This window comes from Pseudophaeobacter profundi, from assembly GCF_029697505.1.
Classification (GTDB): domain Bacteria; phylum Pseudomonadota; class Alphaproteobacteria; order Rhodobacterales; family Rhodobacteraceae; genus Pseudophaeobacter; species Pseudophaeobacter profundi.
Window position 1 is genome coordinate 55999 of the sequence record NZ_JARJEF010000002.1, and the last position, 57671, is coordinate 113669.

The 57671-nt window shown below is 58.6% G+C and carries 49 protein-coding genes (1 of these 49 running past the window's edge); 23 read left to right on the top strand and 26 right to left on the bottom strand.

From position 1 onward, the window contains the following. Positions 1-140: 140 nt before the first annotated feature. A complete protein-coding gene (locus tag P2081_RS03540) occupies positions 141-980 on the bottom strand; it encodes a ferritin-like domain-containing protein (protein WP_278921508.1) in 840 nt (279 codons plus the stop codon). A 260-nt stretch (positions 981-1240) separates the two neighbouring features. After that, a complete protein-coding gene (locus tag P2081_RS03545) occupies positions 1241-1702 on the bottom strand; it encodes a peroxiredoxin (protein WP_278921509.1) in 462 nt (153 codons plus the stop codon). A gap of 135 nt (positions 1703-1837) precedes the next feature. Between P2081_RS03545 and P2081_RS03550 the strand changes: the two genes are divergently transcribed. From P2081_RS03550 to P2081_RS03565, 4 genes are all read left to right on the top strand, one after another. After that, positions 1838-5179 carry a YhdP family protein gene (locus tag P2081_RS03550; protein WP_278921510.1) on the top strand — a complete coding sequence of 1114 codons (3342 nt, stop codon included), beginning with the start codon at positions 1838-1840 and terminating at the stop codon, positions 5177-5179. Positions 5180-5253: 74 nt separating this feature from the next. Further along, positions 5254-6324: a tRNA preQ1(34) S-adenosylmethionine ribosyltransferase-isomerase QueA gene (queA, locus tag P2081_RS03555; protein WP_278921511.1), complete on the top strand. Its 1071-nt coding sequence runs from the start codon at positions 5254-5256 to the stop codon at positions 6322-6324. Positions 6325-6518: 194 nt separating this feature from the next. Beyond that, a complete protein-coding gene (locus P2081_RS03560; RefSeq protein WP_278921512.1) occupies positions 6519-7793 on the top strand; it encodes an MFS transporter in 1275 nt (424 codons plus the stop codon). 139 nt (positions 7794-7932) lie between these two features. Next, complete coding sequence (locus P2081_RS03565; protein ID WP_278921513.1) at positions 7933-8514, top strand: DUF924 family protein; 582 nt, start codon at positions 7933-7935, stop codon at positions 8512-8514. A 137-nt stretch (positions 8515-8651) separates the two neighbouring features. Here P2081_RS03565 and P2081_RS03570 read toward each other — a convergent pair whose 3' ends face one another. Further along, positions 8652-9083, bottom strand: coding sequence for a hypothetical protein (locus P2081_RS03570; RefSeq protein WP_278921514.1), 432 nt, complete (start codon positions 9081-9083; stop codon positions 8652-8654). Positions 9084-9311: 228 nt separating this feature from the next. On the opposite strand from P2081_RS03570, the gene lpdA reads away from it, so the two are divergent. From lpdA to uvrA, 3 genes are all read left to right on the top strand, one after another. Beyond that, complete coding sequence (gene lpdA / locus P2081_RS03575; RefSeq protein WP_278921515.1) at positions 9312-10706, top strand: dihydrolipoyl dehydrogenase; 1395 nt, start codon at positions 9312-9314, stop codon at positions 10704-10706. A 298-nt stretch (positions 10707-11004) separates the two neighbouring features. Next, the gene (locus P2081_RS03580) at positions 11005-12183 is read left to right on the top strand and encodes an MFS transporter (RefSeq protein WP_278921516.1); all 1179 of its coding nucleotides are present in this window, start codon (positions 11005-11007) and stop codon (positions 12181-12183) included. 194 nt (positions 12184-12377) lie between these two features. Further along, entirely contained in the window at positions 12378-15236 is a 2859-nt protein-coding gene (gene uvrA / locus P2081_RS03585; protein WP_278921517.1) for an excinuclease ABC subunit UvrA, read from the top strand. 63 nt (positions 15237-15299) lie between these two features. Here the strand turns inward: uvrA and P2081_RS03590 are convergent, their stop codons facing one another. Continuing rightward, entirely contained in the window at positions 15300-15737 is a 438-nt protein-coding gene (locus tag P2081_RS03590) for an excinuclease ABC subunit A (protein WP_278921518.1), read from the bottom strand. Between the two features lie 127 nt (positions 15738-15864). Between P2081_RS03590 and P2081_RS03595 the strand changes: the two genes are divergently transcribed. Continuing rightward, positions 15865-16638 (top strand): helix-turn-helix domain-containing protein, encoded by a 774-nt coding sequence (locus P2081_RS03595; protein ID WP_278921519.1) that lies wholly within the window; start codon positions 15865-15867, stop codon positions 16636-16638. Positions 16639-16643: 5 nt separating this feature from the next. On the opposite strand, the gene P2081_RS03600 is transcribed toward P2081_RS03595, so the two are convergent. The 6 genes from P2081_RS03600 to P2081_RS03625 form a co-directional block, all read right to left on the bottom strand. Beyond that, complete coding sequence (locus P2081_RS03600) at positions 16644-18239, bottom strand: Hint domain-containing protein (RefSeq protein WP_278921520.1); 1596 nt, start codon at positions 18237-18239, stop codon at positions 16644-16646. A 337-nt stretch (positions 18240-18576) separates the two neighbouring features. Beyond that, complete coding sequence (gene mmsB, locus P2081_RS03605; protein ID WP_278921521.1) at positions 18577-19449, bottom strand: 3-hydroxyisobutyrate dehydrogenase; 873 nt, start codon at positions 19447-19449, stop codon at positions 18577-18579. Then, positions 19446-20492: an enoyl-CoA hydratase/isomerase family protein gene (locus P2081_RS03610; RefSeq protein ID WP_278921522.1), complete on the bottom strand. Its 1047-nt coding sequence runs from the start codon at positions 20490-20492 to the stop codon at positions 19446-19448. Before P2081_RS03610 ends, mmsB begins: the two co-directional genes overlap by 4 nt. 43 nt (positions 20493-20535) lie before the next feature. Continuing rightward, the gene (locus P2081_RS03615; RefSeq protein WP_278921523.1) at positions 20536-21681 is read right to left on the bottom strand and encodes an acyl-CoA dehydrogenase family protein; all 1146 of its coding nucleotides are present in this window, start codon (positions 21679-21681) and stop codon (positions 20536-20538) included. Between the two features lie 201 nt (positions 21682-21882). Continuing rightward, positions 21883-22497 (bottom strand): L,D-transpeptidase, encoded by a 615-nt coding sequence (locus P2081_RS03620; RefSeq protein ID WP_278921524.1) that lies wholly within the window; start codon positions 22495-22497, stop codon positions 21883-21885. A gap of 189 nt (positions 22498-22686) precedes the next feature. Next, positions 22687-24186 carry a CoA-acylating methylmalonate-semialdehyde dehydrogenase gene (locus P2081_RS03625; protein WP_278921525.1) on the bottom strand — a complete coding sequence of 500 codons (1500 nt, stop codon included), beginning with the start codon at positions 24184-24186 and terminating at the stop codon, positions 22687-22689. A gap of 144 nt (positions 24187-24330) precedes the next feature. Between P2081_RS03625 and P2081_RS03630 the strand changes: the two genes are divergently transcribed. From P2081_RS03630 to coaD, 3 genes are all read left to right on the top strand, one after another. After that, complete coding sequence (locus P2081_RS03630) at positions 24331-25227, top strand: LysR family transcriptional regulator (RefSeq protein WP_278921526.1); 897 nt, start codon at positions 24331-24333, stop codon at positions 25225-25227. Positions 25228-25283: 56 nt separating this feature from the next. Continuing rightward, positions 25284-25718: a CBS domain-containing protein gene (locus P2081_RS03635; protein WP_278921527.1), complete on the top strand. Its 435-nt coding sequence runs from the start codon at positions 25284-25286 to the stop codon at positions 25716-25718. 239 nt (positions 25719-25957) lie between these two features. Then, positions 25958-26455 carry a pantetheine-phosphate adenylyltransferase gene (gene coaD, locus P2081_RS03640; protein ID WP_278921528.1) on the top strand — a complete coding sequence of 166 codons (498 nt, stop codon included), beginning with the start codon at positions 25958-25960 and terminating at the stop codon, positions 26453-26455. A 183-nt stretch (positions 26456-26638) separates the two neighbouring features. Here coaD and P2081_RS03645 read toward each other — a convergent pair whose 3' ends face one another. Together P2081_RS03645 and gap are read right to left on the bottom strand one after the other, a co-directional pair. Beyond that, a complete protein-coding gene (locus tag P2081_RS03645; RefSeq protein WP_278921529.1) occupies positions 26639-26782 on the bottom strand; it encodes a hypothetical protein in 144 nt (47 codons plus the stop codon). 104 nt (positions 26783-26886) lie between these two features. Next, complete coding sequence (gap, locus tag P2081_RS03650) at positions 26887-27888, bottom strand: type I glyceraldehyde-3-phosphate dehydrogenase (protein WP_278921530.1); 1002 nt, start codon at positions 27886-27888, stop codon at positions 26887-26889. Positions 27889-28130: 242 nt separating this feature from the next. On the opposite strand from gap, the gene P2081_RS03655 reads away from it, so the two are divergent. Continuing rightward, positions 28131-29102 carry a DUF808 domain-containing protein gene (locus tag P2081_RS03655; protein WP_278921531.1) on the top strand — a complete coding sequence of 324 codons (972 nt, stop codon included), beginning with the start codon at positions 28131-28133 and terminating at the stop codon, positions 29100-29102. A gap of 137 nt (positions 29103-29239) precedes the next feature. Here P2081_RS03655 and P2081_RS03660 read toward each other — a convergent pair whose 3' ends face one another. The 6 genes from P2081_RS03660 to P2081_RS03685 form a co-directional block, all read right to left on the bottom strand. After that, positions 29240-29800 carry a P-loop NTPase family protein gene (locus P2081_RS03660; RefSeq protein ID WP_278921532.1) on the bottom strand — a complete coding sequence of 187 codons (561 nt, stop codon included), beginning with the start codon at positions 29798-29800 and terminating at the stop codon, positions 29240-29242. Positions 29801-30130: 330 nt separating this feature from the next. Further along, positions 30131-30364 carry a hypothetical protein gene (locus P2081_RS03665; RefSeq protein ID WP_278921533.1) on the bottom strand — a complete coding sequence of 78 codons (234 nt, stop codon included), beginning with the start codon at positions 30362-30364 and terminating at the stop codon, positions 30131-30133. Positions 30365-30400: 36 nt separating this feature from the next. Next, positions 30401-30664, bottom strand: coding sequence for a hypothetical protein (locus P2081_RS03670; RefSeq protein WP_278921534.1), 264 nt, complete (start codon positions 30662-30664; stop codon positions 30401-30403). Further along, the gene (locus P2081_RS03675; RefSeq protein WP_278921535.1) at positions 30664-32385 is read right to left on the bottom strand and encodes a SulP family inorganic anion transporter; all 1722 of its coding nucleotides are present in this window, start codon (positions 32383-32385) and stop codon (positions 30664-30666) included. The genes P2081_RS03670 and P2081_RS03675 overlap by 1 nt, the downstream gene beginning before the upstream one ends. A gap of 74 nt (positions 32386-32459) precedes the next feature. Continuing rightward, entirely contained in the window at positions 32460-32720 is a 261-nt protein-coding gene (locus P2081_RS03680) for a helix-turn-helix domain-containing protein (RefSeq protein WP_278921536.1), read from the bottom strand. Positions 32721-33147: 427 nt separating this feature from the next. After that, positions 33148-33609 (bottom strand): HIT family protein, encoded by a 462-nt coding sequence (locus tag P2081_RS03685; RefSeq protein WP_278921537.1) that lies wholly within the window; start codon positions 33607-33609, stop codon positions 33148-33150. 462 nt (positions 33610-34071) lie between these two features. On the opposite strand from P2081_RS03685, the gene P2081_RS03690 reads away from it, so the two are divergent. Continuing rightward, entirely contained in the window at positions 34072-35220 is a 1149-nt protein-coding gene (locus P2081_RS03690) for an HPP family protein (RefSeq protein ID WP_278921538.1), read from the top strand. A gap of 144 nt (positions 35221-35364) precedes the next feature. On the opposite strand, the gene tkt is transcribed toward P2081_RS03690, so the two are convergent. Beyond that, positions 35365-37386 carry a transketolase gene (gene tkt / locus P2081_RS03695; RefSeq protein ID WP_278921539.1) on the bottom strand — a complete coding sequence of 674 codons (2022 nt, stop codon included), beginning with the start codon at positions 37384-37386 and terminating at the stop codon, positions 35365-35367. Between the two features lie 306 nt (positions 37387-37692). On the opposite strand from tkt, the gene P2081_RS03700 reads away from it, so the two are divergent. Then, the gene (locus P2081_RS03700; RefSeq protein WP_278921540.1) at positions 37693-38451 is read left to right on the top strand and encodes a colicin transporter; all 759 of its coding nucleotides are present in this window, start codon (positions 37693-37695) and stop codon (positions 38449-38451) included. Next, positions 38451-38849 (top strand): cell division protein ZapA, encoded by a 399-nt coding sequence (locus tag P2081_RS03705; RefSeq protein ID WP_278921541.1) that lies wholly within the window; start codon positions 38451-38453, stop codon positions 38847-38849. The genes P2081_RS03700 and P2081_RS03705 overlap by 1 nt, the downstream gene beginning before the upstream one ends. 166 nt (positions 38850-39015) lie before the next feature. On the opposite strand, the gene grxD is transcribed toward P2081_RS03705, so the two are convergent. The 4 genes from grxD to P2081_RS03725 form a co-directional block, all read right to left on the bottom strand. Next, a complete protein-coding gene (gene grxD, locus P2081_RS03710) occupies positions 39016-39378 on the bottom strand; it encodes a Grx4 family monothiol glutaredoxin (protein WP_278921542.1) in 363 nt (120 codons plus the stop codon). Positions 39379-39500: 122 nt separating this feature from the next. Beyond that, complete coding sequence (locus P2081_RS03715; RefSeq protein ID WP_278921543.1) at positions 39501-39737, bottom strand: BolA/IbaG family iron-sulfur metabolism protein; 237 nt, start codon at positions 39735-39737, stop codon at positions 39501-39503. A gap of 183 nt (positions 39738-39920) precedes the next feature. Next, positions 39921-42086 (bottom strand): phosphoribosylformylglycinamidine synthase subunit PurL, encoded by a 2166-nt coding sequence (gene purL, locus P2081_RS03720; protein WP_278921544.1) that lies wholly within the window; start codon positions 42084-42086, stop codon positions 39921-39923. Between the two features lie 537 nt (positions 42087-42623). Next, positions 42624-43529, bottom strand: a complete 906-nt coding sequence (locus P2081_RS03725; RefSeq protein WP_278921545.1) for a LysR family transcriptional regulator — start codon at positions 43527-43529, stop codon at positions 42624-42626. Positions 43530-43696: 167 nt separating this feature from the next. Between P2081_RS03725 and P2081_RS03730 the strand changes: the two genes are divergently transcribed. The 8 genes from P2081_RS03730 (at position 43697) to P2081_RS03765 (ending at position 54233) form a co-directional block, all read left to right on the top strand. Continuing rightward, positions 43697-47119, top strand: coding sequence for an indolepyruvate ferredoxin oxidoreductase family protein (locus tag P2081_RS03730; RefSeq protein WP_278921546.1), 3423 nt, complete (start codon positions 43697-43699; stop codon positions 47117-47119). 200 nt (positions 47120-47319) lie between these two features. Further along, positions 47320-48249: a lysophospholipid acyltransferase family protein gene (locus tag P2081_RS03735; RefSeq protein WP_278921547.1), complete on the top strand. Its 930-nt coding sequence runs from the start codon at positions 47320-47322 to the stop codon at positions 48247-48249. A 23-nt stretch (positions 48250-48272) separates the two neighbouring features. After that, positions 48273-49082 carry a glutamate racemase gene (gene murI / locus P2081_RS03740; RefSeq protein WP_278921548.1) on the top strand — a complete coding sequence of 270 codons (810 nt, stop codon included), beginning with the start codon at positions 48273-48275 and terminating at the stop codon, positions 49080-49082. 156 nt (positions 49083-49238) lie between these two features. Beyond that, a complete protein-coding gene (gene argC, locus P2081_RS03745) occupies positions 49239-50267 on the top strand; it encodes an N-acetyl-gamma-glutamyl-phosphate reductase (protein ID WP_278921549.1) in 1029 nt (342 codons plus the stop codon). A gap of 21 nt (positions 50268-50288) precedes the next feature. Then, on the top strand, positions 50289-50732 hold the full coding sequence (gene ccmE, locus P2081_RS03750; protein ID WP_278921550.1) for a cytochrome c maturation protein CcmE: 444 nt from the start codon (positions 50289-50291) through the stop codon (positions 50730-50732). A gap of 155 nt (positions 50733-50887) precedes the next feature. Then, positions 50888-52858: a heme lyase CcmF/NrfE family subunit gene (locus P2081_RS03755; protein ID WP_278921551.1), complete on the top strand. Its 1971-nt coding sequence runs from the start codon at positions 50888-50890 to the stop codon at positions 52856-52858. Beyond that, complete coding sequence (locus P2081_RS03760) at positions 52855-53343, top strand: cytochrome c-type biogenesis protein (protein ID WP_438826525.1); 489 nt, start codon at positions 52855-52857, stop codon at positions 53341-53343. The genes P2081_RS03755 and P2081_RS03760 overlap by 4 nt, the downstream gene beginning before the upstream one ends. A gap of 113 nt (positions 53344-53456) precedes the next feature. Then, positions 53457-54233, top strand: coding sequence for an enoyl-CoA hydratase-related protein (locus P2081_RS03765; RefSeq protein ID WP_278921552.1), 777 nt, complete (start codon positions 53457-53459; stop codon positions 54231-54233). 274 nt (positions 54234-54507) lie between these two features. Here P2081_RS03765 and P2081_RS03770 read toward each other — a convergent pair whose 3' ends face one another. The 3 genes from P2081_RS03770 to gltX form a co-directional block, all read right to left on the bottom strand. Next, a complete protein-coding gene (locus P2081_RS03770; protein WP_278921553.1) occupies positions 54508-55482 on the bottom strand; it encodes a calcium-binding protein in 975 nt (324 codons plus the stop codon). 285 nt (positions 55483-55767) lie between these two features. Further along, positions 55768-57063 (bottom strand): citrate synthase, encoded by a 1296-nt coding sequence (gltA, locus tag P2081_RS03775; RefSeq protein WP_278921554.1) that lies wholly within the window; start codon positions 57061-57063, stop codon positions 55768-55770. Between the two features lie 118 nt (positions 57064-57181). Then, positions 57182-57671 carry the end of a glutamate--tRNA ligase gene (gene gltX / locus P2081_RS03780; RefSeq protein ID WP_278921555.1) on the bottom strand. The gene runs 923 nt beyond the window's last position, so 490 of the gene's 1413 nt are visible here — the last part of the coding sequence; the start codon falls outside the window, past its right edge; the stop codon is at positions 57182-57184.

The window sequence follows — 57671 nt, forward strand, 5'->3', positions numbered from 1 at the left end:
CGAGGTGTTGAGCAAGGGTGATGGGGGAATTCCGCCACTGCGCTGCACCTGCCGATCCCTAGGCACAGTATTGCGCCGCCTTTAGGCGGATTACCGCCAGTAAGCCGTGGGGCAGACCTCGGAAAGCAAAGCCCGCGGTATCAGATGCCGGAAATCGGCTTCACCTGATCGGCCAGCGGCCAGTAGAAATCAGGCGGGAGACCGGCATCTGCGCGCTTTTCCTCGTTGAAAGGCGGCTTTAGCGGGCTGTGGAAGTAGCGCTTCACCAGATCGTGAAAAACGCCTTTCGGGTCCAGGTTGTCGCGGCCACACAGAAAGTAGAACCATTTGGAGCCATAGGCCACATGGCTGACTTCTTCGGAATAGATCACCTCCAGCGCCTCTACCGCCTGGGTCAGCTTGGCCTGGCGAAAGATCTTGATCATGCCGGGGGTCACATCCAGTCCGCGCGCTTCCAGCACCATGGGCACTACCGCAAGGCGGGCCATCAGATCCTCGGCGGTGTCTTCGGCGGCTTTCCACATGCCCTGGTGGGCCGGCAGCGCACCATAGTGGCTGCCCAGGTTTTCCAGGCAATCGCACATCAGGCCAAAATGTTTTGATTCTTCGTCCGCCGCCTTCACCCAGTCATCAAAGAAGCCAATCGGCAAAGGCACATGGGAAAAGCGTGCAATGATGTCCCAGTGCAGATCAACCGCGTTCAACTCGATATGGGCAACCGCATGCAGCAGCGCAATCCGGCCGGCCTCGCTGCCGGGTTTGCGTTTGGGCACATCGCGCGGGCTGAGCAATTCCGGCCGGTCCGGCCGGGCGGGATGCAGCGGAGGCGTGGCGGTGCCAATCTCTATAGTGCAGGGGGTGTGGCTGCGCGCGTCGCGCCAGGCGGCGGCATGGCGCCGCGACAGGGCGGTCTTTTCCTTGCCATCGGCGGTGGTCAGCACCTGGGTGGCCATCTGAGCGAGGCTGAGCGGAGCAGTCATGCGGGATCCTTATAGAGAACCGGAGGGAAAGGTAGGCAAGATCAGGGACCCTCCAAAGCGAAGGCTTCAGAACCCCCATCACCTGATCAGCCCCTGCCATTTCCGCAGCCCCGTCGCAAGATAAATAGCCGTCTCCCCAAAGGGGCCCCTCGGCGATTTATCTGGCTTTGTGGCCGCAAAAATGGCTGATCGGGGCCAGGTGACGGGCGGCTCCGAAGCGAAGCTTGGACCGGCAGCCGCAGCCCCGGTTGCAGGGCGGGTTACAAGGCCTTGGCGGCGGCAAGCACCTCTTCGACATGGCCGTCGACTTTGACCTTGCGCCAGACGCGGGCGATTTTGCCTTCGGCGTCGATTAGAAAGGTCGAGCGCTCGATGCCCCAGTGTTTTTTGCCGTACATGTTTTTTTCTTTCCAGACGCCGTAGTCTTCGCAGGTGCTGTGATCGGCATCCGACAACAATGGTGTGGTCAGCGCGTGTTTGGCGATGAATTTTTCATGTTTGGAAATCGGATCCTTGGAAATGCCAAACACCTGGGCGCCAGCATCGGCAAAGGCTTGCAGATGGGCCGAAAAGCCGATGGATTCTTTGGTACAGCCCGGCGTATCATCGCGGGGGTAGAAAAACAGAACAACCACCGAGCCTTGCATCTGCGCAAGAGAGCATTCGCCGCCGCCATCGCGGGGCAGGGTGAAAAGCGGGGCCGGATCATGAGCGTCGAGCATTTTGTTTGTCTCCAAAACGGGTTGGCAGGGTCTTCCTGTCACAAATAGGCCATCACGGGCAAAGGATAAACAGCGATCGAACCAGAGGCGGAAAACACCGACCTTGGCACGCCGGATGCGTCGCAAGTGACGAAAGTGACCCAGAGGCAGGCTGCGCATCGGCGCCGCTGGCACTGGCAGCTGTTGCGGTGGACTATTCGGCTGGTTGTGGTCCTGTGTTTTCTGGCTGCGGGGGCGATCTATTTTGGCGTCGGCACCAAGATGCAGGCCCCGAATTGGCTGCGCCAACGCGTCGAGGCCCGGCTGGAACAGAACCTGAATGGACTGCAGCTGGAGTTTGGCGAGCTCAACTTTGTGGTCAATCACGGTTGGCGGCCCCGGTTGGGCCTGCGCGACGTGGTTCTGCGCGGCGCGGACGGCGGCCCTATTCTGCAGCTGGCGGATGCCGAAATTTCCATTGCCATGCGGCCGCTTCTTCGGGCGCGACTGCGGCCAAAGCGGATATATTTCAATGGATTATATGCCAGTCTGCGGCGTGAAACGGATAGTATCGCGCTGAGTTTCGCCGAAGGGGGGTCGCCACTGCGCCAGGCGGAGAGCCTGCCGCAACTGATTGAACAATGGGACAGCCAGTTCCAGCTGCCGCAGCTTTCTGCCTTGGTCGATGTGACAATCGAAGGCGTGACGCTGCGCTATGAGGATGCCCGGCTTGGCCGCGTCTGGATCATGGATGGCGGCCAGGTGGGGTTTGAACGGCAGGATGAGACCCTGACCATTTCGGCCGGCTTTTCGGTGCTGAGCGGTCGCCAGGATGTTGGGGTGGTCGAGGCCAGCTATACTTCGGAGATTGGCGAAGTTGCGGCCCAGTTTGGAATTTTGGTCAGTGATATTGCCAGCGAGGATATTGCGGTGCAGGCGCCGGCGCTTGGCTGGTTGCAGGTGCTGCGCGCGGCGATTTCGGGCTCGCTGCGTGGTGGTGTTGATGCGGACGGCGGGCTGCTGCCGCTTTCGGCGATCTTGCAGATTGGCGAGGGGGTTATCCAGCCTTCGCCGCAGACACTGCCGATTCCGATTCACGGGGCGCATAGCTATTTCACCTATTACCCGCAGGACCAGCGCTTGCAGTTTGACGAGCTGAAGGTCAGCAGCGGCTGGGGCTCTGGCACCATGGAGGGGCAGGCCGATCTGGCGGGGATACGCGATGGGCGGCTGACCGATCTGGTGGGGCAACTGCACTTTCGCGACCTGACCCTGAACCCAGCCGGGCTTTACCCGACGCCGCAGGTCTTTGCCGGGGTAACGGCTGATTTCCACCTGCAACCTGCGCCTTTTCGCTTTCAGCTGGGCGAAATGCTGGTGGAGCACGAGGGCCGTCAGATCCACCTGAATGGTGATATCAAGACCGGAGAGGAAGGCTGGGACTATGCCCTGAACGCGCAGTCAGATCTGCTGGATCTGGCCCAGGTGAAATCGCTCTGGCCCGCTGGGGCAGCGGAAAAACCGCGGCGCTGGGTGTTGCAGAATGTGGCGAAGGCGCAGGCGCAGGCGGTGAACTTTGCCCTGCGGGGCAAGGGGCGGGACAGGCCCTTTGTGGCGCTGGAAGCGAATTTTTCCGGCGCAGAGGTCAAGTTTCAGAAACATTTGCCGCCGGTACAGGATGCGGCGGGGCATTTCAGCCTCTATGGCAACCGGATGGTCATCGTCGCCCGCAAAGGCACGGTGACGGCGGATCAAGGCGGCTCTGTCTCGGTGGCGGGGACCTCTTTCATTATTCCGGATACGACGGTCAAGGACGGCACGCCGGGGATTGCGCGAGTGGTGGCGCAGGGCTCGGTCACGGCGGGGCTGTCGCTGCTGAACCGGCCGCCGCTGGCCATTATGGACAAGGCCGAATTGCCGGTCGATCTGGCGGCGGGGCAGATCAATGTCGTGGGCACCCTGGCCTTGCCGCTGAAGCGGAAGGTGGCCCCGGAGGAGATTACCTATCACTACACCGGGGTGGTTCGCGATGTGCGCAGTACCGTGCTGGTGCCCGGACAAGAGGTCGCCGCGCAGCGTCTGGAGTTGCGCGGCGATCAGGGGCAGGTGTCGCTATCGGGGGCAGGCAGGCTTTCGGGGGTGCCGCTGACAGCCCATTGGCAACAGGCCGTGGGCAAGGATGTCAGCCGCGCCAGCCAGGTCACTGGCCGGGTTGAGATCAGCGCCGCTGCGCTTGCGACCTTTGAAATCGGTTTGCCCGATGGCACCGTTGCCGGGCAGGGACAGGGAGACTACCAACTGGATCTGGCCCCGGATCAGCCACCCAAGCTGCAGCTGTCGTCGGATCTGGCCGGGCTTGATCTGCGGATCGCGCCGATCAGCTGGCGCAAGGCGCCGCCGACGACGGGCAGGCTGGATCTGGAGGCGACACTGTCAACACCGGCCAAGGTGGACCGGCTGTCGCTCTCTGCGCCGGGGCTGACGGCGCAGGGCCAGGTCAGCGTTACGCCAGGCGGCGGGCTGGACCGTGCCAGCTTCTCTTCGGTGACTGTGGGCAACTGGCTGCAGGGGGCGGTGCAGTTTGTCGGACGAAACAATGGCCAGGCAGATCTGCAGGTGACGGGGGGGACGCTGGACCTGCAAAAGGCACCGTTTTCTGCAGAAAGCGGCAGCAGCTCTGGCGGCGGCGCGTCAACTGGCCCGATCACCATGCGGCTGGATCGGTTGCAGGTCACCGAGAGCATCGCCCTCACCGGGTTTGAGGGGCGGTTTTCTACCAATGGCGGGTTCAACGGCCAATTCACCGGGCGGCTCAACGGGGCACCGACGGTTTCGGGGGTGGTGGTGCCACAGGGCGGCGGCATCGCAATGCGCCTCCGGTCAAAAGATGCCGGCGGGGTGTTTCAAGCGGCGGGTATTCTGCGCCATGGCCGGGGTGGCAGTTTTGACATGACCCTGGTGCCAGCCTCGGTTGCGGGCGAATATGACGGCGAGATCAAGATCCAGAATACCCGGATTAAGAACGCGCCATCAATGGCCGCCCTGTTGAATGCGATCAGTGTGATTGGCCTGCTGGATGAGCTTTCCGGCGGGGGGATCCTGTTCACCGGGGTCGAGGCTAAGTTCCGCTTGGGGTCCACCCATCTGACCCTGCATGAGAGCAGCGCCGTCGGCCCGTCCATGGGGATCTCGATGGATGGGATCTATGATCTGCGCAATGGTGCGCTGGATATGCGCGGGGTGATTTCGCCGATCTATCTGATCAATGCCATCGGGCGCGTGGTGGCGCGCAAGGGCGAGGGGTTGTTTGGCTTTGCCTTCAAGCTGAAAGGCAGCGCGGATGACCCGAGTGTCAGTGTCAATCCGCTGTCCGCCCTGGCCCCGGGGATTGTCCGGGACATTTTTCGCGGCAAGGCGCCGACAGTGCCGGGGGCTCCGGTGGAAGAACGCGCGCCAGATCCACCGCATCGCCCCAGCAACAGCGGTGGTGAACGCTAGGCCGGTGGAATTTTCTGGGCTCGGCGCAGATCTGGGCCATGGTCAAGGCGTGTGAAACCTCGTAAAGGAGCGCCATGAAACTGAGCGATTTTGACTTTGACCTGCCTGAAGATCTGATAGCCACCCGCCCGGCAAGCCCGCGCAGCTCGGCCCGCTTGCTGGTGGCCACGCCAAACCAGTTGCAGGATGCACATGTTGGCGACCTTGTCGATCTATTGCAGAGCGGCGATCGGCTGGTGTTGAATGACACCCGCGTCATCCCGGCGCGGTTATCAGGTCTGCGCCACCGAGACACCGCACAGGGCAAGACCGCTGCCAAGATCGAGGTGACCCTGCTGGATCCCAAGCCGGATGGCGGTTGGTCAGCGCTGCTCAAACCCTTGAAAAAGATCAAACCGGGCGAAGAGCTGGTATTTTCCGATTCCCTGACGGCAGAGTTGGTGCGGGTCGAAGACGGCCAGGGGGTGCTGCGGTTCAATCTGACAGGGGATGATTTTGATCAGGCGCTGAACGCGGCTGGTGCCATGCCCTTGCCGCCCTATATCGCCGCCAAACGCGCAGCCGATGACCGGGATAAAGAGGATTACCAGACGATCTGGGCCCGGCATGCGGGCGCGGTGGCTGCGCCAACCGCTTCTTTGCATTTTGATGCCCCGCTGCTGGCGCATCTGGCGGCCAAGGGCGTCACCTTTACCTATGTGACGCTGCATGTGGGGGCGGGCACCTTTCTGCCGGTCAAGGTCGAGGATGTGACCCGCCACAAGATGCACGCGGAATGGGGCCGTGTCAGCCCCGAGGCCGCGACCGAGATTGCTGCCACCAAGGCAGCCGGGGGGCGTGTCATTCCGGTAGGGACCACGGCGCTGCGGCTGATAGAAAGTGCCGCGCGTTCTGGCGAGATTGCGGCCTGGGAGGGGGAGACCGACATCTTTATCTATCCCGGTTTCACCTTTCATGTGGCCGATGCGCTGATGACGAATTTTCACCTGCCAAAATCGACGCTGTTGATGCTGATCTCTGCCTTGATGGGGGCAGAGAGGGTGCGCGAAATCTATGATCACGCAGTGAAAAATCGTTATCGTTTCTTTTCTTATGGCGACGGGTCGCTTTTGCTGCCGCAAAAGACGAATACGTCGCAGAATTAGCGCTAATCTTGCTAGACAAGCCTAGGCAGTATGCGTTCTGATCCCGCCGAGGGTTCTGGCGTGCGAAACCAATCCTGAACATAGAATAGTACCTCTGCCAGTCAGGGGGCTTTGGGTCAGAAATAACAGGCGGGCTGAGGCTGCTGGACCATTGTGGCCTGCGGTTTGTTCTCGTCGGTAAAGGAGTTACCGAGATGCTGCAGGTTTTGTCGAGCGCATGGGCGCTGCTGTTGGGCATGGGCATGCTGATGATTGGCAATGGCATGCAGGGCACCATCCTGGGTGTGCGCGGCGCCATGGAAGGCTTTTCCACCCTGCAGATGTCCTTTGTTATGTCCGCCTATTTTGTCGGCTTTCTGGGGGGCTCGCGTCTGGCGCCTGAAATGATCCGCCGGGTTGGCCATGTGCGGGTCTTTGCGGCGCTGGCCTCGCTGATTTCGGCAGTAATGATCCTGTATCCGGCGGTGGCCAACCCCATTGCCTGGATGCTGGGCCGCGCCCTGATCGGGTTTTGCTTTTCGGGCGTGTATGTCACGGCGGAAAGCTGGCTGAACAATGCGGCGGACAATGCCAACCGGGGCAAGGCGCTGTCTCTTTATATGATTGTGCAGACGGTTGGCATCGTGACGGCCCAGGCGCTGATGTTGGTGGGGGATCCGGCAGGCTATGAAACTTTTGTGATTGCCTCGGTGGTGATCTCGGTTTCTTTTGCGCCGATTTTGCTGTCGATCTCGCCCACGCCGGCCTTTGACACCACCAAACCGATGTCCCTGCGTGCCCTGATGAAAGTTTCACCGCTGGGCTGTGTGGGGATGTTCCTGCTGGGGGGCGTATTCTCGGCGCAATTCGGCATGAGCGCGGTCTACGCCGCCGAGGCTGGGTTAAGCCTGACGCAAATCTCGGTCTTTATCGCCACCTTTTATATTGGGGCGATTGTGCTGCAATATCCGCTGGGCTGGATGTCTGACTGGATGGATCGCCGGATTCTTGTTCTGGCGGCTTCGGCTCTGGGGGGGGGCGCTGCGCTTATGGGGGTGGTCATGGGCGGCGAGTACAGCTTTTTGCTTGTTGCCGCCTTCTTTATTGGCGGTATGTCCAACCCGCTTTATTCGCTGTTGATCGCCCATACCAATGACTATCTGGAGCACGACGATATGGCGGCGGCCTCGGGCGGGCTGGTCTTTATCAACGGGCTGGGGGCCATTGCCGGGCCGGTGATCACGGGCTGGATCATGAGCGATGCGATTTTTGGCCCTCCGGGATATTTCCTGTTCATGGCGGTCTTGCTGGGGGCGCTGGCATGCTACGCGCTGTACCGTACCACGCAGCGTGCCGCGATTCCTTCGGATGAAACCGGGATCATGGCGCCGATGTCGCTGACGGGTTCTCCTGTTGCGGTGGAATTCGCACAGGAATATGCCATCGAAACCGACATAGAGGAGCAAGAAGCCGCCACCGAGGCGGGGTGATTGCGCTAACCTTTTGGGTTTGTGAGTAATATTTCAACAAATGGCCCTGTGTGTTACAATTAGTGACCCAGGGTCACTTGCAAATCACCCGTAAAATGGTCTGAAGTTATCCTCAGTATTAATACGTGGAGATGGCACAATGCAGGGCCCGGAAGATATCCTCAAATTCTGGTTGGATGAGGTTGGTGAAGACGGCTGGTATCTGAGCGATGAAGCCTTGGACGACACTATTCGAGAGCGGTTCAAAGACACCTGGGAGGCGGGCTGCAGCGGCCGGTTCTCTCTCTGGCTGACCTATCCGACCGGTGCCCTCGCCTATATCATCTTGATGGATCAGTTTCCGCGCAACATGTTCCGTGGTTCCAAAGAGGCGTTCCATTCCGATCGTAGGGCGCTTTGCGCTGCCAAGAATGCGATCAATCGCAAATGGGATATGAAGATCGACGAACCCGCGCGCCAGTTTTTCTATATGCCCTTGATGCATTCGGAAAATCTATGTGATCAGGAACGCTGCGTGCGCCTGATGAAAGAGCGGATGCCACAGACGGGCGCGAACAACATGCTGCATGCGCGGGCGCACCGTGAAGTGATCCGTCTGTTTGGGCGCTTTCCCTTCCGCAACGCGGCCCTGTCGCGCCACAGCACGTCCCCCGAAATCGATTATGAGAGCGCAGGCGGCTACGGCTCTATCGTGCGAGAGCTGCAGGAAACAGCCAGCTGAACCAGGGTCAGCGCCCGGTGAGGCTGGTGTCTTTCCGGGCGGACGTTTTGCTACCGAGGTGCCGCGCGCAGGCGGGTCGCCTTCCTGCTTGTGCTATTCCAGCCTGTTCCGTTCCAGCCTGTCACATTCTTGCCAATCTAGTTCTCGTCACTCTGGCCTTCGTCAGCTTGGGCGCCGCCTTGTGGCAACCAACGAGACAGCTCCTCAGACAGGTCCTGTACGGCGGTCTCAACCGCGATGCTGACCACTTCACCGGGCAATTGTTTCAGCGACTGGATTTCCAGTTTCAGCGCCGTCAGCTCTTCTTGTAGCTGGGCAAGCCTGATCGGCATTTCGCTGCTGTCGGGGGTATCGGCCTGGGAAATTGCCGCCGAGAGGGAGGCGAATTCTTCCGTCATTGCCTGGGCCTGGCTGTGCAATGGCCGAAGGTTGCTGCTGATATCGCTCAGCCGCTGGCTAACCTGTGCAACGGAAGATGATAGCTGCCAGCCAAGAAACAGGCAAAGCGCCAGCAGCAGCAGCGTTGCATTCAGCAGTGCCTTCAACAGATCGAAAACTACCTTTGCCATGGCCTGGTCCCTTGCGATTCTAACGGAATTTACGGGTGGTCTCACGGCGGATGGGACCCTATGCTTTCCCCAATGTCAAAAGCTGCGAGCCAGATCTGGGCCTTTTCCTGTGCGATGTAGCATGGTTGAACTGCCATTCGACGGCACCATACTGAGGGTTTGCAGTTTCTTGAAAAGTAGTTTAACGCTGAACTAGTTTGTTTTTGATCCTTTTGTCGAGGGAAGACCATGGCCGCACAAACCTATGACGTGATCGTAATTGGCGCCGGTCCGGGCGGCTATGTCGCCGCTATCCGGGCTGCACAGCTGGGGCTGAAAACAGCCATTGTGGAACGTGAAAACCTCGGTGGTATCTGTTTGAACTGGGGCTGTATCCCGACCAAGGCGCTGCTGCGCTCCTCTGAAGTGTATCACCTGATGGAGCGGGCCAAGGAATTCGGTCTTGGTGCCGAGAATATCACCTATGATCTGGACGCGGTGGTGAAACGGTCGCGCGGGGTGGCCAAGCAGCTGTCCTCTGGCATTGGCCATCTGATGAAAAAGAACAAGATTACCGTGATCATGGGCGAGGCCACTGTGCCGGCCAAGGGCCGCGTCAGCGTCAAGACCGACAAGGATGTGCAAGAGCTGCAAGCCAAGAATATCATCCTGGCCACCGGCGCACGGGCACGCGAACTGCCCGGTTTGGAAGGCGATGGCGATCTGGTCTGGACCTACCGCGACGCGCTGGTGCCGCCGCGGATGCCAAAGAAACTTCTGGTGATTGGATCCGGCGCAATTGGCATCGAATTTGCCAGCTTCTACAACACGCTAGGTGCCGATACCACGGTGGTTGAAGTGATGGACCGGGTGTTGCCAGTCGAAGATGCCGAGATTTCCGCCTTTGCTAAGAAAGCCTTTGTCAAACAGGGCATGAAGATCATGGAGAAAGCCATGGTCAAGCAGCTGGATCGCGGCAAGGGCAAAGTGACCGCCCATATCGAGACCGGCGGCAAGGTCGAAAAGATGGAGTTCGACACCGTGATTTCAGCGGTGGGCATCGTCGGTAATGTCGAAGGTCTTGGCCTTGAGGCGCTTGGCGTCAAGATTGATCGCACCCATGTGGTGACGGATGCCTATTGCCGCACCGGGGTTGACGGGCTCTATGCCATTGGCGATATCGCCGGTGCCCCTTGGTTGGCGCATAAGGCCAGCCACGAAGGCGTTATGGTGGCGGATCTGATCGCAGGCAAGCATGCCCATCCCGTCAAACCCGAAAGCATCGCAGGCTGCACCTATTGCCAGCCGCAGGTGGCCAGTGTCGGCTATACAGAGGCCAAGGCCAAGGAACTGGGCTATGACATCAAGGTTGGCCGCTTTCCCTTTATCGGCAATGGCAAGGCCATCGCCTTGGGAGAGGCAGAAGGGCTGGTCAAAACCGTATTTGACGCCAAGACCGGAGAGCTGCTTGGCGCGCATATGGTGGGGGCTGAAGTCACCGAGCTGATCCAGGGCTATGTGGTGGGCCGCCAGTTGGAAACCACTGAAGAAGACCTGATGAACACGGTCTTCCCGCATCCCACCCTAAGCGAAATGATGCACGAAAGCGTGCTTGAGGCCTTTGACCGGGCCATCCATATCTAAGGTCCATCCATATATCAGGGGGCGTCAGCGGGTGCTGCACGGGCCGCCCTGTGTTTCTGGCCGCGTTATAGTGATAGCGGCGCAAGGCCTGCCCCCACGACTGGGGCGGGCCTTGTTCTTTCTGGCTGCAATCATATCCGTGGGGCGACACGCGCCACGCGCGCGCATCGGCCCTGCCAATACTGCCCTGCCATGTTGCAATCGAGATATTTCGCAACTGGCACTTGCAAATTTCCCGGTCTAAGACTGGTCGGGAAAGACGCGGGCATCTGCCGCTTTCGCGTCGCAAGGGGGCCGGATGGAAGTGCAGACAATAACACGCTGGCCTTTGGTTGTTGCGGTCTGGGCGGCTGGTCTGGGCGTTGCGGCGCAATATGGCAAGATCAGTGTGATCTTTGACCGAATGGCAGAACTCTACCCCGATGTGGGGGCAGGGATCAGCTTTTCGGTGTCCTTTGTCGGTATCGTCGGCATTATCCTTGGCCTGGTGGCGGGGCTGTTTGTCAGCTCGATCGGCTATCGGCGCAGCCTGGTCTGGGCGCTGTGGCTGGGGGCCGCGATGTCGGCCCTGCAGGCGCTGCATCTGCCTTACGGGCTGTTTCTTTTCTCTCGGCTGATCGAAGGGCTGTCACATCTTGGCGTTGTGGTGGCGGGGCCAACGCTGATGGCAGCGATCAGTACGCCGCATCACCGCGGTTTTGTCATGTCCTTGTGGAGCACATTTTTCTCCGTCTCCTTTTCCCTGTTGATCTGGTTTGGCCTGCCGCTGGTGGCGCGCTTTGGGTTGGTTTCCCTTTTTGTTGCCCATGCCCTGGTGATGGCGGGACTGGCCCTGTGGCTAAGCCGCGCGATGCGTGATATGCCAGTGCCACCACGCCAGCCTTTTCCAGCACTTATGGCGCTGCCACGGTTGCATCTACCGGTGTATCGTTCTGCCTGGCAGGTGGCGCCTGCGGCGGGCTGGCTCTTTTATACCTGCTGTTTTGTCGCCATTTTGACGGTGATACCGCCCTATATCCCGCCTGAGCAGCGCGCTGCTGTGCTGATGGCGATGCCGCTGGCCAGCATTGCAACCTCAATGACGCTGGGGGTCTATCTGATGCGCCTGATGACTGCGGTGAAGGTGGCCCAGTTGGGGTTTCTGCTGGCGGCGGGCGGGGTGATCTGGCTGGGGAGCGCGCCGGGGGATCCGCTGGCCTGCCTGGCGCTGTCGGCGGCGTTGGGGCTGGTGCAGGGGGGCTCTTTTGCGGCTGTCCCGCAGTTGAACGAAAGCGATGAAGACCGCGCCCAATCCAATGGGGCCATGGCCCAGGCGGGCAATCTGGGCAATTCCATCGGTACGCCGCTGATGGTTCTGGCGCTGTCCCTTGCCGGGGTGCCGGGCCTGATCGCCGTGTTGCTGGTGCTGCTCTTGGGCGGCTTCCTGGTGCATCAGATCCTGGCCTGGCGGCGCAGCGCTGCCGTTGGGGCGATTTGACCGCGATATTTCGCGCGCGCAGCTAGGGCGGTTAGGGCAGGGCACCATATTTGGCGGGCCTGCTGCCAAAACTCGGCATATGTTCCTTTAATGTTCTCATTTTCCTGTTGGAGTCTTGCGCCGCATTGCCTATCTGTAGGGCGAAGGCTGGCGTGGCAGATTTGCGCGACCAGGGTATTGGGCACGAGGGCACTATGGCTGAGTTGAAATCCATCGAGGTACGCGGCGCACGCGAACATAATCTCAAGAATATCGATGTGGATATTCCGCGTGATGAACTGGTGGTGATCACCGGCCTGTCGGGATCGGGAAAATCCTCGCTTGCCTTTGATACCATCTATGCCGAAGGCCAGCGCCGCTATGTCGAAAGCCTGTCGGCCTATGCGCGACAGTTCCTGGATATGATGGAAAAGCCCGATGTGGACCATATCAGCGGGCTGTCCCCAGCGATTTCGATTGAGCAAAAGACCACCTCCAAAAACCCGCGCTCCACCGTCGGTACCGTGACCGAGATCTACGATTATCTGCGCCTGTTGTTTGCGCGTGCCGGCACCCCCTATAGTCCGGCCACCGGCGAGCCGATCGAGGCCCAGCAGGTGCAGGACATGGTAGACCGGGTGATGACGCTAGAGGAGGGGACACGGGGCTTCCTGCTTGCGCCTATCGTGCGTGATCGCAAGGGGGAGTATAAGAAAGAGTTCCTGGAGCTGCGCAAGCAGGGCTTTCAGCGGGTCAAGGTGGACGGAGAATTCTACGAGCTGGACGAGCCACCAACCCTGGATAAGAAATTTCGTCACGATATCGATGTGGTGGTCGACCGGCTTGTGGTACGTGAAGGCCTGGAGACCCGGCTGGCGGATTCCCTGCGCACCGCGCTGGATCTGGCCGATGGCATCGCCATTCTGGAAACTGCCCCACGAGAGGGTGAGCCAGAACGGATTACCTTCAGTGAAAACTTTGCCTGCCCGGTCAGTGGCTTCACCATCCCCGAGATCGAACCGCGGCTGTTTTCCTTCAATGCCCCCTTTGGCGCCTGTTCTGTCTGTGACGGGCTGGGGATGGAGCTGTTCTTTGATGAACGTCTGGTGGTACCGGACCAAAGCCTGAAGATCTATGACGGTGCCCTCGCCCCCTGGCGCAAGGGCAAATCGCCTTATTTTCTGCAGACCATCGAATCCATCGCCAAACACTATGAATTTGACAAGAATACCCAGTGGAAAGACCTGTCGCCCAAGGTTCAGCAGGTGTTCCTGCGCGGCTCTGGCGCGGAAGAAATCCCGTTCCGCTATGACGAAGGGGGCCGGGTTTATGAGGTCACCCGCGTTTTTGAGGGCGTCATTCCCAATATGGAACGGCGCTACCGGGAAACCGATAGCAACTGGATCCGCGAAGAATTTGAACGCTACCAGAACAACCGCCCCTGTGGCGCCTGCGCGGGCTACCGCCTGCGCGAAGAGGCGCTGGCGGTCAAGATCGCCGGGCTGCATGTGGGGCAGGTGGTGCAGAAATCCATCCGCGAGGCCCTGGCCTGGATCGAAGATGTGCCCAACCACCTGAGCAAGCAAAAGCAGGAAATCGCCCGCGCTATTGTCAAAGAGATCCGCGAGCGCCTTGGCTTTCTCAACAACGTCGGGTTGGAATACCTGACCCTGTCGCGCGCCAGTGGCACCCTGTCGGGGGGCGAAAGCCAGCGGATCCGACTGGCCAGCCAGATTGGTTCGGGCCTGACAGGGGTGCTTTATGTGCTGGATGAGCCCTCGATCGGCTTGCATCAACGCGACAATGACCGGCTGATAACCACCCTGAAAAACCTGCGCGATCAGGGCAATACGGTTATCGTGGTGGAACATGACGAAGACATGATCCGCCAGGCGGATTACGTTTTTGATATTGGCCCCGGCGCTGGGGTGCATGGCGGGCAAGTGGTTAGCCATGGCACCGCCGCCGAGGTGACCGCTGATCCGAATTCCATTACCGGGCAGTATCTGGCAGGGGTGCGCGAAATCCCGGTTCCGGCCAAGCGGCGCAAGGGTAACAAGAAAAAGCTGAAGGTGGTCAAGGCCAGTGGCAACAACCTGAAAGATGTCACCGCTGAATTCCCCCTGGGCAAGTTTCTTTGTGTGACGGGGGTGTCGGGCGGTGGGAAATCGACCCTGACGATTGAAACCCTGTTCAAAACCGCCTCTATGCGGCTCAATGGTGCCCGCCAGACCCCGGCGCCCTGCGAAAGCATCAAGGGGTTGGAGCATCTGGACAAGGTGATCGACATCGACCAGCGCGCCATTGGCCGCACACCGCGATCAAACCCCGCCACCTATACCGGCGCCTTTACCCCGATCCGCGATTGGTTTGCCGGCCTGCCAGAGGCAAAGACGCGTGGCTATAAACCGGGGCGCTTCAGCTTTAACGTCAAGGGCGGCCGCTGCGAGGCCTGCCAGGGGGATGGGGTCATCAAGATTGAGATGCATTTCCTGCCGGATGTCTATGTGGAATGCGAAACCTGCAAGGGCGCGCGCTACAACAGGGAAACGCTAGAGGTGCGTTTCAAGGGGAAGAGCATTGCAGATGTGCTTGATATGACAGTTGAAGAGGCGCAGACCTTCTTTCAGGCGGTGCCCTCTATTCGTGACAAGATGGATGCGCTGATGCGCGTTGGCCTTGGGTATATCAAGGTTGGCCAACAGGCCACCACCCTGTCTGGGGGTGAGGCGCAGCGGGTGAAACTGTCGAAAGAGCTGTCAAAACGATCTACCGGCCGGACGCTCTATATTCTGGATGAACCGACAACGGGGCTGCATTTTGAAGATGTGAAAAAGCTGCTGGAGGTGCTGCATGAACTGGTTGATCAGGGCAATTCCGTGGTGGTGATCGAACACAATCTGGATGTGATCAAAACTGCCGATTGGATCATTGATATCGGCCCCGAAGGCGGCGACGGCGGCGGCGAAATTGTCGCGGTCGGCACGCCGGAAACGGTTGCAAAAGAACCGCGTAGCCACACGGGCCATTATCTCAAGGATATGCTGTCCGCAAAGAAACTGGCGGCTGAATAGCGACGTCTGGCCGGGAATTCCCCGGCCAGACCCCGTGGCTTTTTCTGAGAAAATTATGTAAATTCAGCCTTCTGGTGCTCTTTGTGAATGGCTGTGCAGCAGAATTGGCAGCACAAAGAGCGCCAGGAATACAGTGTTGGGCACCACATTGAACCAAGCCCCAACCATGACAGAGCCAAAGCTGTCGGGCAGGTACCATGTCCAGACACCGAGTAGGATAATGCGCCCGCCAGTGGCCGGGTCTTGGGGGTAGATATCTTGCACAATGCGCCAGACTATCGCACCAAGGCCAACCATCAACCCGCCGGTGATTGCAGCTAGAACACGGCCGCTGTCGCTCGTCAGGGTTTGCTGCCCATCCAGCGGGTAATGGACCAGATCGAAGAAGATATCAAAAACCCCCCGCAGCGGTGTGATCAGTGCCAATACCAAGGCCAATCCAAAACACACCGAGCCGAAAGCCGCGAGTTTGAGCAAGCGTATTGTTGTTTCCTGTGTCATCGCGTCTCTCCAAATGGGATGGTTGGATGGTGACCGGGCCCTTGACGTGAAACAATTACCTTGGAGGTAAGTGACTGCGTTACCCGTATGATTTAGCAGTCTGGCAACGTGAATAAGGGGGGCAGCCATGGGCGGCTTTGGCGCAGTTCTGAAGGAATGGCGACGTATCCGCCGGATGAGCCAGCTGGACCTGGCGCTTTCTGCCGGGGTGTCTGCTCGCCATGTTTCATTCCTGGAAACCGGGCGGTCGCGGGCCAGCCGGGATATGGTGCTGCGGTTGGGGCAGGAATTGCAGATGCCGCTAAGTGCGCGCAATCAATTGCTCTTGGCTGCGGGGCTTGCCCCCGCCTATGGGGCTGTCTCGCTGAACGCAGAGGCGCGTGCACCGCTGCAACAGGCGGTGGACTGGGTGTTGCAGCGCCATGCGCCCTATCCGGCTATCGTGATTGATGCCCATTGGATCTTGCAGGCGATGAACCCGCCGGCGCAGGCGTTGATGATGCGGGCCGGGCTGCAACAGGGCGATAGTCTGATTGATGCGCTGAGCGAAAATGAAACCCTGCGCGCGGCCTTGGTCAATCTGGAACAGATCGAAGCGCTGACCCTGACGCGGCTGCGCAGCGAGCTTGCGCATCTGGGCAAGGACCCGGTGCTGGAGCGCGCAATTGCGCAGTTAAAACAGCGGGTTATACCGCTGTCACCACCGGAGATGGGCGAAACCCCCGCAGTGATTCCGGCCCATTATCGGTTAGACGGTGTGGATCTGAAGCTGTTTTCAACCCTATCGCAGTTTACGACAGCGGGCGATCTGGCGATGTCTGAACTGCGCCTTGAACTGATGTTCCCCGCCGATCAGGACACGCAAGAGCAGCTACAGGCGCTGTTTGGCGATCCTGGTTAGACTGTCTAGCCCATGCTCTGGATCAGCAATTGCGCCTCATAGCTGCGCAGGGCAGGGCGTGCGGCCGCGCCATAGTTTGGCATTTGGTCCGTTTCCCGGTTGCTCTGCAGCTCAGGGAACAGGGAAAACAGCTCTGCCTGGGTTTCAGCGTCAAAGCCCTCGGTGGTTTGCGGCCCGGGATGGTAGCTTTCGCTGAGTACACCATGGGCTGTCAGGATTTCGTGCTGGTCAAACAGCAGATGGTAATATGCCACCTGGTCCTGGCGCAGATCAGGGCGAATGCTGGCGTCATTGATCAGATCCTTGGCCTTGACCAAGACCTCGGCTTCGCCAAACAACAGCTCCGCCAGCGCGCCGGTGACCAGCATCCGATGATTGGGAGAAACCCACAGATCGGAACTTGCCCCCAGTTGTCCCTTGGCAAAACGGATTGGCGCGGTCTTTGGTGTCACCTGTACCTGGCTGTGGCCGATCCAGCGCAGGGGCTGAAACCCGTGATCCTGGGTCAGGATCCGCATGCCCGCGCGCAGCGTTTCAATCGCAATGGGGCCTTTATCGGTTTCGATCAGGGTACCGCCGACAAAGCAGGCCTGGGCCTGATTTATTTCAATCAGTGCGGTATCTGTATCGCCACTGTCGTTTTCGACGGTATAGTTGAAATAGCTGGTTTCATCATCACCATCAGATAGCACCTCTAGGGTGCCATCAGGGTTCAGAGTGATCTGTTGTCCTGTGGCGAGCGTGACGGTATCGCCTGCGGTGACAGCAACATCATTGATATGGGTGATGGTCAGAACACCGCCAGTGGTATTGCTGTCATTTGACAGGACATCCAATGTTTTCGATGTGTTAAGGCCGATATCTACAGTGTCGTCCATGGCGACAAATGCGGTCTGCACCGATCCGCCTGCCACCATGAGGTTGGTATCATAGCTGCTGTCAGCGACATCGGCGACACCAATCTTCAGGGTGTTGATCTCGCCGACGTTGACCGGGGCGGTAAATGTCAGGGTGACGGTAAACCCGTCCATTTCGGTGTTATACTGATCGCCCGTATTGTCGACATAGATATTTTCAGTATCGTTCTGGTTGATATTCCCGATCGAGGCAGAGCCATCGCCAATGGTGACCTCGGCCTGTACGCCGTTGATCCAGACACCAACCACATCATTGTATTGCGAGCTCGAAAACTCTGGGTATTCTTCGGACGAAAGCACAAAGTCCAGTGTCAGGACATCCCCGTCCGGGATGAACTCGATCTCCATGAACGAGGCATCATAGGTGCTGGTTCCGGCAAGGGCGTTAAAATCGCTATCGCTATTGGCGCCGCTGGTGTTGCTGCTGGTATTGCCTGACGTGTTGGTGTTGCTGGTGCCGGAACTGTTGGTGAAATCCTTAACATAGCCTGTGGAAAGGATAACACCACTGTCCGACGGGGCCACGCCTGCGACGGTGGTATCCGCGCCGGAATAGATCCCGGAAGAGGCCGCATCGCCGGAATAGCTGGCAGAGACGATCGTAGTACCATCGCCAAAGATCTCTTCCGCCATCTGTGAGGCGGTCGCAGAGGTGTTGATATCAAGTTCTGTCGCGGTGGCCATGAGAGATCCTGCACTCTGATTTGGCCACGTTTAGCAGTGGCCTTTGTGCAAGTATCATCGCGAACTTGGGCGGGAATATGGTGCAGCCGTGCAGATTTCCAGAATTTTCAACTAATTTGACAAGATCTGGTTGCAATCGTGGACAGCTGCTGGGCTGGCTTGCGGGTGGCATCGGCCCGGAGTGGCGTCCAGAAGGGCGCGCAGGTCCGGGCCGGTTCCACACGTTGCAGGGACGTTAGCGCCTGTCTCGTTCATTTACAGTCACGAGACAGGCTCTAGTCATTTATCTTGCATGTCTTGAGGCGAAAACCCTGTGCCTAATTTTGCGCAACATGCTCTAGCTGTGGCTGCGTTTTTCAAAGCGCGGCAACATGGCCGAGAAATCCATACCTTCGCCGCCTTCGGTCTCGACAAACTGGGTGTAGAGCGCCTGGGCCAGCTCTCCCATTGGGGTGTCGGCATCAGCGCTGGCAGCTGCCTGCTGGCTGAGGCGCAGATCTTTCAGCATCAGTTCGGCGGCGAAGCCAGGTTTGTAATCGTTGTCGGCGGGCGATTGCGGGCCGACACCGGGGGCCGGGCAATAGGCATTCATGCTCCAGGAATAGCCCGAAGAGGTGGAAACCACATCAAACATCTTTTGCCGATCCAGCCCCAGTTTGTCAGCCAGGGCAAAGGCTTCACAGGTAGCAAGCATGGTAACGCCCAGGATCATATTGTTACAGATCTTGGCCGACTGGCCCGCGCCGGCCTCACCGCAATGCACTGCCTTCTGGCCCATGATGGCAAAGAGAGGTTCTGCATTCGCAAAGGCTGCCGCACTGCCACCGGCCATAAAGGTCAGGGTGCCACCTGCCGCGCCGCCAACACCGCCGGAAACGGGCGCATCGACAAACAACAGATCCGCAGCGGCGGCCTGCTGGGCAACGGCACGCGCCGAGTCCACATCCACGGTAGAGCAATCCACCAGGGTGGCTCCGGCGGTCATGGCGGGCAGGATTTCGTCTGCAACCGCACGCAGGATCTTGCCGTTGGGCAGCATGGTGATGACCACGTCAGCGCCAGTGGCGGCCTCAGCGCCCGAGGCCGCCATGGTAACACCCTCGATGGCGACATCTGCCATGTCAAAGCCGGTGACCACATGGCCTGCGGCAGCCAAGTTCGCGGCCATGGGGCCACCCATATTGCCAAGGCCGATAAATCCGATGTTCATGTGTTTTCCTCCTCAAAAACCAGCGCATCCGCACCCAGAGGCATCAGCATCTGGCTGACGGCACTGGCGGGGACCTCCTGCGCTGCATATTTCCATTTGGGTTGGCGGTCCTTGTCAATGATCTGGGCCCTGATCCCTTCTAGGAAATCGCCTTTTTCCATCGACCGGTAAGTGTAGCGGTATTCGTTCTTCAGGGCTTTGCGAATACCCAGCTGACTGCCGCGCAGCCGGTGTAGCAATTCAACCGTGCAGGCCATGGCCAGCGGTGCATTGCGCCCCATTGTCCGCAGCGTGGTTTCGGCAAAATCGCTTTCATCCGCCCTGAGAACGGTCAGGATATCGGTCAGGGTTTCACCAGCAAAGCAGCGATCGATATCGGCCTGCAGCGGCTCCAGCGTGCCAGCGGGCGGTTTTTGCGCGGCAAATTCCAGTATCTGTGGATCGCCATCGCGCTCCAGCCCGGAAATGAGAACCGGCCAGAAGCTTTCGGGGATATAGTGATCGGCAAAGCCGGCATAGATCGCATCGGCGGCCTTCATTCGGCTGGCGGTGGTGCCAAGATATTCGCCCAGACGCCCGGGTGCCAGCGCCAGCATCAAGGTGCCGCCCACATCGGGGATCAGGCCAATGCCGACCTCGGGCATGGCAATCTGGCTGCTGTCGCCCACCACCCGGTGGGTGCCATGACAGCCGATACCGACGCCGCCGCCCATGGTGAACCCCTGCAGGAAGCTGACCACCGGTTTGGGGTATTCAAAGATATAGGCGTTCAGGCGGTATTCATCGCGCCAGAACTTGCGACCATAGGCATAATCGCCCGCTGTGCCGGTGTCATAGAGTTCAGCAATATCGCCGCCGGCGCAAAAGGCCTTCTCGCCCTCGGCATCTATCACCACCAGCTTTACGGCGTCGTCCCCAGCCCAGGCGCGCATGGCTGCGTCTATGGCCATGCACATATCATAGGACAGCGCATTCAGCGCCGCGCCACGGGTCAGGGTGATGCGACCGGCCTGACCGGTCACACGAATATTGATATCGCTCATATTGTCCTCGCAGTTGGCCCTGTGGGCTTGCGTTTTAGCGCGTTCAGGCGTGTTCGGCCAGCAGATGGCGTGCGACGATCACCCGCATGATCTCATTGGTGCCTTCAAGGATCTGATGCACCCGCAGATCGCGGACCAGTTTTTCGATGCCATAATCTGCCAAGTAGCCATAGCCGCCATGCAGCTGCAGACACTGATCGACGATCTTTGACCCGGCCTCGGTGACGAATTTCTTGGCCATGGCGCAGTGTTTGCTGGCATCCGGCGCGCCCTGGTCCAGTTTCCAGGCGGCCTGACGCAGGAAGACACGCGCGGCCTGCAGCTCGATTTCCATATCCGCAAGGCGGAACTGCAGCCCCTGGAACTGGTCGATGCTTTTGCCAAAGGCCTTACGTTCTGACATATATTGCAGTGTCAGGTTCAGCGCGGTCTGTGCGGCGCCCAGCGAACAGGACGAGATATTCAGCCGTCCGCCGTCCAGGCCCATCATGGCGTATTTGAATCCCTTGCCTTCTTCGCCGACCAGGTTGTTGGCCGGGATCTTGCAATCGTCAAACTGCACCTGCGCTGTGGGTTGGCTTTTCCAGCCCATCTTGTCTTCCAGCCCACCAAAGGACAGGCCCGGCGTGCCGTCTTCGACATAGACGGTGGAAATCCCCTTGGGGCCGTCTTCGCCGGTGCGCACCATGCAGACATAGGCGTCGGAATAGCCGCCGCCCGAGATAAAGGCCTTGTTGCCGTTCAGCGTGTAGCCTTCATTTGTCTTGTCAGCGCGGGTCTTCAATGCTGCGGCGTCCGAACCCGATCCCGGTTCGGTCAGGCAGTAGCTGAGCACGGTGTTGAGCGAGAGAACATCCGGCATGATCCGCGCCTTCATCTCGTCGCTGGCAAAGCTGTCCAGCATCTTGGCGCACATGTTATGGATCGACAAAAAGGCCGCGACCGATGGGCAGGCCATCGACAGGGCCTCAAACACCAATGTGGCATCCAGTCGTGACAGAGCCGAGCCGCCAGTTTCTTCGCTGACATATAGCCCGCCAAAACCCAGCTCTCCGACGCGCGGCCAAAGCTCTTTTGGAATGGTGCCCTCAGATTCCCACTGACGTGCAAAAGGCGCGATGTTTTCCTGGCCAAATGCGTGAGCCATATCAAAAATCGCGGTCTGTTCCTCGGTCAAAGCAAAATCCACGTCATGTCCTCCCTGGCGCGTATGAATTGAACGGTTGTTTATTTAATACCCGCCCTCAGCCACAAGAGCAAGCAGCGCGCACGCAAAGCGGTGCTGCAAGAATATGGCTGCGCCGCTGGCCCAGATAGGCAAAAGCCGCGCCTTCCAGTGGAGGGCACGGCTTTGTCGTGTAAGGCGATGTTGTCTGCGCTATGATATGCGCTACAGAATACGCACCTGGGTGCCGACTTTGACCAATGGGTACAGTTGCTCAACATGTTGATTGTAAAGGCCAATGCATCCGGAGGAGCTTTGGCGCCCGATCTTGCGGGTGTCATGGGTGCCATGGACCAGATAGGCCGGCCAGCTCAGATACATGGCGCGGGTGCCAAGCGGGTTGCCAGGGCCGCCCTCCATGCGCAGGGGCAGCGAGGGGTCGCGTTCGCGCATGTTTGCGGTCGGCGTCCAGCTGGGGTTTTGCGCTTTGCGGATCACCTTGGTGTAGCCGCGCTTGGTCAGTTCTTCGGACATGGGGACAGAAGAGGGATAGAGGCGGTAGGTCTCACCGTCGCCGCCCCAATAGTGAACTGCGCGCGATTCCACATCCGCCAGCAAGCAGCCGATACCCAGTTCATCAAAGTGGTCTTGCCAGCGTTGCTGCTTGAAGGATGAAATATTGCGCTTCACCGATGGCTGGTTGGAAATTGGCGCCTCAGTCTGGGGAAACGCATCATTGGAGGGCACATCACTTGCCTGTGCCCGCAGCAGGCTGGGGGTGGCCAGGGCTGCGCCGAGGCCAAGCAGGGCGGTGCGACGGTGGATTGGTTTTGAAGACATGGGAGGGCTGCTCTGATTGTTATGAATTCACGACATCCATATGGGAAACCGCCACAGTGGTGAAAGGCCCTAGGGCTTCACAATTTCGTTTTTGCGGCAGATCCTTTTGTCAGGGGCGGGCAAGGTAGACATGAAAAGAGCCCCGAAAATTTTCGGGGCTCTTTCCTATTTTAACTTTAAAGCAGTGCTTTAGTCCATTGCTTTAAAGTTGAATTCGCCGCCTTCGCGGATGCCCGAAGGCCAGCGCGAGGTGATGGTCTTGGTGCGGGTGTAGAATTTGAATGCATCCGGACCGTGCTGGTTGAGATCGCCAAAGGCGGATTTCTTCCAACCACCAAAGGTGTGGTAGGCCAGTGGCACAGGGATTGGCACGTTGATGCCGATCATGCCGATGTTGATCCGGTTGGCAAAGTCACGGGCGGTGTCGCCATCGCGGGTATAGATCGCGGTGCCGTTGCCGTATTCGTGATCCATCGCGTACGACAGCGCTTCCTCATAGGTTTCTGCGCGTACGGTGGACAGCACGGGACCAAAGATTTCCTGCTTGTAGATGTCCATGTCGGTGGTGACATTGTCAAACAGGCTGGGGCCAACAAAGAAGCCATCCTCATAGCCCTGCAGGCTGAAGTTACGGCCATCGACAACCAGATCGGCGCCCTGATCAACGCCGGTTTGAACCAGACGCTCGATATTGGCTTTGGCAGCTGCGGTCACAACCGGGCCGTAATCAACATCATCGCCAGCGGTGTAGGGGCCAACCTTCAGCGTCTCAACACGTGGGATCAGTTTTTCGATCAGCCGATCAGCCGTCTCTTTGCCGACGGGAACCGCAACCGAAATCGCCATGCAACGTTCGCCAGCCGCGCCGTAGCCGGCACCGATCAGGGCGTCAGCCGCCTGGTCGAGATCTGCGTCGGGCATGATGATCATGTGGTTCTTGGCGCCGCCAAAGCACTGGACGCGCTTACCCTGGGCACAGCCGGTGCCGTAGATGTATTCGGCGATCGGGGTGGAGCCAACAAAGCCAACCGACTGGATGGTGTCGTCAAACAGGATCGCATCCACGGCTTCTTTGTCGCCGTTCACAACCTGGATGATGCCTTTTGGCAGGCCTGCTTCTTCCAACAGTTCCGCCAGCATCAAAGGTACCGATGGGTCGCGCTCGGATGGTTTCAGGATGAAGGCATTGCCGCAGGCAATGGCTGGGGCAAACATCCACATGGGGATCATCGCCGGGAAGTTGAACGGGGTGATACCCGCTGTCACACCCAGGGCCTGACGCATGGAATACATGTCGATGCCAGGGCCGGCGCTATCGGTGAATTCACCCTTCAGCAGCTGTGGCGCGCCAATGCAATATTCCACCACTTCCAGACCGCGCTGAATGTCGCCCTTGGCGTCGGGGAAGGTCTTGCCATGTTCACGCGACAGGGTTTCCGCCAGCTTGTCCATATCGCGGTTCAGCAGGTCGACGAATTTCATCATCACCCGGGCGCGGCGCTGTGGGTTCACTTTTTCCCAAGCAGGCTGGGCGGCTGCGGCAACGGCGACGGCCTGGGCCATTTCGTCTTTGCTGGCCAGTGGGCATTTGGCCTGCACTTCGCCAGTGGCGGGGTTAAACACATCCGAAAAACGGCCGGATGTGCCTTTGACGTGTTCACCGTTGATATAATGGGTGAGCTCTTGCATGAGAAAACCTCCTCTGGATCAGTTGCGCAAAGCTTAGTCTTGCAAAAAGAGGTGGAAAAGGGGAAAGATTTCAAAGAGGGTTTGCAGGAACGCAAATGGTTAAGGGCGCAAAAGGCGTCTTCGCAGGCAGAGTGGATCACGTGTATGGATGCTCAATGGGATGATATGAAGGTGTTTTTGGCTGTTGCCCGCGAGGCAAGCCTATCAGGCGCCGGACGTATTTTGAAAATGGATCCGGCCACGGTGGGCCGACGTGTTTCCCGCTTTGAGGCGGCGCTAGAGACGCCTTTGTTCGTGAAATCCCCGCAGGGCTATGCGCTGAGCGCGCCGGGGGACCGCCTGCTGGTCCATGCTGAAGCCGCCGAACAGGCAATGCGGGCCGGAGCCGAGGCGCTGACCGGGCCAAGCGACACCCTGTCGGGGCAGATCCGTATTGGCGCGCCCGATGGCAGCGCCAATTACATTCTGCCCCAGGTCTGCGCCCAAATCTGCGAAGAGCACCCGGATCTGGATATCCAGATCGTGGCGCTGCCTCGGGTGATCAACCTCAGCCGCCGCGAGGCCGATATGGCCGTGACTGTCAGCGCGCCCACCGCCGGGCAGCTCTTGGTGCAAAAGCTGACAGATTACAAATTGCACATGGTCGGATCACATCATTACCTGCGCAAACACCCGCCAATCAAAAAGCTGGAAGACCTGAAGGGTCACAAGATGATTGGCTATATACCGGATATGATCTTTGATCAGGAGTTGGACTACCTGAGCAACCTTGGCGTTGAACGGGTGGCGCTGGCGTCGAATTCCGTTTCGGTTCAGATCAAACTGGCGGCGCAGGGTACGGCGCTTTGTGTGGCGCATGATTTCTCGTTGCCGGCCCATCGCATGCTGCGCAAGGTGTTGACCGACAAGATCAGCCTTACCCGCAGTTTTTATCTGGTGCGCCACCAGGGCGATCAGCGCAGCGAGCGGCTCAACCGGTTTGCTCAGGCGCTTACCAAGGGAATCCGCGAAGAGGTTGCCAGACTCGAGGCCTTGACTTGACGCGGCGTTGCGGCAACCCTTGGTGATACGCAATAAAATTACCAGAAGGAGCGCATATGCTGGTTCAATTGATTCTGAAATCCAAGGCGAGCGCTGAGGTTGTTACCGTTGCCCCGGATGCCTCTGTAGCGGATGCGGCCCGTCTGTTGTCTGGCAAGGGAATTGGTACCGTCGTGGTGTCGTCGGATGGCAAAACGGCCGAAGGCATCCTGTCAGAGCGGGATATTGTGCGCGAGTTGGGGCAAAACGGCGCCGGCTGTCTGGATAGACCTGTCAGCGACTATATGACCTCCAAGCTGGTGACCTGTTCCACCCAATCCAATGTCGAGGATCTGTTGCAGCAGATGACAGACGGGCGGTTCCGTCACATGCCTGTGGTCGAGAATGGTGAAATGATCGGCCTGGTGTCGCTGGGCGATGTGGTCAAGGCGCAGCTTGCTGAAATTGCCATGGAAAAGAACGCCCTGGAAGGCATGATTATGGGGCACTGACCCCTGTCATCAGCGCCGCTCGTTTGGCCGTGTCCGGCTGGCGGCGCTGGTATCCTGGCCTAACGGTGCGGGCTGGTTCCCTGGTTCCCTGGGGCCGTGATCTGGCTTTGTCTGGTCGCGACCACGTGACGCGCGGGAATTTGTCTTTGCGTATTTTCCCCCTCTTGCATCCGAGGGGGTTCCGATGTTTGCTCCGCTCAAGATCTTAGACAGAAACAAGAATACGGCAGGAGAGACCTATGCGTATCGGCTTGTACCCGGGGACCTTTGATCCCATCACTTTGGGTCACACAGACATCATCCGCCGGGCAAGTGCGCTGGTTGATAAACTGGTCATTGGCGTTGCCATCAACCGCGACAAGGGACCGCTGTTTTCACTGGAAGAGCGGGTGGCGATGCTGGAGGCGGAATGCACCAAACTGAGCGAGCAGACCGGTACGCAGATCGTTGTGCATCCCTTTGAAAACCTGCTGATCAATTGCGCCCATGATGTCGGGGCACAGATCATTGTGCGTGGCCTGCGGGCGGTTGCTGATTTTGAATACGAATATCAGATGGTTGGTATGAACCGTGTGCTCGACAGCTCGGTTGAGACCGTGTTCCTGATGGCCGAAGCGCGGCACCAGGCCATTGCCTCCAAGTTGGTCAAGGAAATCGCCAGGCTGGATGGGGATGTGTCAAATTTTGTTACCCCGCTGGTGCAGCAAGAGCTGCTCAAGCGGCTCGGAAAAGCCTGACGCGCCAAACCCCAATTCCTGTAGGCTGCCACTGGCCGCAGGCGTGACCGGATCACGTTGCCAGATCAGCTGGCTGTTCAGCTCTGTGCCATCGCTAGACGGTGCGGGGTTCTCTTTTCTATGGAATATGTCAGCGCGAAATAGAGCGTGGAATAGACCGTGGCGCGGTGGCGAACATCGCGTTCAGCGCCAGAAGGCAACCCAGTCCAGCAGGACATAGAATTTCTTTGCCAAAAACAGCAGCGCAATGCCATCGTTGAACAGCAGATCAGCAAGGATCATGACGCAGAGAAACAGGCCAAGCCAGATGGCAATTTTATTGGTCATGGGGCCTCGCCATAGAAAACGCCCGCTCAGATATGCCTGAACGGGCGCTAAATCTCAAGTGAGACCTGTGGGGCAGGTCGGTTTTTTCCGGTCGGGTAGGGGGCTTAGCCCAAGCGTCCCATGGCGACGGCGACATCGGCCATGCGCACGGAAAAGCCCCATTCATTGTCATACCAGGCCAGAACCCGGACCATGCGGTTTTCGACCACGCGGGTTTGGTCGGGGGCAAAGATTGAGCTTTCCGAGGAATGGTTGAAGTCAGTCGAGACCAGCGGCGCAGGCTCATAGCCCAGCACACCCTTCATTGGGCCGATGGCGGCTTCTTGCATGGCGGCGTTGATCTGATCGGCTGTTACATCGCGGCTGGCACGGAAAGTCAGGTCGACGGCCGATACATTTGGCGTCGGGACCCGCATTGCCGACCCATCCAGGCGGCCCTTCAGATTTGGCAGCACCTCGCCCAGAGCCTTGGCCGCACCGGTAGAGGTCGGGATAATCGACATGGCGGCAGCGCGGGCGCGGTACAGATCGCTGTGGCGACGATCCAGGGTGGGCTGATCACCGGTGTAGGCATGGATTGTGGTCATGATGCCGTGCTCGATGCCAAAGGCTTCGTCCAGCACCTTGGCCATAGGGGCCAGGCAGTTGGTGGTGCAGGATCCGTTCGAGATCATCGTGTCGCTGGCTCGCAGCTCGGCGTCATTGACACCAAAGACGATTGTCTTGTCGACGTTTTTACCGGGCGCCGAGAGCAGCACCTTTTTGGCACCGCGCTGCAGATGCGCCTTGGCCTTTTCGCCATCGTTGAATTTGCCGGTGCATTCCAGAACCACGTCACAGCCGGACCAGTCCAGATCCTCCATGTTGTAGGTGGAATACATCTGCATGTCGCCGCGACCCAGGTTCATGGTGCCATCGCCCAGCGTGACCTCACCGGGGAAGCGACCATGCACCGAGTCATATTTGATCAGATGCGCCGCTGTTTCCAGCGGGCCTGTCGCGTTCACCTTGATCACTTCGATATCGTCGCGGCCCGAGGCTGCGATATGTGACAGGGTGCAGCGGCCGATGCGGCCAAAACCGTTGATCCCGACTTTAATGGTCATGTGCATTTCTCCAGGCGAGCAAATCTTAACCCCGCATATAGCCCTCATCTTACTGCTTCAAAAGGGGGGAAAGCGGCGAAAATACAGCATGTTAGCGCAAACTTGGCCCGGTGGCGTTAACGGTTTTCACCGGTGGCGTTAACGGGATTTGCCCCTGCGGCACCGATGGCGCTAACGCTTGCTCTGCGGGTCAGATAGGGTAGGTTGCGGGAAAATTTGCGCCGGGGATAAGGGTTTTTGACATGAGCGGATTGCTAGCTTTGCTGGATGATGTGGCAGCGATTGCCAAGGTAGCGGCGACCTCGGTGGATGATGTGGCGGCAGCGGCGGGCAAGGCCGGTGCCAAAACTGCCGGTGTTATCATCGACGATGCGGCAGTGACGCCAAAATATGTCCAGGGCTTTGCCCCGGCGCGTGAATTGCCGATCATCTGGCGCATCACTCGCGGGTCGCTGTTCAACAAGCTGATCCTGTTGCTGCCGGTGGCAATGCTCTTGGCGAATTTTGCCCCCTGGGTCATCACGCCGCTCTTGATGCTGGGGGGCAGCTACCTGTGCTTTGAAGGCGCGGAAAAGATCTTTCACGTGCTGTTTCCCCATGCCAGCCATGAGATTGAGCAGGACATGAGCATCAAGGACCCAGGCCATCTGGAAGAGCAAAAGATCAAAGGCGCCATCAAGACCGATTTCATCCTGTCGGCAGAAATCATGACCATTGCCTTGGCCGCGATCGAGGTGCCAAATGTCTGGATGCAGGCGGCGACGCTGGCGGTTGTCGGCATTGGCGTGACGCTGGCGGTCTATGGCTCGGTCGCACTGATTGTAAAGATGGACGACGTCGGCCTGTTCCTGGCCAAACATGCCCCAACCCCTGTTGGGCGCGGATTTGGGCGCGGGCTGGTGAAATTCATGCCGGTTCTGATGTGGCTTTTGTCTGTTGTCGGCACAGCTGCGATGCTTTGGGTTGGCGGCTCCATCATCATCCACGGGCTGGAGGTTCTGGGCTTTGGCTGGCTCGGCCATCACATCCACGATCTTGCCTATGCTGTGGGCCATAGGGTGCCTGAGGCCTGGAGTGGATTTGTTGAGTGGAGTGCCAAGGCCACCATGGACGGCATCTTTGGTGTCGCTTGGGGATTGGTGCTGATCCCCGTAGCGACCAAGGTGATTGGGCCGGTGATGGGTAAGTTCACAAGCGCGAAAGCAAGCCACTAATACTGTCAAAGTTCTATGGTGTGAATGGGCGCGACTGCATCATTTTCGGCTCCGCTGCGCGGCGTGAAACCAGCCGTCCAAGCATGCTGCAGCGAGATCCGTCACCCGAATTCACAGATCGCGGACAGAGCCTTCATTCACGAAAGTGCGGCTAGAGCGTCGATGACGGTTTGAACGCTGCTTTCGACGTCACAATCTGAGTTAACTGGGCAGACAGGCTTATTCTGTCTCTCCAGCCATCGTTCATGCATGCCTATATTGCGGCCATTAAAATTGGGGTCGTCGTAACCCTTTGCCCATTCAATGAAGTCAACGTGAATTTGAAACATGTCACCGCCTTTTTCGATCCGTTCGCCAAAACGAACTTTCTCACGCGAACGAAGACGTTGTAGTCGGAGAGGAGTAGCAAGCGACGTGAAAACGATTATGTCAGCCTTATCAACCAGTTCTTCACCCCACGCGTTGCAGGCCCCAGACAGTACCCAACCCTCATTTCCAAGTGCGCTTCGCATAGAACGAACGCGCTCTTCGGGAGAGTTCTTGACAGAAAACGGCGGATCAATAGGAGCCCAGTAGTGATCATCGGTGTCGACATGCACCAATCCCAATGCCGACGAAATGCCTCGCCCTAGCGTTGTTGAGCCACTTCCAGATGCGCCAAAAATATAGATATTGGGTTTCTTTAGTCTCATCATCATAGGTTACTGATTTGGATAGCAATATTCTATCTCGCGTGTGCAGCATTGGTCAAGTTGGGCTCTCCTTTCTCTTTCGCCGCGCCAGTCGTGAATGTCTGATACCATAGTATAGGGGCCGTTCACCTCGCCAGGCACGCTGAACACCTTAGGTGGCGTCGCTCTTTTTATACTGCACAGTCAGTTGGGCGGCACAACTTGGGCATTCGAACAGTTCACCCTCGGGCGGCACTTCGCTTAGCTCAAGATCCAAATCAATCCGGCACACTGGACACTTAAATACAGCGCAAGATTCATTGACGTTCTTTTGAAAATGGAACATCCATCCGCTCCTTAATTTGGCGACAAACGGTTGAGCATTCCCCGCAACCGATCTGCCTTTTCTTTATAGTTTTGCGCCATCCTCTCAATTTTACTGGCTGAAGGATTAAGCTTTGAGCCAACCCAAAGAGTGTCGGCCTTGATAGCCTGTGACGTCTCTTCGGCCAGCCTGATTTCCTCCAAGAGCCAATCCTCGAAATCCTTGTACACCACCTCAATCTCTCCTTCGTTGGACTTCTTTTTCACCCGTTTCACTTGGCTCCGGAACCCGCTTTTCGTCTGTCATGATCTTCGACCCGATGCCGACTTGCCCACCCGCTCCCAGATCCGGGTGCGGCAGACCCGTTCGGCGGGCCGCACCAGCCCGTCGTGTTCCATCCTCCGCAGAAGGTGCAATATCCCGCTGTTGCTCATCCCGAGGGCATCCCGCAGTTCCGCCTGCGTCCGCGGGCGTTCAAGGGCCTCTAGGATATAGCGTCGCCGCGCCTCGGCCTTGCCTTTCTGACGACGTGTCGGGCAACGTGTTTCGCTGCCGGGCCCTGGCATCAGTCTGCATCCCGATCGCTGGTGGCGTCTTCGCGCAGCAGATCCAGAACTTCGTCAACCGTGGCGGCATAGTGGACCAGCGGACGATTCAGGCCATGGGTCACGAACACACGCAGGATGTCACTGGACGCACCCGTAAGCCAAACCGCGACACCCTGCTTCTGAGCTTTTTGGGCAAGCCCCACAATCATGTTGGCGCCGGTCGAGTCGAGGAAGGGCACGGAGGAGAAATCGATGATCAGCGCCTTGTGGGTATCTTGGATGCGATCGAGCACAGAGCCTATGGAGGCCGCGGCGCCGAAGAACAGCGCGCCGGTTAGCCGGTAGATGACCACGTCGGGGTCCGCGGCCCGCTCTGCATCATATTCGCCGCGTGGGTGCGCTGTGTCGGCCTCGTCGCGGCTGACGAAGGCGCTGTCTGTTGCAACACCTGCAGTCCGGCTCATGCGGTGAATGAACAGAACCGAACCGAGCGCGAAGCCGGTGATGATGGCCTCTGTCAGATCGCGGAATATGGTCAGGAAGAACGTGGCGCCCAACACTGTCGCCTCACCCCATCCCGAGCGGACGAGGATGGCGACGGCTGGTTTCTCGATCATGTTCCATGCGACGACAGCCAGAACGCCTGCGAGTGCGGCCAGCGGGATGTAGGAGGCAAGCGGCGCGGCTGCGAACATGAACAGGAGCAGGAATGCGGCATGCAGCATCCCAGCGAACGGGCTATGCGCCCCGGCCCGCACATTGGTAGCAGTGCGCGCGATGGTGCCGGTCACACAGAAGCCTCCGAAAAGCGAGGCCCCTATGTTGGCCGCGCCCTGAGCGACAAGTTCACAGTTTGAGCGATGTCTGCGACCGGTCATGCCGTCTGCGACAACAGCGGACAGAAGCGACTCGATGGCACCCAGCAAGGTGAAGGAGACGGCAGCCGGGAGGACTGCGAGGATGCCGTCCTTGGAGAGCGGCGGCAGGCGCGGTGCTGGAAGCGACGAGGGAATGCCGCCGAACCTGGAGCCGATGGTCTGCACGGGCAGCGCGAGAAATGTCGTGGCGGCGGCGACCAGACCGACGGCGATCAGCATGCCTGGCCAGTGCGGGCGCCAGCGCCGCAGGCCAAGAATGACGGCCACTGTCGCCGCGGAAACGCCAAGCGCAGCTGGCGTCAGGCTCGACCTGGATGCCCAGAGCGCCGGAATCTTCTCCAGCAGTTCACCAGGTTCATGTTCCAGCGTCAGGCCGAACAGTTCCTTGATTTGACTGGCGAAGATGATGACCGCGATCCCGGCGGTAAATCCGACTGTCACCGGGAAGGGGATCAGCTTGATAAAGGTCCCCAGCCGCAGAAAGCCGGCGGCTGCCATCATCAAGCCTGACAGGAAGGTTGCAAGGATCAATCCCTCCATCCCGTGCTGGCTGACAGTGGCGGCGACCAGCACGATGAAGGCTCCCGCTGGGCCTCCGATCTGGAAGCGCGATCCGCCGAGCAGTGAAACCAGAAAACCGCCAGCAATGGCGGTGTACAGGCCTTGTGCCGGGGGCACGCCGGACGCGATAGCGATGGCCATCGACAGCGGCAGCGCAACAATGGCGACGGTCAATCCGGCTATGGCGTCCGCGCGCAGCTGCGTCAGACTGTAACCTTCGCGAAGAACAGTGACGAGTTTCGGTGTGAAGAGTTCAGCGAAATTCGGAGCGCCGCTCTGTCTGCTGATCTGGTCTTTCATCTGTGGCCGCACCTTGGAAGGTTGCGGCGGGATCGTCGGCTGAGTGTCGGCGGTCGCCGTCGCGGGTTGAGGGATCAGTGTTTCGGCGGAGGTGCCTTCAGTCGCACACCGCGTCCGCCCGCGGTGCTGGCGGAGCCTTCTCCGATGAGCTCGACGCCGGCAAGTTCAAGCGCCGCGACCACCTTGGTAAGGCTCTCTACGATGCCACGGACATTGCCGCTGCTGGCCTCCATGCGTTGGATCGTCGGCACGGATAATCCCGCCAGTTCGGCCAGGGTTTTCTGGTCGATACCGAGCAGGGCACGCGCCGCGCGCATTTGAGGGCCAGTGATCATGAGGCATATTCCACATTGGATAAGAGCCAAATAAAACATGGACTATGATATGTCAAATATCACTTTTGAGTGGCGAGTCACATCCATGAGGGTTTGTAGACAACCCCCATCGTTTTCGGCGATTGCGATAGCCGCGATCATTGGACCAGGGCTTGGCGCGATAGGTTTTTGAAGGTCGGGCCGACCGGCCGAATTATTCTGAACGACAGTGAATAAATATCTGCAATCAATGTGCAATTGGCAGCGAAGGCTTCCAAGCGTAACGGACCTTCGCTTCACAATGCCGCACGGCAGCTTTGTCGGCGCCCTGCGTGAATTCGTGGTTTCAGATTTCCGTCTCATCTTAACTCCTTGACGGTTCAGATGAGCCAGAAACCTGCCGTTATGCAAATCTCTCAATCAGGCCCACAGGTGCTGAAGGCAGACATCATGGCTCAGGTAGCGTATCACTGCCAAGCTGTGGCTGGGTTTTCCATTCAGCAAGCTTCTGCCAGGCAAGCGCTAAGCCGCCCAGACTAGGGGGTAAAGAAAATTCCTCGAAGCCGTCTTCGAGATACCGCGCCGAGGTGACATCATGGCGGTGAAACATAGGCACAACATGGGCATGGGCGGGCGGAACGTGGATGCCGGTGTAGAAGGCCGAGACGCGCTCTGCACCCCATTCACGCTTCATCGCGCGTGCCAACTGCTGTCCCGTAGACATGATCCGTAATGCGGTGGATTCCGGCAGATCCTCGAACCAGGGATGGTGCTGCTTGGAATTGATCAGAGCGTGGCCTTCGCGGATCGGGTGAAGATCGAGAAACGCAAGCACGAGATCATCCTCGATGAGCTTGTGTGCGGGCACTGCCGCACGGGCAATCTGGCAAAAGATGCAGGTATCGGTCATTCAAGTCCCTATTCAGAAGCGACATGCCCAGGCCCGCTACAACGTCTGGTGCCTGCCGCAAGACAATGCTGAAACGGCTAGGAAATTGCTGACGTTGTACCGTATGTCCGAGGTCTGCCGTGATCCCGCAGCTTCACCCATGCGTGCAGCCGCCTGCGGACCGGCAGCTTTCAAATGGCGACCCAGATGCCTGCCCACTGAATAGCCCTGCGATCGCTTCTGGTTCAGTCGGTTGCTTCGGGCTGCCTGCAAACTTCACACCAAGCCTAACATCCGTCTGGGTTTCTATAGGGCGGTGATCCAAGTGCTGCATCTTCGCAAGGCGCCGGCGCAAAGCAGGCCGCCGCGCGCGACTAACAGGGACGGCCGGGCGATGACTGCAGCGGTATCTCAATGAGATGACAGGTTGAATCTTTCACAAACTGATGAAATTTTGCGCACAACTCATCTGGAGGCGCGCATTTGCTTACTTTAAAATCACTTGGCCCCGCCGTGGCCCGTGTTTCAGGCGTTGAAGCCATACGTGCCGGGCTTGGTGCCCTCATCGGTTTGGGGTTAACCGGACTTTTTCTTTTGTCTCCTCAGATCGACCCGGAATTGGGGCTCTATCTCGTCGCTCCATTCGGGGCGTCCTCCGTCCTCCTCTTCGCGCTGCCAAACAGCCCTCTGGCGCAACCTTGGTCGGCGATTGTCGGCAATACCGTGGCCGCCATCGTAGGCGTGGCCGTGTGCCTCCTGGTGCCGGATCAGACGCTGCGGATCGCCCTTGCAGTGGGTCTTGCGATCACCGCAACCATCCTGTGTCGCGCCGTTCATCCTCCTGCAGGTGCGGTCGCTATGACTGCCGCCATGTCCCCGGACGCCATCGCACAACTGGGGTTCTGGTTCGCGCTTGCCCCCATAGCTATCGGAACGGCGACTCTCGTAATGCTTGCGACCCTCTACGCAAGGCTCACCGGGCGGCACTACCCGTTCCGGCAATTCGACGATCCTAGCAAGCATGCAACAGAAGACCGCAACCCGACAGAACGGCTGGGTTTATCCGAGCAAGAGCTGACTGGTATCCTCGAACGGTACAGCCAATCCTTCAATCTCGGCGTCGAGGATCTCGCGCGGCTGATCGGCGCGGCAGAACTCCTGGCCGCAGCGCAATCGTCTGGCCCCGTGACCGCACAGGATATCATGTCCCGCAACCTCATCACCGTCAGCTTGGAGACCTCCCTCGGCGAGATCGCGGACTTGTTTCGACAGCATCGGTTCACATCACTACCCGTCGTGGGGGCCGACAAGGCGTTCAAGGGGGTCATATTCCAAATGCATCTCATCAACCAGGCCCGGGCCGACGCGCTGCGCCTGGAGCGAGGCTACTGGGCCGCGCTACGGCGTCTTCTGGACCGTGAATGGCAAAAGCCGATGACTGCAGGGGACATCATGAGCGTAGCTGTACCCCGCGCGACCGCCGACACTCCGATCGCGGCGTTGCTCCCAATGATGGCGGACGGGGATACTGATGCCGTCCCCGTGCTCGAATATGGAAAAGTTGTCGGCATTGTCACTCGGACGGACCTGATTGCCGCAATCGCCAGAAATGCGGCCCGCGGTCGAGGATGATCTTCACCCCTCCGGCAGGCAGCTATGAACCTGAATGGCCTAGGTGAATGTCGGGTTGGTCCGCTTAGCTGACATTACATGACAAAAAAGGGCACCCAATTGGGTGCCCTTTGTGTTCTTATGTGTTCTTACTGAACTGTGGTTTTACCCTAGCAGCTCTTTTACCTTGGCGACGGTGGCCTCGGCGGTGATGCCGAATTTTTCGAACAATTCACCTGCGGGCGCCGAAGCACCAAAGCGGTCCATGCCGATAAATCCGGCCTTTTTCTCCTGACCACGTTCGCCCATCAACCAGCGATCCCAGCCGCCGGCGCGCATTGCGGCCTCGATGCCGACGCGGACGGGGCCTGCGGGCAGCACCTTGCGGCGGTAGGCTTCGTCCTGCTGCGCAAACAGCTCCATGCAGGGCATGGAAACCACGCGGGTGCCGATGCCTTCGGCTTCCAGCTTGGCCTTGGCCTCCATCGCCAATGACACCTCGGACCCGGTGGCGATCAGGATGGCCTGACGCTTGCCGGTCGCCTCGGCCAGCACATAGGCGCCCTTGGCAGTGAGGTTGTTCAGCTTGTGCTCGGTGCGCAGGGTGGGCAGGTTCTGACGGGTCAGGGTCATCACCGAAGGGGTTTCCTTCTCGGTGAGGGCCACTTCCCAGGCTTCAGCCGCTTCAACCGCATCCGCGGGGCGGAACACATAGGTGTTGGGCGTGGCGCGGCAGATTGCCAGATGCTCCACCGGCTGGTGGGTCGGACCGTCTTCGCCAACGCCGATGCTGTCGTGGGTCATCACGAACACTGTCGGGATCTTCATCAGCGCGGCCAGACGCATGGCAGGGCGGGCATAGTCGGTGAAGCAGAAGAAGGTGCCGCCATAGGCGCGGATACCGCCGTGCAGCACCATGCCGTTCATCGCCGAGGCCATGCCGTGTTCACGAATGCCCCAGTACACATAACGCCCCTTGCGATTGTCGGTGTCGAACATCCCGAGATCGCCGGTCTTGGTGTTGTTGGAACCGGTCAGATCAGCCGAGCCACCAACGGTTTCGTGCATGATCGGGTTGATCACCTCCAGCGCCATTTCCGATGCCTTGCGGGTGGCGACCTTTGGCTGCTGCTCAGAGACCTGTTTTTTCAGCGCCTTGATGGTGGCTGACAGCTTCTTGGGGGCTTCCAGCGCATAGGCGCGGTTAAAGCGATCCTGCTTTTGCTGCGAGACCTCGGCAAAGCGGGCCTCCCATGCGGCGCGATCTGTCGCACCACGGCTGCCGATCGCTTCCCACTGCGCCTTGAGATCTGTCGGCACTTCAAACGGTCCGGCTGTCCAACCATAGGCGGCCTTGGCAGCGGCCATCTGGTCGGCATCGGTCAGCGCGCCATGCCCCTTGGAGGTATCCTGCGCGGCATGGCCCAGGGCGATATGGGTCTTGCAGGCGATCATCGAAGGTTTCTTCGATTTCTTGGCTGCGGTCAGGGCCTCATCAATCGCGAGCGGATCGTGGCCATCGATTTCAATCACCTGCCAGCCAGAGGCACGGAAGCGCTGAACCTGGTTGGTGCGGTCGGACAATTCAACCGTGCCATCGATGGTGATATTGTTGTTGTCCCACAGCACAATCAGCTTGCCCAGTGAATGGCGTCCGGCCAGGCCGATGGCCTCTTGGCTGATGCCTTCCATCAGGCAGCCGTCGCCTGCGATGACATAGGTGTGGTGATCGACAATCTTGCGGCCATACTGGGCGCGCTGCATTTCTTCGGCCATGGCAAAACCAACGGCGTTTGCAATGCCCTGACCCAGCGGGCCGGTGGTGGTTTCAACCGCATCCAGCAGGAAATTTTCAGGATGGCCCGCAGTCAGCGCGCCCAACTGGCGGAAATTCTTGATCTGATCCAGGGTGACCTGCTTGTCACCACACAGATAAAGCAGAGAATAGATCAGCATAGAACCGTGGCCGGCCGACAGGATAAAACGGTCGCGGTCTGGCCACTGTGGTGCGGCGACATCAAACTTCAGATGCTTTTCAAACAGAACGGTGGCAACATCGGCCATACCGATGGGCATGCCTGTGTGGCCGGAATTGGCGGCGGCTACGGCGTCAAGTGCAAGGGCACGGATGGCCGCAGCCTTGTTCCAATGATCGGGGTTGGCGGTGCGCAGGGCTGTCAGATCCACTGAAGTCTTCCTTTGGGTTACCAGGCTGGTCTGCCGCTCAATAACAGTGACAGCCCAAAGATCAAGCTTTCTGCGCCATTCCCTGCCTGTAGCGCGAAGTCAGCGCCGCAAGTGCTTGAAAGCAATGGGGGGGTGTTTTACTTCTGCTTCCGTTAAGCTGCTGCCGATCTGGACAGCGCAAAGCGATTCGCTATGGTCTGGCACTGAACGGTTCGGATCTGCGGGGCCAAAGCTGGAAGAATGCGGCTGGTAAGCGGCGCCGGCAATAGAGATAAGGGCAGTACGGATGAGGGGTGAGGGACAGGTATGACGCAGATCGAAGAGTTGCAGGGGCGTATTCTGGCCGCGATGGAGCGGATCGGCTCTGGTGTTGGCAGGCTGGAACAGGCGCATGCCGCAGCCAAGGAAGAGGCCAAGCTTGCAGCGGATACCTCTGTTCTGGAACAGGCGCTGGATGAAGAAAAGACCGTAAATGCCCAGCTGGAAGAGCGGGTCAAGGTCCTGCATACCCGGCTGCAAGAGCTGGAGCAGGCCGCATCCGCTGCGGCCGCTGCACCCGATATCGGCGATATGGAAGCACTGCAGGCAGAGCTGGAGTTGTTACGCAACGAAGTCGGCAATACCGATGAAAAGGATGCGCTGAAGCAGGAAGTTCTGCGGTTGCGGGCCGCGCTGGAAAGTGCGGGCAATGGGCTGGCTGCCGAGAAAGAGGCGCTGGAGGTCCAGCTTGCTGAGCTTGCCGAGCAAAATCAAGACCTTAAGGTGCAAATTTCAGAGCTTTCCAATGTAGGTGAGGGCGATCTTGGTACGGCGGTGGATCAGGCCGCGCTTGAGGCGGAGATCAGCGCCTTGAAAGATCAGCTGGCGCAGAAAGCTGCCGCAGCGCCCGCGCCGGACAGCGATGAGCTGCAAGAATTGCGCAGCGCCAACGCGGTGTTGAACGCAGAAAACGAAAGCCTGCGCGTCGCCCAGGCGAGAGATCAGGCCCAGGTCAATGCAGTCCTGGCCAAGCTGGAGCCGCTTTTGGCTTCGGCGCAACATCTGCCGGAAGGAGAGGAAGTCTGATGCCGGAAATCACCATTCATATCGGCGGACGTGGCTTTGAAGTCTCTTGCCAGGTGGGCGAGGAAAGCTATCTGCAATCTGCCGCCAAGATGCTTGATGACGAGGCTCAGGTTTTGTCGGATCAGATTGGCCGGATGCCGGAGGCACGTATGCTGCTGATGGCGGGACTGATGCTGGCCGATAAGACGGCCTCTGTCGAGGACCGGATCAAAGAGGTCGAGGCAGAACTGGCTGAACGCGTCGCAGAGCTGGAAGCCCTGCGAAACGCCCCCGCCCCAGAGCCAGAGCGCATCGAGGTGCCCGTGGTGCCGCCGCAGGTGCCGGAAACCCTGGCAGAACTGGCCGCTCGGGCAGAGGCGCTGGCGCAGCATCTGGACGAAAAAACCGCAGCGACATAGGCGTGGGTGTTTGGGGCCTGTGCACCTGGTAAGGCGTGACAGGTCATTGACCAAGCATCTTGATCGCACCGCGACAAAGCAAAAGACCCTTCCGGTGAAAACCGGAAGGGTCTTTTGCTTTGTAGCCGAGCGGGGCGCACAGGCCTACGGTGATACGCGCGATGGCTTAGCCGTTGGCTTCGCGGATCTTATCTGCGGCGTCCTTGTCAAAGGCGATATCATTGTCGGCAAACATGCCGTCCAATTCGCCAGACAGGGTCATTTCGGTAATGATGTCGCAGCCGCCAACAAATTCGCCTTTGATGTATAGCTGTGGAATGGTCGGCCAGTCCGAATATTCCTTGATACCGGCGCGAATGTCTTCGTCGGCCAGCACATTCACATCGGTGTAGTCCACACCGATATAGTTCAACACGCCGGCCACGCGGGAGGAAAACCCACATTGTGGCATGTCTTTGGTACCCTTCATAAAGAGCACCACGTCACTGGCTTTTACGGTTTCGTCGATGCGGGTCTGTGCGTCGCTCATATCTATAGGTGTCCTTTTGGCGATGCCGCCTTTGGCGGTTTTGTTCGATATATGGTAACAGCTCTAGAAAAGTCCAGATCGCCAGCATCGCCAAGGCAGCGGCGGCAATCAGGCTGTTACTCTCAATCTGGCGCTTTGGTCGTCAGGGCCAGGGCGTGCAGCTCTCCGTTGGAGCCGTCCATCTTGCCTTTTAGTGCGGCATAAACTGCGCGTTGCTGCTGCACGCGGTTCTTGCCGCGAAAGCTCTCGTCCACCACCATGGCAGACATATGGACGCCGTCCTGGCCTGCGACCTGAATCTCTGCGTCCGGGAAGGTCTGGCGCAGGAGGTCTTCGATTTCTTGAGCTTGCATTGGCATTGGATCTGTCCTTGGCATTTGGTCTTGTTGTGAAACTTAGGGTGGCCTTGGGGTCAGTGCAAGCACTCAAGCCACAAGAGCCGCACGCAGATAGCCCGCAAGGCGGGGGCGCGGGCACAAAGGCGGACATGAAAAAGGCGCGCAAACCTCGCGCGCCTTTTTCAATGATGTGAAATCCGGGCCTTAAGCCACTGAGGCGGCAAAACTGCTGCGGAAGATCTCTTTCAGCTCTGCCAGTGGGGCCTCGGAGCCGCCGATTTTAACGCTGTCGCCGGTGAATCTGCCTACGGTCGTCAGGGTGACACCCGCCTGGCCCGCCGCGAGCATCAGCCCCTCGGCCTGGTCAAAGTTGCAGGCCACCAGATAGCGCGCCTGATCCTCGCCAAACAGCGTCGGGGTATCGCTTGCGTCGATCTGGACGCCAACGCCAGCCTCTTCGGCCAGTTCAAACGCCGCAAGGGCCAGGCCGCCATCGCTCAAATCGGTACAGGCCTTGATCAGGTCGCGGTTGGCGCGGATGAATTCACCGTTGCGCTTTTCCGCTTCCAGATCAACGGTAGGGGCATCGCCATCTTCGCGGTTGAAGACCTCAGCCAGAAGCGCCGACTGGCCCAGATGGCCAAGGGTTTCACCAATCAGCAACGCGATATGGCCGTCGCGGGCTTCGCCGGTGATCGGGGTTTCGCCCGCAGCAATAAGCCCAACCGCGCCAATCGTTGGCGTGGGCAGGATGCCCTGACCGTCGGTTTCATTATACAGCGACACATTGCCCGACACGATGGGCATATCCAGCGCGGCCACCGCTTCGCCTATGCCCTGCAACGCGCCGACGAACTGGCCCATGATTTCGGGCTTTTCGGGATTGCCGAAGTTCAGGTTGTCGGTTGTTGCCAGAGGTTTGGCGCCTACAGCTGTCAGGTTTCGATAGGCTTCGGCCACCGCCTGTTTGCCGCCTTCAACCGGGTTGGCCTTGACGTAGCGCGGCGTCACATCCGAAGTGAAAGCGAGGCTTTTTTCGGTGCCATGCACCCGGACGATGCCTGACCCTGTGCCGGGGCGGCGGGATGTGTCGCCCATGACGGTGGTGTCATATTGTTCATAAACCCACTGTTTGCCGCCATAGTTGGGCGAGGCAATCAAGGCCTTCAGCCCATCAATGGGATCAATGGTGGGGACATCGGCGTCGGTCAGCGGCTCGGCCGGCGGGGTGGCCACCCAGGGGCGGTCATATTCGGGCGCAGTCGAGGCCAGTTTCGACAGCACCAGATCGGCCTTGGTCTCGCCGTTGTGCAAGATCAGGAAACGGTCTTCGGCGATGGTTTCACCGACAATGGCAAAATCCAGATCCCATTTTTCAAACACTGCACGGGCGTCTGCTTCGAGTTCTGGCTTCAGCACCATCAACATGCGTTCCTGGCTTTCCGAGAGCATCATCTCATAAGCCGTCATGTTCTCTTCGCGCTGGGGGACATCTTCGAGGTTCAGTTTGATGCCCAGCTTGCCCTTGTCGCCCATTTCCACCGCCGAGCAGGTCAGACCCGCCGCGCCCATGTCCTGGATCGAAATCACGGCGCCGGTTTGCATCAGCTCCAGCGTGGCCTCCATCAGGCGTTTTTCGGTGAAGGGGTCGCCGACCTGTACGGTGGGGCGTTTTTCTTCAATGGTGTCGTCAAATTCAGCCGATGCCATGGTGGCACCGCCAACACCGTCGCGGCCGGTTTTCGCACCAAGGTAGACCACCGGCATGCCAACGCCCGAGGCGGCAGAGTAGAAAATGCTGTCGGTCTTGGCCAGGCCTGCCGCGAAGGCATTGACCAGGCAGTTGCCGTTATAGGCAGGGTGAAAGCGGACTTCACCGCCGACGCAGGGTACGCCAAAGCAGTTGCCATAGCCGCCGATGCCTTCGACCACACCGTTGACCAGCTGCCGGGTCTTGGGGTGAGAGGGCTCCCCAAAGGAGAGCGAGTTCATCGAGGCGATAGGGCGCGCGCCCATGGTAAAGACGTCGCGCAGAATGCCACCAACACCAGTGGCCGCGCCTTGGTAGGGTTCGATGTAAGAGGGGTGGTTGTGGCTTTCCATCTTGAAGACCACCGCATCGCCATCACCGATATCGACGATGCCCGCGTTTTCGCCGGGGCCGCAGATCACCTGTGGGCCAGTCGTGGGCAGGGTCCGCAGCCACTTCTTGGAGGACTTGTAAGAGCAGTGCTCATTCCACATGGCCGAGAAGATGCCGAGCTCGGTGAAGCTGGGTTCACGACCGATGATCTCTAGAATCATGTCGTATTCTTCAGAGTTCAAACCGTGGCTTGCGATCAGTTCGGGTGTGATGGCTGGTTCTTGCATGGCGCTGTTTTGGCCCCCCATGGTGCTACTGAGGCGGCTTTTAGAGCATGCTTGGCGAATGGGGAAGGGGCTTTCTTATGGCGCAGTCCGCTGGCGGGCGCTCTGGTCGGGCCAAGGCGGGCCTGGCGAAATCAGCGGTGCATGAGGCACAGGCCTGCCCGGTTGTTGTGCGGGACCGCGAGAATGCGCACAAATATGCGGCATCCGCGACGCGCAGAGCGCAAAGAGCCCCAGAGCGCTTGCGGCGCGCGCCGGGCAGCGACATCTTCGGCCAAGCACATCGGGCGAGGGCTGTTTGCGCTTATGTCCAAAGCCACCAAAGGGGCCAAAGCCCGGCCTGCTGGCAAAAGGCCCAAAAAAAAGGCCGAGCACTAAGCTCGGCCGAAGTCCAACAGGGAGGTATGAAGACTGGCAAGTGCCGTTGTCTTCATGCGCTTCATTTAGGGTTATGGTGCTGCCCCTTCAAGGGTTTTAGTTCCGTTAATGGACATTTCCGCTATGCGTTTATTGCATGGCTTGCTGCGGACCCTGCGGCGATCAGATTTTGCCAAGCTCTTTCATGTTTTTGCGGTGCGCCATGATCTCTGTCTGGACAAAGTCACGGAAGGCGGAAACTCGTTGAGAATGACGCAGCTCTTCCGGGTATGCCAGATAGACCGGCACGCCACTGTTATCGTCATTGGGCAGCACTTCGACCAGATCCGGAAAGTCCTCTGTGACATAGTCGGGCAGGATGCCAATTCCCAGGTCATGCAGGACCCCCTGCAAGACACCAAAATAGTTGTTCACCGTCAGCAGTGAGCCAGGATTATGCGTCATCAGCCGCTGCACCAGCACCGCAGCCTGACCCACCTGCGCCGAGCGCTGGTTCTGGCAGATCAAGCGGTGGGCACTGATATCTTCCGGCACCTGCGGGATGCCGTTGCGATCCAGATACTTGCGCGACGCATAGAGCTGCATTTGCACGGTCATCAGACGCTTGCGCACCAGATCCGCCTGGCTTGGCTCTTTCATGCGGATCGCCACATCGGCTTCGCGCATTGGCAGGTCAAGCACCCGCTCTTCCAGCATCAGATCGATCTTAAGGTTGGGGTATTTGTCAAACAGCTTGGTCAGGCGTGGTGCCAGCCAGAGGGTGCCAAAGCCAAAGGTCGTGGTGACGCGGAGCTCGCCAAACACCTCTTCCTCGCTGTCGCGGATCCGGGCCGATGCCGCCTCAAGCCGCATTGACATGGATTTGGTGGCATCAAACAGCAATTCACCCTGTTCGGTCAGAATCAAGCCGCGCGCATGGCGGTGAAACAGCGTTGCATTCAGGCTTTCTTCAAGCGCGCGCACCTGTCGGCTGACCGCAGATTGGGACAGGTTCAACTTGTCGCCTGCATGGGTCAGGCTGCCGGCATCGGCGACCGCATGAAAAATTCTGAGCTTATCCCAATCCATATCCGCCTCTTTCGATCTGTTTGTAACAGACTATATGAAATCACAAGGGTTTATCAATTTCCCGCGACAACGCGAGGGAAAAATGGAAAAACCGCCTATACAGGTCAACAATTATGACCTAATATTGGGCAAAGCACTGCAAGCTAATTTATGGTTGGGAGGCCCGGATGAGCACGCAAAAGATCTCGCTCAATGACAAATTTGACCTGAGCAAATCGCCCGTCATGTTGAATGGTACACAGGCGCTGGTGCGCCTGATGCTGATGCAAAAGGCGCGTGACAAGGCGGCGGGGTTGAATACTGCTGGTCTGGTGACGGGGTATCGTGGTTCACCTCTGGGGGCGGTGGACATACAGATGAACCGGGCGGAAAAACACCTGAAAGGTGCCGATGTGACCTTTCAATACGGTCTGAACGAAGATCTGGCTGTGACCGCCCTGTGGGGCGCGCAACAGGCCGAAATCCGCGGCGAAGGCAAATATGACGGTGTTTTTGGCCTGTGGTACGGCAAGGGGCCTGGGGTTGACCGCTCGGGCGATGCCTTCCGCCATGCGAATATGGCAGGCAGCTCAAAAAACGGCGGTGTTCTGGTTGCCATGGGCGACGACCACACCGGCGAGAGCTCGACAGTGCTGCACCAATCAGAATGGTCACTGCTGGATTGCTACCTGCCGGTTCTCAGCCCGGCTGGGGTGCAGGAGATCCTTGATTATGGCATCTACGGATATGAACTCAGCCGTTTTTCCGGGCTTTGGGTTGGCCTGAAGACGATGAAGGACACCATCGAGGTGACCTCGGTTGTCGATGGCAATCCGGATCGGGTGCAGCTGGTGCGGCCAGAATTTGACATGCCAGCCGATGGGTTGAATATCCGGCTGGCGGATGATCGCTTCCAGCAGGAAGACCGTATTATCGATTACAAGCGCTTTGCCGCCGAAGCCTTTAGCCATGCCAACAAGATGGACAAACGGGTCTGGGGTAAGCCGGGGGCCAAGATCGGTTTTGTGGCTGCGGGCAAAAACTGGCTGGACCTGGTGCATGCGTTGGATCTGCTGAACATCGATGAAGCAATGGCCGAACGTCTGGGCATCACCACCTATAAGGTTGGTCAGACCTGGCCAATGGATATGAAAGGCTTTAACGTCTGGGCCGAAGGCCTTGATCTCATTGTGGTTGTCGAAGAAAAGCGCAAGCTGATCGAGATCCAGATCAAAGAGGCGATTTTTGATGACCGCCGGGGCCGCCGGGTCTATGGCTGGTACAAGGGGGGCGCAGGTTCCACGCATCGCGAGGAGCTGTTCCCAACAAAATATGCACTTGATCCGATTATGATCGCTGAAAAGCTCGGCGGTATCCTGATCGAAGAGGGCCGCGATACAGAGGCGATCAAGGCTGGCCTCGCATCGCTGGATGATGCAAGACGGGCGGACAATGTCGAAGAAATTGCAGCGCGTCTGCCCTATTTCTGTTCGGGCTGCCCGCATAACTCTTCAACCAGACTTCCCGAAGGTAGTCGCGCCTACGCAGGCATTGGTTGCCACTTCATGGTGCAGTGGATGGACCGTGAAACCACCGGGTTCACCCATATGGGCGGCGAGGGCGCCAACTGGATCGGTGAGGCACCGTTTTCCAACCGGAAGCATGTGTTCCAGAACCTCGGCGATGGTACCTATAACCACTCTGGCGTTCAGGCGATCCGCGCGGCCCTCGCAGAGGGCACCAATATCACTTATAAAATCCTGTATAACGATGCGGTTGCCATGACTGGTGGCCAGCAGGCCGAGGGTGGATTGACCGCGCATCAGATCGCACATGAGCTAAAGGCCATGGGCATGAAGACCATCGCCGTGGTCTATGATGACAAGGAAGACATAGACGCCAAGCTGTTCCCGGCGGGTATGCGGATGCATGAACGCGCCGAACTGATGGATGTCCAAAGAGAATTCGAAGAGGTCGAAGGCGTCTCGGCCATCATCTACATCCAGACCTGTGCCGCAGAAAAACGCCGTCGGCGCAAGCGGGGCCAGTTCCCTGATCCGGATCAGCGGGTCTTTATCAACCCGGATGTCTGCGAAGGCTGTGGCGATTGCGGTATTCAGTCCAACTGCGTCTCTATTGTGCCAAAGGAAACGGAACTGGGCCGCAAGCGAGCGATCGATCAAAGCTCTTGCAACAAGGATTTTTCTTGCCTCAACGGGTTTTGCCCCTCGTTCCTCACGGTTGAGGGCGCCAAGATCCGCAAGGAAGCAACAGCAGAGTTGAAATTGCCAGATCTGCCTGATCCCAAACTGCCTGAGATTGACGGCACCCATAATGTGGTGATCACCGGGGTTGGTGGCACCGGGGTTGTGACCATCGGCGCCGTGTTGGCACAGGCAGCCCAGATTGATGGTATGGGGGCTGGTATGATGGAAATGGCTGGTCTCGCCCAAAAGGGCGGCGCTGTGCATATCCACTGCCGACTGGCGAAACGCCCCGAAGACATTAGCGCCATTCGGGTCTCTACCGGTGAGGCCGACGCGCTGATCGGCGGTGATCTGGTGGTCAGCGCCGGGGCCAAGACCATTGGTTTGATGAAAACCGGTCGTACCGGCGGGGTGGTCAACAGCCATGAAATCATCACCGGTGATTTCACCCGTGACACTAATTTCCATTTGCCTACCGACCGTTTGGAAGTTGCTCTTCAAGCGCGACTGCAGGATAAGCTGGCGCTGTTTGATGCCTCTGAACTTGCGCGCGCGACCATGGGGGATTCGATTTTCTCCAATATGATGGTCTTTGGCGCGGCCTGGCAGCAGGGGCTGATCCCGGTCAGCCATGACGCCATCACCGAGGCGATTGCCCTGAATGGTGCTGCGGTCGATCGCAATCTGCGCGCCTTTGAGATCGGCCGCTGGGCTGTGGTTGACCCGGCAGAGGCCGCCCGGATCTCCAAGCCGTCCAATGTGGTCGAGATGCCAAAAACGCTGGAGGACAAGATTTCCTTCCGTAGCGATCAGTTGGTGGCCTATCAGGGGGCTGGGCTGGCCAAGCGATATGCCAAACTGCTCTCGGGCATTACCGATCCCGCGCTGAAAGAAGCCGTTGCCAAGGGCTATCATAAACTTCTGGCCTATAAGGATGAATACGAAGTTGCCCGGCTTTTGCTATCGAGCCATGAAAAAGTAGCCGCAGAGTTTGAAGGCGATCTCAGGGTCTCTTACAATCTGGCGCCGCCAATCTTTGGGGGCAAGCTGGTCAATGGCCGTCCGCAAAAGCGCAAGTTTGGCCCCGGTTTGACCCGGTGGTTGCGTCTGCTGGCCAAGATGAAGTCGCTGCGCGGTACGCCGCTGGATCTGTTCGGCTATACCGCTGAACGCAAGATGGAGCGTGCTTTGATCAAGCAGTATGAGGCGGATATGAAGGCCTGGCTGCCCCAGTTGAACGCAGACACGCGCGATGCGCTTATCGCCCTGGCAGAGCTGCCCTTGCAGATCCGTGGCTTTGGCCCGGTCAAACTGGAAAGCGAAGCCAAGGCGGCCAAGCGCCGCGAGGAGCTGCTGATCGCGCTCAGCCAGGCTGGAAACCCGGCAAAAAATGCCGCTGAATGACCTTCGCTTTGGTCGCTAGGGTGTTGTAAATAAAAGGAAGTGCCAGAATATCTGGCGCTTCTTTGCGGTGTGATTCTGCGCCCCGTGCAGGAAAAATGCGCAGGGATGAATGCCCTGTCGCCATTTTGTCATACCCCTGTTACCCCTCGCTGCGACGTGTAGGGGGCAGGTGCCTGCCTGCCGCAGCAATGAGGCAGCCAATGACCCGCCCTGACAGTGCCGCAATCTCCGTCGAAGTGACAGGCGGTGCCCCTGGCAACCCGCAGCAGATCGCGCGACAGATTTCCTATGCCCATTCCGCTGAAAGCCTGGCTGGGCGGGCGGTTATCCGCCTGATGGAAAACACCACTGGCCGCCTGCAGTTGATCAAGCGCGCCAAAGGCTATGAGCAGGAGTTGCAGGCTGGTGCGGATTTTTGGAACGTCATCGCAAAGCGCTATGGGCTGAGCCTGGATGTGGTCGGCGGCGCGATCTGCAATATCCCCAGGGATCAACCGGTGATCCTGATTGCCAACCACCCCTATGGTATTCTGGATGGGTTGATGATGGGTAAGATCCTGGCCGACGCGCGTGGCGATTTCCGCATTCTGGCGCATCAGGTGTTTCGTAAAGCCAGTGATCTGGAGCGGGCGGTGCTGCCGATCTCTTTTGCCGCCAGCAAAGAGGCCCTGCGCTTGAACATACAGACCCGCAAGACCGCGCTTGGCTATCTGGGGCAGGGCGGTGCCATCGGGATCTTTCCCGGCGGGACAGTTTCAACCGGGGTGCACCCCTTTGCCCATCCGATGGATCCGCGCTGGCGCGGCTTTACCGCGCGGATGGTGGCCAAATCAGACGCGGTGGTGGTGCCGGTCTATTTTGACGGCCATACCTCGCGGCTGTTTCAGATCGCCAGCCATTTGCATGCGACCCTGCGCATGGGGTTGCTGATCAAGGAATTCAAAAACCGCGTCGATACCCCCGTGAAAGTTGTCATTGGTGCGCCTATCGGGCGCGACAGATTGAACCCTCTGGTGGGGGATACAAAAGGAATGATGGATTTCCTGCGCAAAGCCACGTATGAGCTGTCTCCGAAACCACTCAAATCCTATGACTATGGGTTTGAGTTCGAGGAAAAGCATCGCGCCTGAAATACGGGCCTGAAAGTGAGACCATGGCTGTTGGTATCTTTGATTCCGGCCTCGGCGGGCTGACCGTCCTGAAAGCCGCCCAATCCCGTCTGCCGGACGTGGATTTTTTGTATTATGCAGACAGTGCGCGGGCACCCTATGGTGTGCGCGACGCTGAAGACATCTATCAGCTGACCAAATCTGCGGTGCAGGATATGTGGTCAAAGGGCTGCGATCTGGTCATTCTGGCCTGCAACACAGCATCAGCGGCGGCGCTGCGGCGGATGCAGGAAGAGGGCCTGCCTGCGGGCAAGCGGGTGCTTGGCGTCTTTGTCCCCCTGATCGAGGCGATGACCGAACGTCAGTGGGGTGACAATAGCCCGCCGCGTGAAGTTGCCGTAAAACATGTCGCACTTTTTGCAACGCCTGCAACGGTTTCCAGCCGCGCCTTCCAGCGTGAACTGGCCTTTCGCGCCATTGGTGTCGACGTCGAGGCCCAGGCCTGCGGTGGCATCGTTGATGCCATAGAAGACGGTGATATGATCCTGGCCGAAGCCCTGGTGCGCAGCCATGTCGAGGCCTTAAAGCGCAAGATGCCCGAGCCGCAGGCTGCCATTTTGGGGTGCACTCATTACCCCTTGCTGGAATCCTGCTTCCAGGATGCCTTGGGCGCCGACGTAAAGGTCTTTAGTCAGGGCAAACTGGTGGCCGACAGTCTGGCGGATTATCTACAGCGCCACCCACATATGCAGGGGTCGGGCGCGGGCGGCTACTACACCACCGGTAATCCTGATCGTGTCAGTGACCGCGCAACGCAGTTTTTGCGACGACAGATCTCTTTCCAAGCAGCCTGATACGTCGGGCCGTCGATTTGGGAATACCATCGCAGGTCAGCTTGGCCAAATCTCGCGAGAGTATGACCCAGAACAACGACAGATCACGTTATTTCCCTTTGTCTCGCCGGTATTCGGCTGGGACTGACCCACCAACATATCAAGACGAGGTCCGACATGACCCATAAAGTGGCAATTCTTGGCGCCAGCGGCTACACGGGCGCAGAGCTGGTCCGGCTGATTGAAAATCACCCCAATATCGAAATCGCGGCCCTTTCTGCTGAACGTAAGGCCGGGCTGACCATGGCAGAGGTCTTTCCGCATCTGCGTCACATTGATCTGCCAGTGCTTTGTAAAATCAGCGAAATCGACTTTGCCGAGATCGACCTGTGTTTCTGTGCCCTGCCGCATAAGACCAGCCAGGAAGTGATTGCCGCGCTGCCGAACACGCTGAAGATCGTTGATCTGTCAGCGGATTTCCGGCTGCGGGATCCAGCGGAATATGAAAAATGGTATGGCAACCCGCATAGCGCCCTCGCACAGCAGAAAGAGGCGGTCTATGGCCTTAGCGAATTTTACCGCGAAGAGATCAAAACCGCACGTCTGGTAGCCGGTACCGGCTGCAACGCGGCTACTGGCCAGTTTGCGCTGCGCCCCCTGATCACCGCGGGGCTGATTGATCTGGACGAGATTATTCTGGATCTGAAATGTGCGGTCTCCGGGGCCGGGCGGGCGCTCAAGGAAAATCTGCTGCACGCCGAGCTGAGCGAGGGATATAACGCCTATGCCATTGGCAGTACCCATCGACATCTGGGGGAGTTTGATCAGGAATTTTCGGCCCTTGCCGGACGGCCCGTCAAGGTGCAGTTCACCCCGCATCTGGTGCCGGCCAATCGCGGCATTCTGGCGACCACCTATGTGAAAGGCGATGCGCGTGCGATCCATCAGGCTCTGGCAGTGGCATATGGCGATGAACCCTTCATCGAGGTTCTGCCCTTTGGCGAAGCGCCCAGCACGCATCATGTGCGGGGATCAAACTTCTGCCATATTGGGGTCGCAGCGGATCGCCTGGAGGGGCGCGCAATTGTCTTTGCCGCGCTGGATAACCTGACAAAAGGTAGCAGCGGCCAGGCCTTGCAGAATGCCAATCTGATGTTAGGTGAAGAGGAAACAGCCGGGCTGATGATGGCGCCGCTCTTCCCCTGATCGCAAACGAAAGTTGTGCAGATGAAAAACCTTAAAAAACAACGTCGTATTCAGGTGGTCGCCCTTGCGGTGGTTGCCTTGGTGGTTTCCACCGTTGCGATTGGGACTGCACTGAAAGACGGCATCAACTATTTCCGCTCTCCCAGCCAGGTGGTGGAAACCCCGCCCCCCGCGAGCGAGGTTTTTCGCATTGGTGGCCTGGTTGAGGATGGCAGCCTGATACGCGGCCAGGGCGAAGTGGTGCGCTTTTCCGTGACCGATGGCGGTGCCACGGTTCCGGTGACCTTTACCGGCGTTCTGCCGGATCTGTTCGAAGAGAACCAGGGCATGGTTGGCACCGGAAGCCTGGTAAACGGTGTGTTTGAAGCCTCTGAAATCCTTGCCAAACACGACGAAACCTACATGCCCAAAGAAGTGGTGGATGCGCTAAAAGAGCAGGGCGTTTACCAAGATCCTGAAAGCTGATTGCAGCATAGGGTTCGCGCATATCTTTGCCACTGTGCCACCGGTGCAGGGGCGGGGATCCTGGTACAAGACATCACTCAATCGCGATTGCCTGCGGCGGCGGGACGCGGGGTTTTCCATTTGCCTCCTGCTGGCTTAGGACTATAGAAAAAGACATGATTACAGAGCTCGGACATTTCGCCCTTATCCTCGCCTTCATGATTGCCATCGTGCAGATGGTGGTGCCGCTGATCGGAGCCCAGAAACGCTGGCCGGGCTGGATGGCCGTGGCTGAACCGGCCGCACAGGCGCAGTTCTTTTTCACCGCTTTTGCCTTTGGTGCGCTGGTCTGGGCCTTTGTCACCTCTGATTTCTCGCTGCGGCTGGTGACCTTGAACAGCCATTCGGCCAAGCCGATGCTGTATAAAATTTCCGGGACCTGGGGAAACCACGAAGGCTCCATGCTGCTTTGGGTGTTGATCGTGGCCCTGTTTGGGGCTTTGGCTTCGGTCTTTGGCAATGGGCTGCCGCAGACATTGAAGGCGCGGGTTCTGGCGGTTCAGGCCTCGATCGGGGTGGCGTTCTTTGCCTTTATCCTGTTCACATCAAACCCTTTCTTGCGCCTGTCGGTGCCGCCCTTTGATGGCCAGGATCTGAACCCGCTGTTGCAGGATCCCGGTCTCGCCTTTCATCCGCCCTTTCTTTACCTGGGCTATGTCGGCCTTTCTATGGCCTTTTCCTTTGCCGTGGCCGCCCTGATCGAAGGCCGGGTGGATGCGGCCTGGGCGCGGTGGGTGCGCCCATGGACCCTGGCGGCCTGGATCTTTTTGACCATCGGCATCGCGCTTGGCAGCTGGTGGGCCTATTACGAATTGGGCTGGGGCGGTTTCTGGTTCTGGGATCCGGTTGAAAACGCCTCTTTCATGCCCTGGCTGCTGGCGGCTGCGTTGTTGCACTCTGCCATCGTGGTGGAAAAGCGCGAAGCCCTGAAGAGCTGGACAATCCTTCTGGCCATTCTTGCCTTTGGCTTTTCGCTGATCGGTACCTTTATCGTGCGCTCTGGCCTTCTGACCTCGGTGCATGCCTTTGCCAATGATTCCGAGCGCGGGATTTTCATTCTGATGATCCTTGCCTTCTTTACCGGCGGGGCGCTGACGCTGTTTGCAGCCCGGGCCCAGTCGATGCAGGCGCGTGGCGTCTTTGGGCTGGTCAGCCGCGAAGGGGCGCTGGTGACCAATAACATCTTGCTGGCGGTGGGGTGCTTTGTGGTCTTCTTTGGTACCCTGTGGCCGATCGTGGCCGAGATGGCCTTTGACCGGAAGCTGTCGGTTGGCCCCCCCTTCTTCAACGCTGCCTTTACGCCCTTTATGGTGCTTTTGGGCGCGGCCTTGCCGATTGGGGCCATGATGCCGTGGAAACGCGGCAAGCTGCGTCGTACCTTGTACAAGCTGCGCTATGCCTTCGGGCTGGCGCTGGCGCTGGCGGTGCTGGCCTGGGCGATGCAGACTGGCCGGTCGGGGCTTGGGCCTATAGGGCTGTTTGTCGGGGCCTGGGTGGTCTTTGGTGCTGCGGTGGATCTGTGGGGCCGCACCGGCAGCCTGGGGCGTATGTTGCGCCTGCCACGGGCGGATTGGGGCAAGGCCACAGCCCATGCAGGGCTTGGCGTCACCATCTTTGCCATTGCCGGGCTGACCGCCTGGGAACAGGAAGACATCCGCGTTGCGCAGATTGGCCAGCCCTTTACGGTTGGCGCTTATAGCTTGACGCTCGACTCGGTCGAACGGGCGCGTGGCCCGAACTACTTTACCACAATGGGCACGGTTTCGGTGCGCAGGTCTGGTAGCGATGTTGCGGTGCTCTATCCTGAAAAACGTGACTATCCCGTAGCCAAGATGCCCACCACCGAGGCTGCCATCGATTACCGGCTGCTGCGCGACCTTTACGTGGTGATCGGCGATCAGCAGGACAATGGCGGCTGGACCGTACGGACCTATATCAAACCCCTGGCCAACTGGATCTGGGGCGGTTGTCTGCTGATGGCGCTTGGCGGTTTGCTCAGCCTGAGTGATCGACGGTTCCGCGTGGCTGCGGGCGCTGGCAGAGGGCAGGCGGGTAGCGTCAAACCAACAGGGGTGGCCGCAGAATGACCGGTTTGAAACCCTATTTCGGTGCCCTGACCTTGGCGCTGGCCATGTGTATCGCCTTGCTGCCGACATCCTCGGCTGCGGTGCAACCGGATGAGGTGCTAGGCGATCCAGTTCTGGAAGAGCGCGCGCGTGAGCTTTCGCAGGATCTGCGCTGCCTGGTTTGTCGAAATGAGAATATTGATGAATCCAACGCCGAGCTGGCCCGCGATCTGCGCATCCTGGTGCGCGAGCGCCTGGTGGCAGGGGACAGCAACTCAGAGGTGATCGAGTTCGTGGTAGATCGCTACGGCGAATATGTGCTGCTGCGGCCTACCACCACCGGGGCGAACTGGCTGCTTTGGGCGGCGGGTCCTTTGATGTTGCTGCTGGCTTTGGCGATGGCGGGGGGCTATATGCGCGCCCGTGGTCGGGCTGCCGCGGCAGAGGGGGACGCCGATCTGAATGACGAAGAGCAGGCCCGCCTGAACAAAATTCTAGATCAATAAAACTGGTTCATGTGACGCCGGGTCCGGACTTGCGGTTCCTGCGCATTGCGGCAGGGTTATGGCCAGGATGGCCAACTTGGCCCTGTGACCAACTGCATAGAAATGAGGCTGTGATGGACTACAAGGAAATTCTCTACCGGCTTGACGATGGTCTGGCGATTGTCACCCTGAACCGTCCGACCAAGATGAACGCCCTGACCGGCCAGATGCGGGCCGAAATCACCCATGCGATGAAGCGCGCTGCCGAGGAGGCCCGCGCCATTGTTCTGACCGGGGCTGGCACCGCCTTTTGTTCGGGCCAGGATCTGAGCGATGCCTCTGGCAATAGCGATCTGGATCTGGAGCGCACCCTGCGCGACGAATACACCCCGATGTTGGAGGCGATCTACGATTGCCCGGTGCCCACCCTGTCGGTGATCAACGGTCCGGTGGCCGGGGCTGGGGCCAATCTGGCGCTGGCGGCGGATGTGGTCATCGCGACAGAGAGCGCCTATTTTCTGCAGGCTTTTGCGCGGATCGGCCTGATGCCGGATGCAGGGGGCACCTGGTTCCTGCCACGCCAGATGGGCCTGGCCAAGGCCATGGGCGCGGCACTATTTGCCGATAAGATCTCGGCCAAACAGGCCAGTGATTGGGGCATGATCTGGGAAGCCATCCCAGACGAGGATTTTGATGCCCATTGGCGCGCCCGCGCCGCCTATCTGGCGAATGGCCCGACCAAGGCCTTTGGCGCCATCAAAACGGCGATCCGCGACAGCTATGGTAACTCTCTGTCTGAACAGCTGTCGCAAGAGGCACATCTGCAGGGGGAATGCGGCAAGACCCGCGATTTCAACGAAGGTGTTACAGCCTTTCTGGAAAAACGCCCGGCCAAGTTCGAAGGGCGCTAGAACATATTGCGCAAGACCGGTGACCGGTCTTGCGCATCTGGCACACTTGCGAAATCAAGCAGGCAGGCCCGTCGCGTGAAGGCGACAAGCGCTGAGGGCACATTGCATATCAGGCGCGCGGCCCAAGGACAGAAAGAGACGGCATGAAACCGACGGGTCTGATCCCGTCGGTTTTTTCATGACCTATCGCAAATTGAAAAACCCGCACCGGACTGGCAGGTCCGGCACGGGGAAATCACAACTCTTGGCGCCTTCAGGGCAAACCCAACGCGGGTTACCCGCTTCGGACGCCGTTCACCAGCAGTAGATGTTCGGCCAGATCAAACGAGTCATCCTGGTCTTCAACCCGTATCACCACGGCGCCATTGGCCGAGATCACCGCATCCGAGGTTCCGTCGTCATTTTCTACCATCTCCATCGACAGGTCTGGCTCGCCGTCTGCGGGATCATAGGCGTAGATCAAACGATCTTCATCCGGGGTGAAATCGGTGACAGTTGCGGCGTCACCGCCTTCCAGCCAAGAGGCCGTCAGCAGTGTGTCAGCGCCGCTGCCACCGGTGACCGTATCATTCACACCAAAGATGACCGTGTCATCCCCGGAACCGCCAAAGACATGGTCCCCTTCGGTATCGCTATCGTCTGAGAAGTCGATTTGCAGTTGGTCGAGCAGGTTGGCAATGCCGTTGTCAGGCTCTGGATTGGCCAGAAATTCAGCCTCGGCAGTGGCGTCCATGGTGCCGCTGGCGACAATCACGTCATTGCCTCCGTCGCCGTGCAATGTATCAGTGCCGGTGGCGTCAATCAGTACGTCATCGTCACGACCGCCACGGCTTTGGTCGTCGTCCTCGCCGCCCATGACCAGATCATTGCCATGGCCACCAAAGACGCTGTCATCGCCCGCGCCCCCCTGGACTGTGTCATGACCGCCGTCGCCAAAGACCCGGTCATCGCCGTCACCACCGTCTAGGTTATCGGTGCCGTTTTTGCCAAGAATGGTGTTGTCAGTTTCGTCTCCGACAATTTCGTCGTCACCGCTGGCACCGGTGAAGGGATCGATGCTATCGCCGCCGCCTGTGTCGGTACCGCCTGTGTCGTCACCGCCGCCAGTATCTCCACCACCGGTATCTCCACCACCACTGGTGTCCGAACCGCCGTCAGTATCGCTTGAAATGTTGTCGTCATCATCATCATCAATAATGAAGGCAACGCCTGCAATGAGGCCAACCCCCAACAGAGCCATCCACAACATGAAAATTCCCCCAGAAAATATAAATATTTCATAAAAATTACTGCAATCTTTGCGCGAATAATAGGGAAATTGATTTCAATTTGAGTTGAAAAATCGATTTGATTTGAACAATCCCGACATTCGACGCCAATTGTCTTTTATCCAAGGCTAATCCCCAGCGCGCCGGGACGCACCGATATGGTGCTTGGACTGCCCAGGGGGACGGGGACGAACGGCCCCGATGAAACAAGAAAAGCCCCGCCGAGAAGGCGAGGCTTTGCATCTGTTTATCTGTCGCGCCGCAGATTAGCGGTTTTCGATATCGACATAGTCGCGCGTGGTCTGCCCCAGATAGAGCTGACGTGGGCGGCCAATTTTGTTTTGTGGATCTGCGATCATTTCTTTCCACTGCGAGATCCAGCCAACGGTGCGCGACAGCGCGAAGATCGGCGTGAACATCGAGGTCGGGAAACCCATGGCTTCCAGAATGATGCCGGAATAGAAATCCACATTCGGGAAAAGTTTCTTTTCCTTGAAATAGGGATCATTCAGTGCGGTCTGTTCCAGCTCTTTGGCGACCTGCAGCAGTGGGTTGTCTTCCACACCCAGCAGTTCAAGCACCTCATCGGCGGATTGTTTCAGCACGGTGGCGCGTGGATCGGTGTTCTTATATACCCGGTGACCAAAACCCATCAGGCGGAAAGGATCATCCTTATCCTTGGCGCGGGCGATGAATTCGGGAATGCGGTCAACCGTACCGATCTCTTTCAGCATTTCCAGGCAGGCCTGGTTGGCGCCGCCATGGGCCGGACCCCAAAGGCAGGCAATGCCGGCTGCGATACAGGCAAAGGGATTTGCACCAGAAGAAGAGGCCAGACGCACAGTCGAAGTAGAGGCGTTTTGTTCGTGATCGGCGTGCAGGGTGAAAATCCGGTCCATTGCGCGGCTCAGGATCGGGTTCACGTTGTATTCTTCGGCCGGAACCGAGAAGCACATGTGCAGGAAGTTTGCAGCGTAGTCCAGATCGTTGCGCGGATACACAAATGGCTGGCCGATAGAGTATTTATAGGCCATGGCCGCAATTGTCGGCAGCTTCGCAATCAGGCGGATCGAGGCAACTTCGCGCTGCCAGGGATCAGAAATATCAGTGGAATCGTGGTAGAAGGCAGACATCGCGCCGACAACACCAACCAGCGTTGCCATTGGATGCGCATCGCGGCGGAACCCACGGAAGAAGTTGTGCATCTGTTCATGCACCATGGTGTGACGGGTCACACGCGCTTCAAAATCTTCCAGTTGTGTCGCGGTTGGCAGCTCACCGTAAAGAAGCAGATAGCAGACTTCCAGATAGTGCGATTGCGAGGCAAGCTGGTCGATGGGATAGCCACGGTGCAGCAATTCACCCTTGCCACCGTCGATGAAGGTGATGGTGCTGTCGCAGCTGGCGGTCGAGGTGAAACCCGGATCATATGTAAAAACGCCGGCTTGGGCGTAGAGTTTACGAATGTCCAGAACATCAGGCCCAGCGGTCGGCGAGAAAATGGGAAGCTCATAGTCTTGGCCATTCAGGCTGAGCTTTGCGGTCTTCTGTGTCTCGGTCATAGATGTTCCTTCCTGTATCAGGCACAAAAACCCGGAAGTATGTTCCGGGCTGGGTGCAGGCAGTACCTGCGCGCAGGGCGCGCAGGTGAGGTGTTAGCGGAACAGGCTTTCTGACCGGTTAAGGGCAGGATTCGCCTGTGGCGTCATTGAGCCGGGCCAAGGTTTCTTCGCGGCCCAGGATCAGCATCATATCAAACACCGACGGTGTTACGGCACGGCCGGCCAGCACGGCCCGCAGGGGGGCGGCCAGTTTGCCGAACTTGGTGTCATGGGCTTCTGCAAACTGATTGAGAAGCGCCTCAAGATCGTCACGCGTCCAGCTAGCACTTTGCAGCTGCGGCGTCAATTGAGACAGTATACCGTCGGATACAGATGCCAGTGCCTTAGCCGCTTTTGCATCGGGTTCAATCGGTCGCGAAACCAGAACAAAATGTGCTTTTTCAAGAAGGTCCGGGAAGGTACGCGCCCGATCTTTCAGACAATACATTGCCCGTTCAAGATTTGCTGACTTTACGTCATCTAGCGGTGGTTTGCCAGCCGCCTGCAGGTAGGATTGTATTTCTTGCCGCAATGCGGCGTCATCGCTAACAGCAATATGCTGGCCAGAC

Excerpts from the sequence above, each read along its gene's own strand:
- P2081_RS03540 (WP_278921508.1), bottom strand. The coding sequence starts at position 980 with ATGACTGCTCCGCTCAGCCTCGCTCAGATGGCCACCCAGGTGCTGACC.
- P2081_RS03545 (WP_278921509.1), bottom strand. The coding sequence starts at position 1,702 with ATGCTCGACGCTCATGATCCGGCCCCGCTTTTCACCCTGCCCCGCGAT.
- queA (WP_278921511.1), top strand. The coding sequence starts at position 5,254 with ATGAAACTGAGCGATTTTGACTTTGACCTGCCTGAAGATCTGATAGCC.
- P2081_RS03560 (WP_278921512.1), top strand. The coding sequence starts at position 6,519 with ATGCTGCAGGTTTTGTCGAGCGCATGGGCGCTGCTGTTGGGCATGGGC.
- P2081_RS03565 (WP_278921513.1), top strand. The coding sequence starts at position 7,933 with ATGCAGGGCCCGGAAGATATCCTCAAATTCTGGTTGGATGAGGTTGGT.
- P2081_RS03570 (WP_278921514.1), bottom strand. The coding sequence starts at position 9,083 with ATGGCAAAGGTAGTTTTCGATCTGTTGAAGGCACTGCTGAATGCAACG.
- lpdA (WP_278921515.1), top strand. The coding sequence starts at position 9,312 with ATGGCCGCACAAACCTATGACGTGATCGTAATTGGCGCCGGTCCGGGC.
- P2081_RS03580 (WP_278921516.1), top strand. The coding sequence starts at position 11,005 with ATGGAAGTGCAGACAATAACACGCTGGCCTTTGGTTGTTGCGGTCTGG.
- uvrA (WP_278921517.1), top strand. The coding sequence starts at position 12,378 with ATGGCTGAGTTGAAATCCATCGAGGTACGCGGCGCACGCGAACATAAT.
- P2081_RS03590 (WP_278921518.1), bottom strand. The coding sequence starts at position 15,737 with ATGACACAGGAAACAACAATACGCTTGCTCAAACTCGCGGCTTTCGGC.
- P2081_RS03595 (WP_278921519.1), top strand. The coding sequence starts at position 15,865 with ATGGGCGGCTTTGGCGCAGTTCTGAAGGAATGGCGACGTATCCGCCGG.
- P2081_RS03600 (WP_278921520.1), bottom strand. The coding sequence starts at position 18,239 with ATGGCCACCGCGACAGAACTTGATATCAACACCTCTGCGACCGCCTCA.
- mmsB (WP_278921521.1), bottom strand. The coding sequence starts at position 19,449 with ATGAACATCGGATTTATCGGCCTTGGCAATATGGGTGGCCCCATGGCC.
- P2081_RS03610 (WP_278921522.1), bottom strand. The coding sequence starts at position 20,492 with ATGAGCGATATCAATATTCGTGTGACCGGTCAGGCCGGTCGCATCACC.
- P2081_RS03620 (WP_278921524.1), bottom strand. The coding sequence starts at position 22,497 with ATGTCTTCAAAACCAATCCACCGTCGCACCGCCCTGCTTGGCCTCGGC.
- P2081_RS03625 (WP_278921525.1), bottom strand. The coding sequence starts at position 24,186 with ATGCAAGAGCTCACCCATTATATCAACGGTGAACACGTCAAAGGCACA.
- P2081_RS03630 (WP_278921526.1), top strand. The coding sequence starts at position 24,331 with ATGGATGCTCAATGGGATGATATGAAGGTGTTTTTGGCTGTTGCCCGC.
- P2081_RS03635 (WP_278921527.1), top strand. The coding sequence starts at position 25,284 with ATGCTGGTTCAATTGATTCTGAAATCCAAGGCGAGCGCTGAGGTTGTT.
- coaD (WP_278921528.1), top strand. The coding sequence starts at position 25,958 with ATGCGTATCGGCTTGTACCCGGGGACCTTTGATCCCATCACTTTGGGT.
- P2081_RS03645 (WP_278921529.1), bottom strand. The coding sequence starts at position 26,782 with ATGACCAATAAAATTGCCATCTGGCTTGGCCTGTTTCTCTGCGTCATG.
- gap (WP_278921530.1), bottom strand. The coding sequence starts at position 27,888 with ATGACCATTAAAGTCGGGATCAACGGTTTTGGCCGCATCGGCCGCTGC.
- P2081_RS03655 (WP_278921531.1), top strand. The coding sequence starts at position 28,131 with ATGAGCGGATTGCTAGCTTTGCTGGATGATGTGGCAGCGATTGCCAAG.
- P2081_RS03660 (WP_278921532.1), bottom strand. The coding sequence starts at position 29,800 with ATGATGATGAGACTAAAGAAACCCAATATCTATATTTTTGGCGCATCT.
- P2081_RS03670 (WP_278921534.1), bottom strand. The coding sequence starts at position 30,664 with ATGCCAGGGCCCGGCAGCGAAACACGTTGCCCGACACGTCGTCAGAAA.
- P2081_RS03675 (WP_278921535.1), bottom strand. The coding sequence starts at position 32,385 with ATGAAAGACCAGATCAGCAGACAGAGCGGCGCTCCGAATTTCGCTGAA.
- P2081_RS03680 (WP_278921536.1), bottom strand. The coding sequence starts at position 32,720 with ATGATCACTGGCCCTCAAATGCGCGCGGCGCGTGCCCTGCTCGGTATC.
- P2081_RS03685 (WP_278921537.1), bottom strand. The coding sequence starts at position 33,609 with ATGACCGATACCTGCATCTTTTGCCAGATTGCCCGTGCGGCAGTGCCC.
- P2081_RS03700 (WP_278921540.1), top strand. The coding sequence starts at position 37,693 with ATGACGCAGATCGAAGAGTTGCAGGGGCGTATTCTGGCCGCGATGGAG.
- P2081_RS03705 (WP_278921541.1), top strand. The coding sequence starts at position 38,451 with ATGCCGGAAATCACCATTCATATCGGCGGACGTGGCTTTGAAGTCTCT.
- grxD (WP_278921542.1), bottom strand. The coding sequence starts at position 39,378 with ATGAGCGACGCACAGACCCGCATCGACGAAACCGTAAAAGCCAGTGAC.
- P2081_RS03715 (WP_278921543.1), bottom strand. The coding sequence starts at position 39,737 with ATGCCAATGCAAGCTCAAGAAATCGAAGACCTCCTGCGCCAGACCTTC.
- purL (WP_278921544.1), bottom strand. The coding sequence starts at position 42,086 with ATGCAAGAACCAGCCATCACACCCGAACTGATCGCAAGCCACGGTTTG.
- P2081_RS03725 (WP_278921545.1), bottom strand. The coding sequence starts at position 43,529 with ATGGATTGGGATAAGCTCAGAATTTTTCATGCGGTCGCCGATGCCGGC.
- P2081_RS03730 (WP_278921546.1), top strand. The coding sequence starts at position 43,697 with ATGAGCACGCAAAAGATCTCGCTCAATGACAAATTTGACCTGAGCAAA.
- P2081_RS03735 (WP_278921547.1), top strand. The coding sequence starts at position 47,320 with ATGACCCGCCCTGACAGTGCCGCAATCTCCGTCGAAGTGACAGGCGGT.
- murI (WP_278921548.1), top strand. The coding sequence starts at position 48,273 with ATGGCTGTTGGTATCTTTGATTCCGGCCTCGGCGGGCTGACCGTCCTG.
- argC (WP_278921549.1), top strand. The coding sequence starts at position 49,239 with ATGACCCATAAAGTGGCAATTCTTGGCGCCAGCGGCTACACGGGCGCA.
- ccmE (WP_278921550.1), top strand. The coding sequence starts at position 50,289 with ATGAAAAACCTTAAAAAACAACGTCGTATTCAGGTGGTCGCCCTTGCG.
- P2081_RS03755 (WP_278921551.1), top strand. The coding sequence starts at position 50,888 with ATGATTACAGAGCTCGGACATTTCGCCCTTATCCTCGCCTTCATGATT.
- P2081_RS03760 (WP_438826525.1), top strand. The coding sequence starts at position 52,855 with ATGACCGGTTTGAAACCCTATTTCGGTGCCCTGACCTTGGCGCTGGCC.
- P2081_RS03765 (WP_278921552.1), top strand. The coding sequence starts at position 53,457 with ATGGACTACAAGGAAATTCTCTACCGGCTTGACGATGGTCTGGCGATT.
- P2081_RS03770 (WP_278921553.1), bottom strand. The coding sequence starts at position 55,482 with ATGTTGTGGATGGCTCTGTTGGGGGTTGGCCTCATTGCAGGCGTTGCC.
- gltA (WP_278921554.1), bottom strand. The coding sequence starts at position 57,063 with ATGACCGAGACACAGAAGACCGCAAAGCTCAGCCTGAATGGCCAAGAC.